Here is a 56063-nt window from a genome sequence, read left to right as displayed (position 1 = left end):
GGGTGATCGAAGAGCACGATCTGTCGATTGCCCAGAAACTCGCCCACCACGTGAATATCCAGACCACGGCAGGTTATGACCGCCGTGACGACAACGAGCGGCGGCGGGCGGTGGACCGGTTCGACTATTGAGGTCAGCGTTTCGCCCCGGCCCGCGTCGGTGAGTACCAGTGCCAGCAGGAGCTCCCCGAGGGGGCAAGGGTCAGTGCGGGATGACGGAGGGCACTTCGTCGCCACCCAGCGAAAAGCGATACCCGGTGTCGATCTCGGGGGCGGGCCGCTGGCAGTGGGTGCGGCTGAGCAGGAACTCGAACGCCGGCTCGTACAGCCCGTCACGCACCACTGCGCCGGCAAGGACCTCGACCTGGTACCAGCCGTTGTCGAGTTCGATCATCGGCCGGCCTGGCACCTGATAGCGGGCCATGAAGTCGCCAAGGGTCTTGTTGGTGAAGTGCTGCAGCATGCGCCAGGTGAACAGCATCAACGCACGGTTCTCCACGTGCAGCACGTAGCCTGCGCGGCGGTGTGCCACGCGATTGCCGGCTTCGAGCAAGGCAGGGGTTCGTTCGTCGAGGCTGAAGATGATGCGGTAGGGCAGGTTATCGATGCCCGCCAGAGGCAGTACCACGCCTTCGAGCACGGCGCGGTCGCCGCTGTCGGTGCTGGTGAATTCGCGGGCAAGGTCGTCGGGTAGCGCGTTTTCATCCTTGAAGCGCGCCAGGCGCTGGATATCGCCGACGAGGAAATAGTCGACCAGGTCGTTCAGGACTTCGCTGAATTCGTAGCGCATCGGCTTTTCCTTGTTCTATGTGCGCTGGCGGGTAAACAGAATGTAGCGGATGCCGTGGGGGCTGTCGCCTCTACCGCATTGCGCTGTGATCAATGGCGTTGGGCGATCTGGATCAGGTTGCCGCAGGTATCGTCGAACACCGCCACGGTGACGGGCCCCATTGGTGTAGGCGGCTGGGTGAACAGGACGCCGCCCGCGTGCAGGCGCGTGTATTCGGCCTGGATGTCACGCACTGCGAAGGAGGTGGCCGGGATGCCGTCGGCCTTGAGTGCGGCCTTGTAGGTTTTGGCGGCCGGATGGGCGTCGGGCTCGAGCAGCAGCTCGACACCATTGGGGTCGTTGGGGGAGGTGAGGGTGAGCCAGCGGTACCGGCCCATGGCGATGTCTTCTTTGGGCTGGAAGCCCAGAACGTGATGATAGAAAGCCAGGGCCTTGGCCTGGTCGTCGACGAGGATGCTGGTGACTACGATCTTCATAGGCTGCACCGTTCCTGAGGGACGTACCTTGAAGTAAAGACGCTGTACGGCATTTGACCAGTCTGATGGCGTCAGGCGCCGAGGCCGCTGCGCACCCCATGCATCCGCCTCACTGCGGCGACCCGAACATTGCTGTCCAGTAGATCCCCGCATCGCTCTTGGGGTCCACGGCATAGGCGGCGCCCAGTTCGCGGTAATCGGGGTTCATCAGCGTTGCGCAGTGGCCAGGGCTGGCCAGCCAGCCATCGACCACCTTGCGTGGCGTGTCGCGGCCGGCAGCGATGTTTTCGCCGATCTGCTGGTAGAGATACCCGGCAAGCTCGGCCCGGTCACCCGGCGTGCGACCCTCTCGGTCGATATGATCGAAGAAGTTCTGGTTGGCCATCGCCCGCGTGTGGTTGGCGGCGGCACCGGCCAGCGTGGCATTCCAGCTCAGGGCCGGTGCTGCGGCGAAGGGCTGCCCGCCGCATTGGCGCGGGATCTTGCGCGCGGCATTGACCTCTTGCAGCAGTTTCTGACCCTCTGCCTGCCAGTCACCCAGACGCCCGCTGAGCAGCGGGCGCGCCAGCACGATGCGCCAGTCGCGGCCTTCCTGGCTGACTCCGATATCCACGAACTGCGGGTCGAGCACCACCTGGCAGAAGCTTTCTTCGATGGCGTGCATCGCCGCCTTGGCATCCCGTGGCCCGGACAGGCTGATGGCCTGGACATTGACCATGGGGTAGGCGGCACGGGTCATGGCCTGCTGCAGGTCGCGGGTGCCTTCCGGCGACAGCGCCAGGCGGGTGTCGCTGTTGAGCGGCGGCAGCTCCAGCGAGCCTGCGGCGCCGCAGCGCTGGGCCTGGCTGCGGTAGGCATTGATCGACTCGATCAGTTGCGCTTCGTCGCCGCTGATCGCCTGGGCACTGGTGGAAATGACCAGGCCGAGTGACAGGGCGCCAAGGCAGGCAACAGATGACAGGACGCGCATCAAGAATCTCCCTATGACTGGCAGCGACCTCGTGTTGGCGCTGCCCATCCTACACAAGCCGTAGGCTGTTGGTCTCGTCTTGTGAGTTGCAGTAAACCACCGGCAACCGATTGTTGCGGCAAAAGAGGCAGTAGACCGGCGAAGGGCGAAAAAGTGCGATTGGTTGGAAATAATTCGCAATATCCATTATAAACACGACTCACTCGCAATCATGCATGCCAGGAAGGCGCTCTATTCACCTCATCGGGAGCCTTTCATGGCACGTTCCTGTCCTTTTCGTCCGACCCTGCTCGCCCTCTGCTGTTCCCTTGGCGTTGCCGCCCATGCTGCTGACGCGCCGCTGGAGCTCGACGCCACCGCCATCAACGCCGATGCCGTCAAGGCGCCTCGCACCCAGTTGCCGGAGGCCTTCGCAGGTGGGCAGGTGGCCCGTGGTGGGCAGATGGGCGTGCTGGGCAACCAGGACATGATGGACGTGCCGTTCACCATGACCAGCTACACCTCGCAGTTGATCGAGGATCAGCAGGCCGAGGATATCGGCGATGTGCTGCTCAATGACCCATCGGTGCGCCAGTCGTTCGGCTTTGGCAACCAGTCCCAGGTCTTCGTGATCCGCGGCCTGCCGTTGAGCGGCGACGATGTGTCGTTCAATGGCTTGTATGGCGTGCTGCCGAGGCAGATGATCTCCACCGACGCGGTAGAGCGGGTCGAGCTGTTCAAGGGCCCCAACGCGTTCCTCAACGGTGCCAGCCCTACCGGCACCGGCCTTGGCGGCAACGTCAACCTGCAACCCAAGCGCGCCGGCGACACGCCGATCCGGCGCTACACCCAGGACATCAGCAGCGATGGCCGGGTGGGTGAGCACCTGGACATCGGTCAGCGTTTCGGTGAGGACAACCGTTTCGGTGCGCGCCTGAACCTGTCCCAGCGTGAAGGCGACACCGCCGTGGACGACCAGGATCAACGCAGCAAGCTGTTCGTCGCCGGGCTGGACTACCGTGGCGACCAACTCCGCCTGTCGGCCGACATCGGTTACCAGAAGCAGCGCGTCAACCATCTGCGCAACTCGGTGCGCCTGGGTTCGGCGGTGACCAGCATCCCGCGCGCGCCGAGCGCCGATCACAACTACGGCCAGGACTGGTCGTGGACCGAAACCGAAGACACCTTCGGCATGCTGCGCGGCGACTACGATTTCAACGAGAACTGGAGCGGGTACATCAGCGGTGGCGTCAAGCACACCCGTGAGAACGGCTTCTACGGCACGCCGGTCCTCACCAACGCTGCCACGGGCGCCGCGACCATCGGCGGTTCGCAGATCCCGCACAACGAAGACAACACCAGCCTGATGGCCGGTATCAACGGCCGCTTCCAGACCGGCCCGGTGAGCCACCAGCTGAATCTCGGTGCGGCGAGCATCTGGACCCAGCAGGAAAACGCCTATGTGTTCTACAGCTCGCAGAACACCAACATCTTCAACACCAGCCCACTGCCCAAGCCGACCACGCCTACGCTGGTCGGCGGCATGCTCGATGACCCGGGCGTGACCGGGAAGACCCGCAACCGCAGCCTGGCGTTGTCCGATACCGTGGGGCTGTTCGACGACACGCTGCTGCTCACCGCTGGCGTGCGTCGCCAGCAACTGCGCGTCGAAGGCTATGCCTACCGCGGCACGGGCGTGGACGCCGGACGCACTGCGTTCTACGACGAAGCGGTCACCACGCCGGTGTATGGCATCGTCTACAAGCTCAACCCGTCGGTCTCGTTGTACGCCAACAGCATCCAGGGCCTGGCCCAGGGCGCCACGGCGTCGGGGCAGGTGGTCAACCTCGGTGAGGTGTTCCCGCCGGCCAAGACCAAGCAGATCGAGGCGGGCATCAAGTTCGACCGCCAGACCTACGGTGCCAACCTGGCGGTGTTCCGTATCGAGCGACCCACCGATGGCTACGTGCAGGGCAATCTTTATGTGCAGGACGGCGAGCAGGTCAACAAGGGCGTCGAACTCAGCGTGTTTGGCGAGCCGGTGCCGGGTCTGCGCTTGATGGCCGGTGGTACGCGCATGGACACGGAACTGAAGAACACCCAGAACGGCACCAACGATGGCAATCACGCGGTGGGTGTCCCGACCTTCCAGCTCAATGCCAGCGTCGACTGGGACGTGCCAGGGCTCGACGGCGTGGCGCTCAATGCACGCATGCTGCGCACCGGCGGGCAGTACGCCAACCCGGCCAACACCCTGAGCCTGCCGACCTGGAACCGTTTCGACGTCGGCGCACGCTATCGCTTCAAGGTGCAGGACAAGGACATCACCCTGCGTGCGAACGTCGAAAACCTGACCGACAAGAACTACTGGGCCTCGGCCAACGGCGGTTACCTGACCCAGGGCGACCCGCGGCTGGTCAAGTTCTCCGGGACCATCGATTTCTGATGGCCCGTCGTCGCGCTATCGCGCCAGTGCCTGGTTGGGCTTGTAGAAGATGAAGTGCGTGGTCTGCGCTGTGCGCCGATAGGCCTTGGCCCAGTCTGGCCGCACAGTGCGATCATGGAAGTACAGCGCTCCGGCGGTGCTGTCTCGCAACTGCTGGTTCAACGCCTTGCGCGCGATTTCCTTGGCGACCCCGTAGCGCTCCTTTTCCTCGACCTGGTCAGGGCGCCCGTCGCACCACCAGGAGAACTGGCAGCTCTTGCTCTCGACGCCTTGCTTGACCACCCCGCAGATGGTGTCGGGGAAGCCGTCCTTGCCCAGGCGGTTGAGCACGACGCTGGCGACCGCCTTCATGTCTGTCTCGTCGGCGCCTTTGGCTTCCCAGTAAAGGGTGCGGGCAAGGCAGGTAATGCTGTCGTCCAGCGGCGCCTGCCCGGCCGGGTCCACGGCCTGCACCTCGGTGGGGGTGATCTTCTCCGGCGCCTTGGGTGGCGGGGCGTCGTTTACCACTTTCTGTTCGAGCGCCTGGGCCTTGTCTTCGGCGACTGCAGCCTTGGCGCTGTCGGCGGCATGCAACGGGCCTGCGGGCAGAGCCAGGAACAGGCTGATGACCATCCACGAGTGGCGCATGATCGGGCTTCCGCGTCAGTGAGCTGACTCCATTCTAGCCAAGCGGCTTCAACTTAGCGTGAGGCTGAGCATCAATGGCAGGGTGGCCGCTGCAGCGACGGTCTGCAACGCGATGATGGTCGCCATCAGCGGCGCGTTGCCCCCCATCTGCCGGGCCATGACGTAGGACGACGAAGCGGTGGGCAGTGCCTGGAACAGCACGGCCACCACGGCGGCCTGGCCGCTGAGACCCAGCACGCGACACAGGCCGAAGGTGGTCAGTGGCATGACCAGGAACTTGAACGCCGAGGCGGCCACCAGGGGCTTGACCTGCTGGCCCATTCGCGCGCCGCCCAATGCCGCTCCGACGCACAGCAACCCAAGGGGCAGGGCGGCCTGGCCAAGGGCCTTGACCGTGGGTTCCAGGCCCGCCGGCAGGCCTAACCCGCTGACCCGCAGCAGCAGGCCACCCGCACAGCCCACGATCAACGGGTTGGCGAAGATCGCCCGCAGCACGGTCAGGGGCGAGCTGTGGCGAGCGCTGAATCGGGCGAACACCAGTACGCAAAGCAGATTGACCAGCGGCACGATTGCCGCGTTGGCCACGGCCGCCAGGGCGATGCCGGCGCTGCCGTAGATGCCTGCCGCCAGGGTCGCGCCGATGTAGTTGTTGAAGCGTATGCCGCCCTGGAACACCGAGGTGAAATCAGCGCCATCGTGGCCTGCTGCGCCCTGGTAGAGCACCAGCAGGAGCGCGCCGGCCAGGGTCGAGAGCATCAGCACGCCGACCATGCCGAACACCGGCACACCCTCCAGGTTGGCGGTGGCCAGGCCATGCAGGAACAGCGAGGGCAGCAGCACGTAGTAGCTCAGGCGCTCGGCGCCGGGCCAGAAACCCTCCGCGAGAAAACCGCGCACCCGCAACAGGGTGCCGAGGGCGATCAGCAGGATGATGGGCACCAGGGTGGTGAGGAGCAGGGGCAGCATGGTCGCGGTTCCGTGGTCGGGTACCGGCACAGGTTAGCGGGGTGAGTCAGCAGAAAAAACCGTTGTTTTCTGCATTCACTGTTGAGGAAAACTGCAGGGTTGTGGCGTGATCAGCTGCCCAAGGCGGTCTTGAGCACCGCGCTCAGGTGTCGGCGCTGACTCTTTTCATGTTCCAGCAACACCACGTGGCGACTCAGTTGCGGCTCGCCAAAGGGCAGCACGGTGGCGGGCGGCAGCCGTTGCAGGTCATCGTCGCTCATCGGGATGATCGCCACCCCGAGGCCCATTGCCGCCATGCGTGCCAGGGCTTCCTGGCTGTCCAGCTCCATCTGCTCGCTGACCTGCAAATGCTGGCGGCGCAGTTCCTGTTCGATCTGCCGGCCCGCCCAGGCGCGTTTGTCGAAGCGCAGGAACGGTTGGCTGGCGAGCAGTTGCGCCAGGCTTTGCCCGGCCAGATCGGGGCTGGCCACGGCCCAGAAACGGTCCGAGAACAGCGGGCTGAACTGCAGGCTCTGCGGGTAGGGGCTGACCGGTTCGGTGGTGATGGCGGCGTCCAGTTCTCCGTCTTCGATCCGCCGGGCCAGCTCGGCGGACATGCCCGAGACCACGCTGATGTGCAGTTGCGGATGGTGCGCCTTGATCCACACCAGCGCCTTCGGCAGGCGTCGGGCGAGCACGGTATGGATCGCACCGATACGCAGCCGACCACGCAGGCTCGGGCCGCTGGCCAGGGTGTCGGCCAGCTCGTCGTAGGCAGTGAGAATACTTTCGGCCCGCGCCACGGCCAATTGCCCGGCTTCGGTGAGTGTCACCTGGCGGCGGCTGCGGTCGAACAGCGGCACTTGCAGTTCGTCCTCGAGCGTCTTGATGTGCAGGCTGACCGCCGAAGGGGTCAGGCTCAGCAGGTCGGCGGCGCGGGCGAAGGTGCCGTGGCGGGCGATGGTGACCAGGGTACGCAGGGCTTTGAGGGACACGCGACGGTTCTCCTGCACAGGAATGCCCGGCACGGTACGCGCATCGCGCCTCTGGGGGCAAGCGCCAGGCGGGTCAGTAGACCCAGACCTCGACCCGGCGATTGCGCAGGCGTCCCTGTTCCAGGTCGTTGTCGGCCACCGGCAGTTCATCACCCATGCCGGTGACATCCCGGATCTCCACGCCATTGCGCGCCAGTTCGCGGCGCACGGCCATGGCGCGCAGGCGCGAGAGCAGGGCGGCGCGGCCGGGTGTTTCCTTGGGGTCGCCAAACCCCACCAGTACCGTTTTGTCATGCAGCTTGCCGACCTGACGCAGGTAGTCGCTGACCCGCTGTACATCGCGCAGGGCCTTGTTGTCGAGGCTGGCGCTGCCTTCCTGGAAACGGAAGTTGACGCTCAGGCGCTGGGCCTCTGCAGCCAGGGCTCGGTATTGCGCGGGCATCTGGGCCTGTACCGCGACCGGCACTGCCTTGACCTGCTGCGAGACGAAACCCTGGGCGGCGACAATGGCCTGGCCGGCTGCGCTCTGGGTGAATTCGGCCAAGGCCTTGGCCTGAGCGCTCGGGTGAGTCGGCAGATAGAAGAACAGCCGCCGCGACAGCGGATAGTCTTCGCTGGCCACGGCTGCACGGGTTGGCAACAGGGCTGGAGCATCACCTTCGGCGATGGCCAGCAGCTTGGCGCCATGCACGGTGGTCAGGCTGCTGAAGCCGATGGCAGCGGGATCGGCCTTGACCCGTTCGGCCAAGGCGTCGCCGGACTCGAAGCGTTCGGCCCGTGGCGAGAGCCCCAGTGCCTGCGGTTGCAGAACCAGGGCGCGAAAGGTTTCGAAGGTGCCGGAGCGGTCGTCACGGGCGTACAGGTGAATGGGACCGCCCGCTACGCCGAGTTGCTCCCAGCGTTGGATATGGCCAGAGAAGACCTGTGCCAATTGTGCGGTATTCAACTGCTGCAGGCGGTTGTCGGGGTGCACCATGACCGCAACGCCGTCCAGGCCGATCACCTGCTCGCTGGCCGCGCTGCGCAGGTCGCCCAGACGTTGCAGTCGCTGGGCCTCCTGGTCGGAGATAGGGCGCGAGGCGGCGGCAAGGTCGGCTTCGCCGCTGTCCAGGGTACTGAAGCCGGTGCTGGAACCATGGGCGGCGATATTGATCAGCAATGGCTGGCCCTGGGCATCGCGGGCACGGATGTCAGTCTCGTTGGGCCGTTTCCCACGCTCGCTGCGGATGTCTTGTGCACCTTGGCTTTGTAGCAGCCCACGTACCAGGGCAGGTCCCAGTGCTGCGCCAATGGTGTTGGAGCCCTGGATACGCAGTGTGGCGGGCTCCGCCTGAGCCAGCAGGGGTAGCAGGCAGAGCAGAACAGCGAGAGGGCGGGGCATGCCGGGATCCTTGAGGCACAGGTATGTCCGGCAGATTACGACAGGGGTGTGAATGAAAAATGACGATCAGGCGCAGGCGATCGTTCAGAAGGTTGGTGGCGTGATCACCCAGATGACCACCGTGTCCACCTCGCCAGGGTTGCCATAGCGGTGTGGCTCCTGGCTAGGGAAACTGAAGCTGTCGCCTTCTTCGAGCAGGAAGTGGCGTTCGCCTACCCACAGCTCGAAACGCCCTGACAACACATAGCCGGCTTCCTCGCCTTCATGGCTATAGCTTTCCTGGCTGTAGGCGCCTGGCGGGAAGCGCGAATGCAGCATCTCCAGCTGGCGGTTGGGTTGCGGGGTGAGCAACTGGTCGACCACGCCATCTTCGTAATGCACGCTCAGGCGGCTTTGCCTGCGCACCACGAAGCCTTGGTCCTCGGGCGCGGTGCTGGCTTCGCTGGCGAAGAACCACTGGATGGTCACGCCCAGGCTGCGGGCGATGTTGAACAGCGCCGGGATCGACGGGTATGAAAGGTTGCGTTCCAGCTGGCTGATGTAGCCGGCGGTCAGCTCGCTCAGACGGGCCAGCTCCGCCAGGGTCATGCCGCGGCGCTTGCGCAGGCCGCGGATGCGGGAACCGAGGAACTGCGGGGCGGCAGTGCCGCCTTCGGCGAGTTGCGGGACGAGGGGGCGCTGGCTCATCGAGGGTCGGTCCATCGGCAAAAACCGGGAGTATGACCAGCCTCAGAGCGACCAGGCAACCGCCAGGCCGTCATGGATCGCCTCTTCAGCGGTTCGCGGGGCCAGGCAGTCGCCGATGCGCCGTACCTCGACCAACCCGGCCAGCTCCTGGGCCAGGGTGTCGACAGGCTGGTGACCCAGGCACAGCACCAGGGTGTCGATCTGTTCGAAGATCATGGGCTCGCCACTGGCGGTGTGTTGCAGGTACACGGTGTTGTCGTCGGTGCCGTAGAGGCGGGCGTAGGGGGTGATGGGGATCCCGAGGCGGTGCAGTTCCCCGGCCATCTGGTCACGTACGTAGAGTGGCAGGCTCTCGCCGCAGTGAGTGCCGTTGACCGCCAGTTGCACGTGATGGCCTTCACGCACCAGGCGTTCGGCGATGCCCGGGGCGATCCAGTCGCAGCGCCAGTCCAGCACCAGCACCGAGCGCCCCAGGGCGTGCTCGTTGCGCAGCACCTGCCAGGCATCCACCACCTGCAACTCGCCGCTGCGCTCGAATGCAGGCCAGTAGGGCTCGGCGCCGGTGGCAGCAATCACCAGGTCTGGCCGTTCGCGCTCGACCAGCGCGCGGTCTACGCGGGTATTGCGTACCACCTGCACGCCGGCCAGTGCCAGTTCGCGCTGCAGGTTGGTGCTGGCGCCGCCGAACTCGCTGCGCCGCGGCAGCAGTTGCGCCAGCAGCACCTGGCCGCCGAGCTGCGGGCCCGCTTCATACAGCGTCACCTCATGGCCTCGGGCGGCGGCGACGATGGCCGCCTTCATGCCCGCCGGACCACCGCCGGCTACCAGGATGCGCTTGCGCAGGGGTGCGGGTGTGACGCTGCCGTACTGCAGTTCGCGACCGGTTTCCGGGTGCTGGATGCAGGAGATCGGCAGGCCACGGTGGAAATGGCCGATGCAGGCCTGGTTGCAGGCGATGCAGGCGCGCACGTCCTCGACACGGCCTTGTTCGGTCTTGGCCGGCATCTGCGGGTCGCAGATCAGCGCGCGGGTCATGCCGCACACATCGGCCAGGCCGCGGGCGAGCATTTGTTCGGCTTCCTGTGGCTGGTTGATACGGCCAGTGACGAACAGCGGGATGTCCAGGCGCGCCTTGAAACTGCCGGCTTCGCGGGCCAGGTAGGCCGGCTCGATGGCCATCGGCGGGACGATATGCACCGCGCCACCCAGGGTGGCCGAGGTGCCGGCGACGATGTGCAGGTAATCGACCTGGTTCTGCACCGCGATGGCGGCCGCCAGTGATTCGTCTTCGCTCAGCCCTTCGCTGTCGCGTTCGTCGGCGCTGATGCGCAGGCCGACGATGAACTGTTCGTCAGTGGCTGCACGCACTGCCGCCAGCACTTCGCGCAGAAAACGCAGGCGGGCTTCGAGGTTGCCGTTGTAGCCATCGGTGCGGCGGTTGACGCGTGGGTTGAGAAACTGCGCGGGCAGGTAACCATGGCTGGCCACCACCTCGACGCCATCCAGCCCGGCCTGGTGCAGGCGCCGGGCTGCGCTGGCGTAGCCCTGGACGATTTCGTCGATCATCGGCTGCTCCAGGGCGCGCGGCATCACGCGAAAGCGCTCGTTCGGCACCGCCGAGGCCGAGTAGGCCACCGCCAGCAAGCCATCGGCCGATTCCATGATCTCCCGGCCGGGATGGAACAACTGCGACAACACCACGGTGCCGTGTGCATGACAGGCCTGGGCGATGCGCCGGTAGCCGTCGATGCAGGCATCGTCGGTGGCCATCAGCACGTGGGAGGTGTAGCGCGCACTGTCGTGCACCCCGGCGACCTGCAGCACGATCAGGCCGGCGCCGCCCTCGGCGCGGGCGCGTTGATAGGCGACGAGCTTGTCGTTGACCAGGTTGTCGGTGGGCAGACAGGTGTCATGGCCACTGGACATGATGCGGTTCTTCAGGCGTTTGCCACGGATCTGCAAGGGTTCGAACAGGTGAGCGAAGGCAGTCGACATGCGTACGGGCTCCAACGTGCGTTCTTGTTTTTTTCATGGAAGTGTACCTTCAGTAAAAAATCAACTTGTTTTTTTACTTTGGCAGGACTAGCTTCGGCTCATCCCCTCGTACCGGGGTAAGCTCGTCCCACAAGAACAACCCTGGATGACACCATGCACCCCAGCGAACGTACCCTGCGTGAGGAACTGGCCGCCTGCTATCGGCTGATTGCCCATTTCCGCATGACGGACCTGATCTTCACGCACATCTCGGTGCGCATACCCGGCCCCGAGCATCATTTTCTGATCAATCCCTACGGCCTGCTGTTCGAGGAAATCACCGCGTCCAATCTGGTGAAGATCGACTTGCAAGGGCGCGCCGTGGAGGCGTCGCCGTACCCGGTCAACCCGGCGGGCTTTGTCATCCACAGCGCCATCCACGGCGCACGCGAGGATGCCCAGTGCGTGTTGCACACCCACACCCGCGCCGGGTGCGCGGTGGCGGCGCTCGAATGCGGGCTGCTACCGGTCAACCAGATCTCCATGGAGTTCTACGGCAAGGTCGCTTACCACGACTATGAAGGCGTTGCCCTGGACATGGACGAGCAGCAGCGCCTGGTCGCCGACCTCGGCGACAAGCCGGTGATGATCCTGCGCAATCATGGGTTGCTGACGGTGGGGCGCACGGCGGGCGAGGCGTTTCTGCGCATGTTCTATCTGGAGAAGGCCTGCGAGATTCAGTTGGCGGCGCAGAGTGCCGGGAAGGTGGTGCTGCCATCGCCCGAGGTCTGCGCGCATACCGAGCGGCAGTTCAATGCTCCGGCACGGCCGCTCAAGCCCGGTGAGCTGGCGGACCCGGATGCCATGGGGTTGGCCTGGGAGGCGCTGTTGCGGTTGCTGGAGAAAGTGGCGCCGGATTATCGGAACTGACAGCAGGAGCGGCCTTGTGTCGCGAAAGGCCGCTCCTGCAAAAGTCCGCGCTGGCGTCGGTCAACGTGCCTGGGGTTCGATCAGCTGCGCCGGTGCGAGCTTGGCCTTGCCCCGGGCAACCCAGTAATACAGCACGCTAGGCACCACCAACCCGATCAGCCACGACACATCGACACCGCCCAGGTGCGCAACCATGGGCCCGGTGTACAGCTTGGTGTCGATGAAGGGCATCTGGATCAGCACTCCGATGCTGTAGACGATGATGCCGGGCCAGTTCCAGCGGCCATAGCGCCCGTCGGGATCGGCCAGGGCAGGGATGTCGTAGCGCTCGCGGGTGATGAAGTAGTAATCCACCAGGTTGACCGCGCTCCAGGGCACGAAGAAGGTCAGCAGGAACAGGATGAACGACTTGAATGCACTCAGGAACGAATGCTGGCCGAGCAGGGCCACCAGCGTCGCTGCACCCACGATGCCCAGCACGAACAGCAAGCGCTGCAGGCGGCTGATCTGCAGGCTGCCGCGAAAACCGCTGATGATCGTGGCGATGCACATGAAGCTGCCGTAGCTGTTGAGGGTGGAGATGGTCACCTTGCCGAAGGCGATGGCGAAGTACAGCAGCGCTGCGGTGGTACCGGCGCCGCCCAGGCCGACGATATAGGCCACTTCACGCCCCGAGAACTGGCCGCCGGCAATGGCGGCGGCGAACACGCCGAGGATCATCGAAGCCTGGGCGCCGATCACCGAGCCCAGGCCGGCGGCGAGAAAGGTCTTCAGCGCGGAGGTGTTGCTGGGCAGGTAGCGTGAATAGTCGGCGACGTAGGGGCCGAAAGCGATCTGCCAGGAGGCGGCCAGCGATACCGCCAGCAGGAACGAGGCCCAGCTGAAGTGGCGGTTGTCCAGCAGTTGGCCGATATCGGCGAGCAGCAGGATACGGCTGAACAGATAGACGAACGCAATGATCCCCAGCACGCTGGCCACGCGGCCGATCCAATGGATCACGCGGTAGCCGGCGAGGGTGGCCAGCACGATCACGCCGGCGAAGATCAGGATGCCGGCGCTGTCGCTGACGCTGAGCAACTGGCCGATGGCCTGGCCCGACAGTACCGTGCCGGTGGCGGTGAACCCCAGGTACATCAGGCACACCAGCACCATCGGGATGGCCGCGCCATAGACGCCGAACTGCACGCGGCTGGAGATCATCTGCGGCAGCCCCAACCGCGGCCCTTGGGCTGCGTGCAAGGCCATGACCGCTCCGCCGATCACCTGGCCCAGCAGCAGGCCGATCAATGACCAGAACACATCACCGCCGAGCACGACGGCGAGGGCGCCGGTCACGATGGCGGTGATCTGCAGATTGGCTCCCAGCCACAGGGTGAACTGGCTGTACACGCGTCCATGGCGTTCAGCTTCGGGAATGTAGTCGATCGAGCGCCGCTCGATCACGGGCTTGCTGGACATGTGGGGCTCCGCTTGTTTGTTGTTGTAGGGCGGCAAGGGCAACCAGAGGAATGACTTCTCTCTTATATCATCATGTATATACAAGACGGTCAATGCATAGAAATCGACTTCTGTAGGAGTGGCCTCGTGTCGCGAAAGGGCCGTGCAGCAGCCCCCGACATGCTGAATCTGCATCGAGCGTCAGTAGCGCAATGGAAGGTAGAACAGGTGGCGAAGAGGCCGAAACGAGCGAAGCGGGTCATTAACCCGCGAAAAAGACACCGCGCTGCCTGGCACGGGCTACGCCCGTGTGCGCGGGACAAGTCGCGGCGGCGAACCGCCGCTCTCACAGGGATTGGGTTAGACCTTTAGATTTTGAGCAAGACAGAATTTCCAACAGCGGCGTGCTGCGAAGAGGCCCCTCAGTGTGCGCCGGCAGCCTTGCTCAGGTCGCTCTCGGCCCACTCGGTGTACACGCAGGCATCGGCCACCGCCCAGCGTACCTTGACCGTATCGCCTGGCTGCATCGGCATGCCTGCCGCCGATAGCGCCTTGACCGCCATTTCGGTACCGCCCGCCGTCACCACGTGACAGGTCTGGCTTTCGCCGAGGAACAAGACCTCGCCGACCTTGGCGCTCACTTCATTCCAGCCTGCCGGCAGCGGTTCACGGGTCGCCTGCTCGGCGCTCAGCGCCAGGGCCTTTTCCGGGCGGACCATGATCAGCGCATCCTGACCTGCGGCCAACCCCGAGGTCAGGCGAATGGCCAGCGACTGGCCCTCGAACGCCGCCGCGCCATGGCTGCTGGCGGTGATCCGGAGGAAGTTGGAGTTGCCCAGGAACGAGGCGACGAACGCGTTTGGCGGGTTCTGATAGAGGTCGTAACCGCTGCCCAGACCGACGATCTTGCCGTGGCTGAAGATGGCGATGCGCTGGGACAGGCGCATCGCTTCTTCCTGGTCGTGGGTGACGTAGACGATGGTGATACCCAGGCGCCGATGCAGCTGACGCAACTCGTCCTGCAGGTCTTCGCGCAGTTTCTTGTCCAGGGCACCGAGGGGCTCGTCCATCAGCAGGATGCGTGGCTCGTACACCAGCGCTCGGGCGATCGCCACGCGCTGTTGCTGGCCGCCGGAGAGCTGGGCCGGGCGCCGGTGTGCGAAGGTTTCCAACTGCACCAGCTTGAGCATAGCGTCGACGCGCTTGGCGATCTCGGCGCTGCCCAGCTTGCGGATGGCCAGTGGGAAGGCGATGTTGTCGCGCACGCTCAGGTGCGGGAACAGCGAGTAGCGTTGGAACACCATGCCGATGTCACGCTTGTGCGGCGGCACGTTCACCAGCGAGCGGCCTTCGACCAGGATCTCGCCGCTGCTGGGGGTCTCGAAGCCGGCCAGCATCGACAGGGTGGTGGACTTGCCCGAGCCGCTTGAGCCGAGGAAGGTGAGGAATTCGCCGTCCTGGATGTCCAGGCTGATGTTGTCGACCGCGGCGAAGTCGCCGTAGTGCTTGTTCAGGTTGCGCAGGGAGACCAGGGTCTTGCCGTGCGCGGCTTCTTTGATGACTGCACTCATTATTGTTGTCTCCGGCACTCAGGCGTTGTTTTCGTTGCGGCGGCGCAGGGCGCTGGCGATGAACATGACCAGCAGCGACAGGCCGATCAGCAGTGTCGAGGCGACGGCGATCACCGGGCTCAGGTCCTGGCGCAGGGTGGTCCACATCTTCACTGGCAAGGTCTGCAGGTCGGGGCTGGCCATCATCACGCTGAGCACGACCTCATCCCACGACACCAGGAAGGCGAATAGCCCGCCGGCGATCATGCCCGGGCGGATGGCCGGGAAGGTGACCTTGACGATCGCCTGCAGCCGCGAGGCGCCGCAGATCACCGCGGCATCCTCGATCGACTGGTCGAACAGCTTCAGCGAGTTGATGATCGAGATGATGGTGAAGGGCAGGGCGACGATCACGTGGCTGACCACGAAGGCGAACAGCGTGCCGGTATAGCCCAGCTTCAGGAACAGCGCGTAGACCGCGACCGCGATGATCACCAGCGGCACGATCATCGGCATGGTGAACAGGCCGTAGAGCAGTTCGCGCCCAGGAAAGCGCCCGCGCACCAGAGCGAAGGCGGTCGGCAGGCCCAGGGCCACGGCGGCGAAGGTGGTCAGCACAGCCACCTTGAGGCTGGCCAGCGCGGCGTCCATCCACTCGGGGTTGGAGAAGAACTGGTCGTACCATTTGAAGGTCCAGCCGGGGGGCGGGAACACCAGCCACTGGGAGGAGCCGAACGACAGCAGGACGATGAACACCACCGGCAGCAGCAGGAAGGCAGCGATGATCCCGGTGGTCAGGTACAGGCCGGTGCGCAGCGGGCGACCCATGGCGTTGGGGGACAGGAGCATGAAGGATTACCTCGCATTGCCGACCGGGGATTCCGGCTGCAGCTTCAGGTACAGGTAGAAGAGCACCAGGGTGATCACCACCAGCAGTGCCGCGGCGGCGCTGGCCAGCCCCCAGTTCAGGAACGACTGCACCTGCTGGATGATGAACTCGGGCAGCATCATGTTCTGCGCACCGCCCAGCAATGCCGGGGTGACGTAGTAACCGAGCGACATCACGAACACCATCAGCGCACCTGAGAACAAGCCTGAACGGCACAACGGGATGAACACTTTCCAGAAATTGGTCCAGGGGCTTGCACCGCAGATCGAGCCTGCCTGCAGCACCATCGGGTCGATGGCCTGCATGGTCGCCTGCAATGGCAGCACGATGAACGGGATCATGATGTAGCTCATGCCGATCACTACACCGGTGAGGTTGTGCACCATTTCCAGCGGCGCATCGATGATGCCCAGCGCCATCAGCAGCTTGTTGATCACTCCCGAGCCTTGCAGCAGCACCAGCCAGGAATAGGTGCGGGCCAGCAGGCTGGTCCACATGGACAGCAGCACGATGTTCAGCAGCCAACGCCCCCAGCCACGAGGCACCAAGGTGATCGCCCAGGCCAGCGGAAAGCCCAGCAATACGCTGATCACCGTCACCAGACCCGCCACCGAGAAGGTGTTGAACAGCACGCGCGCGTAGGCTGAGTTGGCGAACAGCTGCTCGTAGTTGCCCAGCCCAGGCACCGGCTCCAGCACCCCACGCAGCAGCAGGCCGATCAGTGGCGCGAAGAAAAACAGGCCGAGGAACAACAGGGCCGGCAGCAGGTTGCGACTGCCACGCCAGCGCTGGCTCAGTGGCGGGCGGCGCACGGCCGCTCGCGGGGCGCCGGTGCCGGGGTCGGCACCTTGGGCATTGTGCAGGGCGTTGATGGCGACTTTCATTTGACCAGCCACTCATTCCAGCGCGCAGCGATTGCCTGGCCGTTCTTGGCCCAGTAGGCGAAGTCGAGGGTGACCTGGTCCTGGGCATAGGCGGTTGGCAGGTTGGGCGCGAGTTTCTTGTCGAGTTCGGCGACGCTGTCGAGGTTCACCGGGGCGTAGGCGGTAAGGTTGGCGAAGTCGGCCTGGCCTTTGGCGCTGCTGGCGTTGGCCAGGAACTTCATGGCCGCGTCCTTGTTCTTGGCACCCTTGGGGATGACCAGGAAGTCGGCCATGACCAGGTTCTGCTTCCAGCTCACGCCCACCGGGGCACCATCCTGCTGCAGGGCGTAGACGCGGCCGTTCCAGAACTGCCCGAGCGCGGCTTCACCGGAGGCCAGCAATTGCTGGGACTGGGCACCGCCGCCCCACCAGACGATGTCTTTCTTGATGGTGTCGAGTTTCTTGAAGGCGCGGTCCAGGTCCAGCGGGTAGAGCTTGTCGGCAGGTACGCCGTCGGCGAGCAGGGCCAGCTCCAGCACGCCGGGGCTCGGCCACTTGTACAGCGCACGCTTGCCGGGGTAGGTCTTGGTGTCGAACAGCGCGCTCCAGTCGACCGGCTTGTTGGCCCCAAGCTTGCCCTCGTTGTAGCCGAGCACGAAGGAGAAGAAGAACGAGCCGACGCCATGGTCGGAGACGAAGCGCGGGTCGATGCGATCACGCTGGATGGTGGAGAAGTCGAGGGGTTCGAGCAGGCCTTCGCTGGCGGCACGCAGGGCGAAGTCGGCTTCGACGTCGACCACATCCCATTGCACGTTGCCGCTTTCGACCATGGCCTTGAGCTTGCCGTAGTCGGTCGGGCCGTCCTGTACGACCTTGATGTTGCTGCCCTTGCTGAAAGGGTCGGCCCATGCCTGTTTCTGGGCGTCCTGGGTGGTGCCGCCCCAACTGACGAAGTTGAGGCTGTCGGCGGCCTGGGTGGCCTGGCAGGCCAGTGCCAGCAGGCTTGCGGACAGCACAGCGGTGACTCGTTTGCTCAACAGCATGGTTACGCCCTCGTTGCTTTTGTTATTCGAGGCGGGCTTTTGTCGCGCCCGCCAACTGTGTTCGGGAGCAGCTATCTCAGGTAATTCGTGGCCGTTGTGTGATTGTAGGTGCGGCCGGCAGATTCAAGGTCTACGGGATATCATATTATGGTATTCCAAACTTTTGGCAAGCGTTCGGTGTTACCAGTCATCCTGTCGGTGACGCAAGATTCAGTGAGATTCGAATGGAATGCTCTGCACCACTTCCAGCTCATACCCCGCCAGCCCTGCGTACTTGAGTGGTGGGCCCAGGTGGCGCAGCTTGCCCACGCCCAGGTCCTGCAGGATCTGCGCGCCGGTACCCACCTCCGAGTACACCTTCGACTGCCCGCGCTGGTAGGGGCGCTGTGGCTGGGTGAGTTGCGGCACGCGTTCGAGCAGGGCCTGAGAGGATTCATGGTTGGCGAGGATCACTACCACGCCGGCACCCTCTGCTGCGACCCGCTCCAGCGCCGCCCACAGTGTCCAGTTGGCAGGGCCTGCATATTCAGCGCCGACCAGGTCGCGCAGCGGATCGATGACATGCACGCGTACCAGCGTCGGCTGCTCGCGGCGAATGTCGCCCATCACCATGGCCATGTGCACGCCACCTTCGATACGGTCCTCGAAGGTCACCAGGCGAAACGTGCCGTGGACCGTTGGCAGCTCGCGCTCGCCGATGCGCTTGACCGTTTGTTCGGTGCTCAGGCGATAGTGGATGAGGTCGGCGATGGTGCCGATCTTGATGCCGTGGCGCTCGGCGAACAGCTCCAGGTCCGGGCGGCGGGCCATGGTGCCGTCGTCGTTGAGCACTTCGACGATCACCGAGGCCGGTGCGAAGCCTGCAAGGCGCGCCAGGTCGCAACCGGCTTCGGTGTGTCCGGCACGGGTCAGCACGCCACCTTCACGGGCGCGCAGGGGGAAGATGTGGCCAGGCTGGACCAGGTGCTCGGGGCGGGCGTCCGCGGCCATGGCGGCGGCCACGGTCCGCGCGCGGTCGGCGGCAGAGATGCCTGTGGTGACACCGCTGGCGGCCTCGATCGATACCGTGAACGCCGTGCTGAATACGCTGCCGTTGGTCGGTACCATCTGCTCAAGGCCCAGGCGTTGGCAGTGTTCGTCGGTCAGCGTCAGGCAGATCAGGCCGCGTGCTTCGCGGGCCATGAAATTGATTGCTTGCGCGTCACAGCGCTCGGCGGCGATCAGCAGGTCGCCTTCATTCTCCCGGTCTTCGTCGTCCACCAGCAGCACCATCTTGCCCTGGCGGTAGTCTTCGAGAAGGTCTTCGATGCTGTTGAAAGCCATGCTGCACGCTCACTGTGGTCAGGTGATTTTTATGGTATACCATAATACACAAATAACCCTGTACAGGAGAGCGACGGATGAAGGCTTACTGGATCGCCCATGTGGACGTTACCGACCCGGAGCAGTACCAGCAGTACACCCAGCGTGCGCCGGCGGCGTTCGTGGCATTTGGCGGGCGCTTTCTGGCCCGGGGTGGCAAGAGCGAGGCGATGGAGGGGAGGGTGACACCGCAGCGCAGCGTGGTGATCGAATTCGACTCGTACGAGCAGGCGCTGGCCTGCTACCGGTCTGATCTGTATCAGGAGGCGTGCCGACATCGGCAGGGAGTGGCCAAAGCCGAGGTGATCATCGTCGAAGGGTTCGAGCCGTAGAGTCGCCCGATTCAGCCGAGAAAGGGCAGCACAAAAACCAGCTAGCCCTGCACAAATGCAGGGCTAGCGCTATGCATCAATGTCCGGCAGCGAGCTTGGCACCCGTCTGGCGACGACGGTAGGCGCTGTCACGGCTGGCCAGCCACCAGTACAGCGGCGTGGTCACCGCCAACCCGACCAGCCACGACAGGTCGGCACCATTGATGTGTTCCGATACCGGGCCTACGTACAGCGGCGTGTTCATGAACGGAATCTGCACCACGATCCCGACGGCGTAGGCGATCAGCGCCTGCGGGTTGTAACGACCGTAGATCCCACCGTCGACCTTGAAGATCGACTGGATGTCGTACTCGCCCTTGTGGATGGCATAGAAGTCGATCAGGTTGATCGCGGTCCACGGCACCAGCACGACCAGCAGCACCAAGACCATGTCGACGAAGTGCCCAATGAAGTCGGACGAGGCGAAGACTGCCACCACACTGCACGCGGCCAGCACGATCAGCGAGAGCACGGCGCGGGTCTTGGCGGTCGGGATCCAGCGATACGCGAAGGTCTGCACCAGGGTGATGATCGACAGCACCGCACCATACAGGTTGAGCGCGTTGTGGCTGATCACGCTGAGCAGGAACAGCACCAGCATCAGCGGGCCGATGGCGCCGGTGGCCAGCTTCACGGCGTCCATGGTGTCCATCCCGGCGGGGATCGCCAATACGGCGACTGCGCCGAAGATGAACGACAGGCTCGAACCCAGGGCTGAGCCCAGGTAGGTGGTCCAGAAGGTCGACGACACTTTCACGTCGGCTGGCAGGTAGCGCGAGTAGTCCGACACGTAAGGGGCGAAGGCGATCTGCCACAGCGCCGCCAGCGACACGGTGGCCAGCCAGCCGGAGATGTTGAAGCTGCCGCGGGTCAGGAAGTCATCGCTCTGCACATGGGTGAAGATGTAGCCGAAGCCGACCACGATGCCGATGCCCAGCACCCAGGTGCCGATGCGGTTGAGCACATGGATGAAGCGGTAGCCGATGATGCCGATGATCCCCGAGCCCAGGGCGCCGATGACGATGCCTACCGGCACCGGCACGCTTTCGACCACGCCGTGCAGCGATTTGCCAGCCAGCACGATATTGGAGGCGAAGAAGCCGATGTACATCACCCCCGCGATCACCACCACCAGCAAGGCGCCGAGGGTGCCGAACTGGGCGCGGCTCTGGATCATCTGTGGGATGCCCATCTGCGGGCCCTGGGCCGAGTGCAGGGCCATCAGCACACCGCCGACCAGATGGCCGACCAGGATAGCGACGATGCCCCAGATCAGGTTGAGGTGGAACAGCTGCACGCCCAGGGCGCCAGTGACGATGGGCAGCGGCGCGATGTTGCCGCCGAACCACAGGGTGAACAAGTCCTTTACCTTTCCATGGCGGTCTTCGGGGGGCACGTATCCGATCGTGTGTTTTTCTATGAGAGGTGCCGATGTGGCTGCGCTGGTCATGACGGACTCCAAGGCAAGGATGGGCACTTCACAGGTGCCCGGATGCGCGTCGGCAAAAGGCGACGCTTTCTTGTTGGAAGCGATCATGGGGCGTGGGCGCAGATGGATAAATTAGTAAATATGTGCTCATGAACGTTAAAAAAACTAAGTTCGCGAATGGGGCACGGTAGACCGTCGCAAAGGCTGTGCCACCAGGCTGCAGCGCGCATGGGACGGGGTAGGTGGGAGGCGGTTGCGGCACCTTTGCACTAAAAGAGTGCTTTGCGCGCGCAGGTGGGGCGGGTCAGGAAAAATCGGCGAGGGCGTTCGGGGCGCTGGAACGCGCCCCGGAGGGGAGGAGAGTCAAGCCTGGGCGACCACCGTTCGCTGGCTGAGCGGCCGGAGCAGGGCGCTCAAGGCAAGCAACAACACAGCCCCGCCACCCATGACGGCCCAGGCCCAGTGCAACGAGCTGAACTCATCGCGCACCAGCCCGGCCACTACCGGCATCGAGGCTGCAATCAGGTAGCCACCCCCTTGCACGAAGGCCAGCAACGACCCGGCTTCGGCCGGTGAGCGTGCATGATCGAGGGTGACGATCAGCGACAGCGGGAACAAGGCACCGATGCCCAAACCCAGGCACAGGATGGCCAGGGCGGTCAGTTGCAGCGGCGCCGTCATCAGGCAGGCCAGCCCGCCGATCAGCAGCAGGATCACCAGCGCCAAGGGTTGGCGGCGATCCGGGAAACGGTGAATCAGCGCCGACACCAGCAAACCGGCGATGACCTCGGTAATGGTCAGCGCACCGAGCAGGTAGCCGGCACTTTTCGCTGTCCAGCCCAGCTCGATGTAGAACGGGGGTAGCCAGGCGAGCACCAAGGTGTATGCCCCGGTTCCAATCCCGAAGAACACCAGCAGCAACCAGGCCCGGCCACTGCGCCAGGGCAGGCCGGCCGCCGTGGGATAGGCATGGACGTTGCCTGCGGCGAGCAGCCAGGCGATCAACGCGATCATGGCCGGAATGGCGGCATAGCCGAGGGTGAGGTTCCAGCCCAGCTTGCCCGCGCTGGGCGCAGCAATGGCGGCGGCGATGGCTGCACCGCCCATGATCCCCGTAGTGAACAGCCCCATGAGCATCCCTGCGCTTTGCGGGTGGTTGCGCTTGATGAATGCAGGCATCAGCGACTGGATCACGGCAATGCCGACGCCCCCTACGGCAGCGCTGGCGATCAGCGCGGTGGACGACTCGACATAGGTACGTACCGCGCAGGCCGCAGCAATCAGGGTCATGCCGATGGCCACGCCCTTGACCTCGCCGAGCAGGCGCAGCAGCCAAGGGCCGGCGAGGGCGAACAGGCCCATCATCATCACCGGCAGTGTGGTCAGCAAACCGCCCTGGAAGTTGCTCAGGCCCAGGTCGCGCTGTAGCAGATCGAGCAGCGGGCCGACCGAGGCCATGATCGGCCGCAGGTTGATGCCGACCAGAATCGCCAGCAGCACTACGCTGGCCTTGGAGGGTGTATCACCCATGTCGCTGTTGCTCCTGCAGGAAACCACTGAGTGCCCGGTTGAAGGCCGGGGCATGGGAAACGTTGAAGACATGGCCGTCGCCTGGAAGAGTGATGAGCTGGGCGTGAGCAATACGGCTGGCAATGGCCTCGGCCTCGCCAGGTGGACTGATGCGGTCGCCGTCGGTGCCAAGTACCAGGGTGGGCGCCTGGATGTGTGACAGTCGATCGTTCAGGTCGTAGGTTTTCATACCCTCGCACCAGTGGATCTGGCAGCGCGCCCGCTGCATGGCGGCCTGGGCATGCCAGGCCTGGTAAAGGCTCTGCCCCTGGCTGGAGGCGGCGAAGGAACTGCCGACCAGTTGTGGCCATGTTGTCTTGAAGCGCTTCAGGCAGCCGTCCGGCTGGCGAAGGTTTTCGGCCCACTCATCGAGCTGTTGATGGCGCGCGGTGCTGCTCATGCTGGCGAAGGACGCGGCCACCACCAGTTTGTCCACGGCATCCGGGTAGGCGCAGGCCAGTTCCAGGGCAATCATGCCGCCCAGCGAAAGCCCGATGAGCTGAGTGCTGGCCAGTCCGAGGTGATCCAGCAGTGCAATCAGCTCCTGGGCTTGCAGATGAGGCGTGATGTGTTCCGGCGCATTGCTGGACGCGCCATGGCCGAGCAGGTCCGGTACGATGACGCGATGGCCCAGGCGCAGCAGGGCCCCGACCTGGTCTGTCCAGGCGCGGCCACTGTTGCCCAGCCCGTGCAGGAGCAGGGTGGGGGTGCCGGCCCCGGCGTCAAAGTAGTAATAGCGATTTCGGTTGTGTTCGAAGAACGCCATGTTCCCTCCCGATTCATACCTCGTGCATATCAAGATAACTTAACGTTAAGATACTTGGAAGGTGCCGGGGTGCGGCAGGGATGTGGCCCTTGGGGAGTTCAGGGTGAACGGACGGTTATGCCAATGAAAGATCATGTCGATTTCGTCGTCGCGCAATGGGCGCAGGCGATGCCCTCCGTGGATGCTTCGTCCATGGAGGTCTTCGGGCGCATGGCGCGCCTGCAGAAACACCTCGAGCGCCGCCGTTGCGCGGTGCTCGAGCAGTACGGTTTCAAGGAGGGGGAGTTCGATGTCATGGCGACCTTGCGCCGCTCCGGTGCACCGTACCAGTTGACCCCGACCGAGCTGTACAACTCGTTGTTGATCACCTCCGGGGCGATGACCAATCGTCTGAGCCGCCTCAAGGAGGCGGGTATGGTCGAGCAGATCCACGACCCTGCCGACAAGCGCAGCTACAAGGTGGCGCTGACCGCAGCAGGGCTTGCGGCTATCGAGAAAGCGGTTTTCAGCCACACCGATCTGCAGAACCAGTTCCTCGCTCCGCTGCGGATCGAGGAACGCGAAGCTCTCGCGCAGATGCTCAAGTTGATGCTGGCCAAGCTTCCCGAAGACGTCGATCCCATTCCATGAACATGATGACCCAGGAGGGGCCTGCATGCTTCACAGCAATTATCTGAAGCAGCTGGACCTGCAAGACATCGTGGTGTTTCTCAACTTGCTGGAATATCGCAGTGCCAAGCGCACCGCCGAACTGATGAACGTCAGCCAGCCCACGGTGAGCTACTGCCTCAAACGCCTGCGCGGTTGTTTCGACGACACCCTGTTCGCCTCCTCGCAGGGTTTGTTGCAGCCAACCGCCAAGGCGGAAAAGATCGCACCCTACCTGCGCGTGGTGATCGAGTCGGTCAACCGCTGCGCCGAGGATGCCCCCTCCGGCGATGGCGTCGCTGCCCCGAGGATCTGGCGCCTGTGCGCGCCGGAATACTTCGAGCTGGCCTTTCTGCCCCAGGCACTGGCGACCTTGTCGAGCAATCACCCCAATACCTCCCTGCACCTCGATCGGCTAAGCCGCGACTTGCCGGTGGACCGGTTGATTTCCGGTGATATCGACCTGGCCATCGGCTTCGGCCCGAGTTACCACCAATTGCACCCCGAGCTGCAATGGCAGCCGGTGCTCAGCGATGGTTTCGTCTGCCTGACCAGCCAGCGTGGGCTTGCGCTGGACGGGGCGATGAGCCTGGATGAGTTCTGTGCTTCGGCGCATGTCTTTCCTACGCCGTGGATCTCGGAGAAGAACATGGTCGATAGCTGGCTGGAGAAAATAGGCCGCACGCGCAATGTGCTGGTGCGGGCGAACGGCTACCAGGCCTGCGTCAACATCCTGGCCGCCGTTCCCTCGACCTTGGCCTTGCCGGCGCGCTTGCTGCCACACCTGCGTATCCCCGAGGGGGTGAGGGTGTGTCAGCCACCGATGGGGTTTCCGGTGTTCACGGTGGATATGATCTGGTCGCGTGATCGAGGGCTGGGTACGGATGTCTCCAGTTTGCGCAGGTTGATCCAGGATGTGGCGGGGGACCTGCTCCGCGCAGGGTGACACAGGTTATTGACACGGATTGCAGGCGCTCAGGATGAGTGAACATTCAGTGGTTACAGGGCCTTTTGCGGCCTCTTCGCGTAAGGCCATGCCTATCGACAGCGCTTGCTCGGGTGCGATGTTTCGTGCCCCGACAAACGCTCCCCCCTGTGCGTTCCGTCGCACGGCCGCACTTTTAATTTTTCATCACGGCTTTAGGTTTCTTAAAACCAGCACCCACGACATTTCCCCTAACGTGTTTTCGTCAGGCGGCGGACGGCCTGCCTGTCTGTAATCCATTTCCCAAGGAAGATGTCAGATGTTGGCCCACACTCAAGCTAAAGCTTTACCTTTCTATCGTCATCCCACGCCGTGCTACGGCTTCGAATGTGTCTATGCCGTCGAACCGGGACTGCGCGTCTTCGACTCGATGGACACTGCGGCGCTCTATGAAGACCTGGCCCATAGCGGCGCGGTGATCTACCGCGACTTCAGCGACTCGCTCGAAGACTTCAACGATTTCGTCAGCGCGCATTCCTCCCGGGTCACCTTCGATCCCGCGCGCAAGGCCGCCACGGCCAATACCGCCGAGATCGAAGCAGGCGTTCACGAGATGGGGCTGCACCGGGAGAACGGCAATTTGCCGTTCAACCCGGACCTGCAGTGGTTCTACTGCCTGGAAGCGGCGTCGGTCGGCTCCGAGACCACGTTGTGCGATGGCGAGCGAGTGCTGTTCGACCTCTCCCCGAAAACCCGTAAGAGCTTCGAATCCCGTGCCATCCGCTATGCGCGGCGCATTCCCTGGCACAACGTGCGGCGCTTCCTGAGCATCGAGCTGCAATTGCCGATCGACAGCGTCACCGACGAGCACTTGCAGCAGGTCAACGACCAGGTGGCCGGCCAGACCTACCGCCGCATCGATCAGAACCTGATTGCCTCCGAGTTGGTGATCAGCGCGGTGGAGACCAGCTGCTTCAGCGGTCGCAAGGCCTTCTGCAATTCGATGCTCGGCCCTAGCGTCAACTACGAGCCGCCACGCATCACCTGGGCCGACGGCGAGGAGATCGCCCTTGAAATCTGGGACGAGATCAAGGAAGTCACCGCCCGTAACACCTACAGCCACTTCTGGAAGAAGGGCGACATCGTGGTCATCGACAACACCCGCGTGATGCACGGTCGCCGTCGCCTCGACGATATCAGCCGACGCATCTTCGGTGCCCAGAGCTACCGCATCGGGGGTAACGGCCAATGATCAGCCAGAAAATGCAGCACTACCTGACCACCAGCACTGACCGCGTGGTGATCCGCGAAATGCACGGGCGCGACTACACCCTGCATGGCCTGCGCGATGACGTCGAACGCCTGGCCCAGGCCCTGCAGGCTCGGGTCGGCAACTGCGAGCGCAAGGTGTTCGGTATCGCGATGCGCTCATGCTACGAGTGGGTGTACACCCTGCTGGCGATCCAGAAGGTCGGTGGTGTGTTGCTGCCGGTGCCCATCGAGTTTTCCGACGATCAGATCGGTAGCCTGCTCGGCAAGGCCGCCGCCGTGTTCGTCAGCGATGAGCCGACCGCCCGGCGCCTGCACCGCATCCTGCCGGACAAGCCGAGCTTCATCCCCCGGCAATTGATGATCCAGTCCACTGACACGCCCTGGGCCCAGGACGACGAACTGATTCCCGCCGGTATCGTCTCGGTGATCCACACCTCGGGTACCACCTCCAAGCCCAAGGGCGTGATGATTCGCGACGCGGCCGTGGGGCTGCTGGTCGACAACGTGATGAAGCGCTTGCCGCAGCAGCCGCTGCACTACTTCTCGATCGTGCCGATGAGCCTGCTGATCGAGCAGGTGCTGGGTGTGTTCATTCCGATCCTGTCCGGTGGCACCCTGACCCTGATGCCCGAGGGCGTCACCGAGTACGGCGCGGCCAGTGGCAATGCCCGTCATTACCTGGAGTTGATCGCACCCAATCACCCCAACTTCCTCTACCTGCCGCCCAAGCTGCTGGAAGAGGCCAACCTGCTGCTTGAGCAGGGTGCGAGTGTCGAGGACCTGTTCGGCCCCGCCAATCCGCACATCATCACCGGCGGCGCGAAGATTCCAGCCACGGTGCTCCAGGCCCTGGATGCCCGCGGTGTGCAAGTGTTCGAGGCCTATGGGCTGAGCGAGAACTCCTCGATCATCTCGCTGAACTCGCCTGCAGAGCGGCGCATCGGCTCGGCCGGCAAGCTGCTCGACGGCATCGAGCCCAAGCTGGTCGACGGCGAGTTGCTGGTGAAGACGCCGACCCTCTGCGCGGGTTACTACAACGCCGACGACACGGCCTGCGACCTGTCCGACGGCTACCTGCACACCGGCGATATCGCCGAGTTCCGTGACGGTTTCCTGTACATCACCGGGCGCAAGAAGCACGTGATCATCCTCTCGACGGCGCGCAACATTTCGCCTGAGTGGGTGGAGAACGTCTACAAGGAGAGCCCGCTGGTCGACGACATGATCGTCATGGGCGAAGGACGCGACGAGCCGTGCGCCATCATCCTCAGCACTGCGAGCCCGGCCAGCGTGCAGGACGAGATGGCGCGCCTTGAGCACCGCCTTGCGGACTTCGCACGGGTGCGACGCATCCAGGTCGTCGGCGACATCGCAGGGTTTCGTGACCAGTTCTACACGGTCACCGGACGACCGCGGCGCGCCGAGATCGAAGCGCGGTTCATCGATCAACTGTACGCCTAGGACGGGACGTCGCCCATGTACATCGTGCGCAATTTCTACAAGGGTCGCCCCGGCTACCGCTGCCTGCAGGAGGCGGTACGGGGTCATTACCTCAAGCACTACGAGGCAACGCCCGTGCCGCAGCCTGACCTGTTCGTCTGCCTGACCGGCTCCACCGGCGGGGCGCCGGGCTACGCCTGTGCCGGCATCAGCTACGGCGACTCCGGCAAACTGTTCAGTGAGTACTACCTGGACCAAACGCTGGATGAACGCTACGCCATCGACCGCGCGCGTATCGCGGAGATCGGCGCTTTCGCCTCGTTCCAGAGCGGCAGCGGTGCTGGCAAGTATCTGCTCGACAACGTCATCCGCACCCTGGCCCTGCGCAACTTCGGCCTGGTGGTGCTGACCGCGACGCCGCAGGTCCGGCAACTGCTGGCAGCGATTGTCGACAACCTCGACGACCTGGGCCAGGCCGATTCACGCCGGGTCAAGGACCCCAGTGTCAACTGGGGGACCTACTACGACCAGGCACCGCGCGTACTGGTTTCGCGCCTGTCCTCGCCCAGTGCCTGGCTCAAGGCGCCGACACCTTCCATCCCGCCACCGCAGTTCGCCCACCAGGCGTCTGTCTGACCCATGAGCGTGCCGGGCGCTTCGCTGCCCGGCACGCCGGAGATCCTATGCACGCCAACACGCGTTATGAAAACTTCATCGTCTTCCTGGCCCCTCTGGTCAACAGCCTGGGGGGCATCGCCATCGACCTGTATGCGCCGAGCCTGCCGTCCATCGGGCGCGAACTCGGGGTGGGGCCTGCGCTGATGCAGAACACCATCACCATCACGCTGCTGTTCTATGCCCTGGGGCAGTTGTTCTTCGGCGTGATGGCCGACGCGCGCGGGCGGCGACCTGCCGTACTGCTGGGCCTGGGTGTGTTCGTGGTCGGCAGCCTGCTGGCCACCGCCGCGACGTCCATCGAGATGCTCCTGCTGGCGCGTGCGCTGCAGGGCTTTGCCATTGGCGCCTGCCAGGTCGTTGCCCGTGCTGTGCTGGTCGACGTCGTCAAAGGCCCGCGCTTCTATGTCGCGATTATCTACCTCAGCCTGGCGTTCGGCCTGGGGCCCGTCATCGCGCCCTATATCGGTGGGCTGATCGAGGTGCATTTCGGCTGGCGCTACAACTTCGTGCTGTATGCCGCCTATGCGGTCATGGTCCTGGCTTTCGTCGTTGCCGGGCTCAAGGAGTCGCTGCCCGCCAGTGCCCGCCGCGGCGCCTTGCAGACAGTGGTCGGCTATCGGTTCATTCTGGCCGACAGACGCTTCCGTGCTTCGGTGGTGGTACTCGGCGCGAGCTTTTCCGCATTCCTGCTGTGGAACGTGTTCGGGCCGCATATCGTCCAGGATGTGCTCGGCCATGACGCGCATTACTTCGGCACCACGGCGCTGGGGGTGGGGTGCTGCTATCTGGTCGGCACGCTGACCAACCGTGCGCTGGTGCGCATCGTCTCACCCGATACCCTGATGTGGAGTGGGTTGGCGCTGTTTCTGCTCGGGGTGCTGTGCATCGCGGCGGCTGCCGACACCTTGAGCCTGGTGAACATTCTTGCTGGCATCATGCTGATCGCCTTCGGCCAGGGCTTTATCTTCTCCAATGCCATGGCCCGCTCGATGGCACTGTTTCCCGACCGCGCCGGGGTGGCTGCGAGCTTGCAGGGCTGCTTGATGCTGGTGTTCGGTTCGATTGCCTCGGCGACGGTCAGCGGCTTCGGGTTGGAGTCGAACCTGCCGATCGCCGGGGTGTTCGCGGTACTGATGCTGGTATCTTTTTCCGGGATGCTGGGGGCACGGGTGGCGCGCCAGGCGTCCTTGGCCTAGGGGCTTGCACGAGTCGTATAGCGCGCCCGATCAATCCAGTGGCCGGGCCAGCAGACGGTCCAGCCACTGGGCATAGGCCGCAAGCGTTGCCAGCCTCGCGCAACCGTCACCCCAGTGCTTCGTGCTCTTGCTTGTACAGTTGCAGGCCACGGGCTTGATAGTTGGCCAGAGCGGCGGGGTGGTCGAGGCTGCAGGTGTGTACCCAGACCCGCTGCGTGCCGGGCCACTCCCAGGCGCTGCGGATGGCCTGGCTGAGCAGCGGGCCGCCGAAGCCCTTGTCAAGAAACTGCGGGGCGAGGCCGAAGTAGCGGATCTCGGCGTTCTCGCCGTCGGGGCGGTGCAGTTCGTAGTAACCGGCGATGGCGCCACGGTAGTAGGCGACCCAGGTGCGGTGGCAGTCCTGGCCGACAACCGCCAGCCACTGCTCGTCGCTCCAGCTGTTCAGGTCGTTCCAGCCCCAGGCCTTGCCCACCAGTTGGTAGAGGAAACGGTTGAGCTGCGGTTGGACGACTTCGCACTCGACGATCGTCAGGCCATCGGGGACAGGCTTGCTGCGCAGGGCGTGCGCAGAGGTCATTTCCAGGTAGTAGGTGGTCAGCGTGGTGGTCACCGGCGGGGCTCCAGGTCGGGGGCAAGCCCGCTAGCGTACCTGCCAGGACGTGAGGATCAAAGCCTGTCGGCCTTTACTCAAGCCGATGTAGGCGGGATATCGGCGGGTGTATCGACATCGCGCAGGATGCCAGGGTCGTCGAGATCCAGCACAAGACAGGCGTGAGGGTTGGCTTCGATGACCGGTCGCCCACCCTGGTCACCTTGCAGGCGGGTGAGGGCCGCCCAGAAATGGCGCCCGAAGATGACCGGATGGCCACGTCGGCCTTGGTAGCACGGCAGGAGGATACGGTCGGCAGCGAGGTGACCGAGCAGGTGTTCGAAGGTGCGTGGTGCGATCCACGGCATATCGCCAAGCAGCACGGCCACGGCCGGGGCATCGATGCTGGCCAGGGCCGTGATGCCGGCCGCGAGGCTCGCTCCCATGCCATCAGCTGCCTGTGCGGCGCGTACGATGTGGACTTGCGCATCGATGCCCAGAGTTTGCGGATCATCGTCGCAGCGCACCACCACATACACCGGGTCGAAACAGGCTTGTACCTGTTTCAAGGTGCTGGCCAGTAGTCCCTGTCCATCCGCGAGCACGGCCTTGCGCTTGTCGCTGCCAAAGCGCGTGCCGCGTCCGGCGGCGAGCACCAACGCGGCGCAGCGAGCTCTGGCTTGGGGTTCGGTCATGGTGGGTTGTCCGAGTGTGACGGCATGGAAAGCTCGCAAGCATACCGCAGGGTCAGGTGGCAGCCAGTGTCTGTTCCCGCGCCTGCTTGGCCTTGGTGACGTTCACTGCACCAGGCAGTTCGACGCCGTTCTTGGCGGCGAGGATCTCGGCCATCACACTCACGGCAATTTCGGCTGGGGTCTTGCTGCCGATGTAGATGCCGATGGGGCCGTGCAGGCGCGCAAGGCTGGCATCGGACTCACCGAAGTGCTCGATCAGCCGCGCGCGACGCTGCTGGCTGTTGCGCCGCGAGCCGATGGCACCGATATAGAAAGCCGGGCCATGCAGCGCTTCGAGCAGGGCCAGGTCGTCGAGCTTGGGGTCGTGGCTGACCGCGACGATGCAGGTGCGCACGTCCGGGGCGAAGTCGCGCACGACATCGTCGGGCATGCCGACCAGGCACTCGACACCGGCCACGTTCCAGCCGTCGATATACTCGGGCCGAGGGTCGCAGACCGAAACACGAAAACCATTGAACAGGGCCATGGTCGCCAGGTATTCGGCCAGGGCACCCGCGCCGATCAGCAGCAGTCGATAACCTGGACCCAGGGTGCTCGCCATGTGCTTGCCATCAACGCTGAACTGCTCCGGGGCCGCACTGGGGAGGAGGGTGGCCACGCCGCTGTGCAGGTCGAGCTGACGGCGCACCAGTTGGCCGCTGTCGAGCTGCTCAAGCAGTTGGGCCAGCGACTGCCACGATGGCGAAAACTCCAGAATCAGCTCAAGCGTGCCGCCACAGGGCAGCCCGAAGCGATGGGCCTCGTCGGCGGTAACGCCGTAGCGCACCCGCTGCGGGGTGCTGTCAGGCAGGCCGGGGCCACCGTAGGCGGTGGTGTAGCGGTAGATCAGGTCGTCTTCGATGCAGCCGCCGGAGACGCTGCCGACCACACGCCCGTCGCTGCGCAAGGCCATCATCGAGCCGACCGGGCGTGGCGATGAGCCCCAGGTACGGGCGACGGTGGCCAGTAGCACGCGGTGGCCGGCTTGCAGCCAGTCCCGAGCGGTACGCAGGACCAGCAGGTCGATACTTTCCATGGGCGCTCCTTCAACGCATATGCAGCACGATCGGGCTGCTGCTGGCAGGGTCGGTATGTTCACGCAGCTTGGCCACCGCCTGTGCATCGACCGCACCACCGGTATTACCCCAGGTCGTACGGACGAAGCTCAGCACTTCGGCGATCTCCTGGTCCGACATCTGCTCACGCAGCGCGGGCATCCGGTAGGCATCCGGCACCCCGGCGGCGACGATACGCTGCGAGCCGTTGAGGGTGATATTGATTGCCGAGGCGTTTTCCTTGGCCAGCATCGAGGTCGCGCCGGCCAGTGGCGGAATCCACTCGGCCTGGCCCTGGCCGTCCAGGCCATGGCACGACGCACAGCGGGTCACGTAGCTGTGTGCGCCCGGGGCATCGAGGCGGGTAGCCGCCGATACGGCCTGATACTGCCAGGGGGCGCCGTCGCGCTGGGGGTCGCCCGGCAGCGACTTCAGGTAGCGGGCAATCGCGCCCAGGTCTTCGTCGCTCATGAACTGCGTGGAGTTGTTGAACGCCTCGGTCATCGAACCGTACACCACCGCATGCTTGTTACGACCGGTCTTGAGGAACTGCACGATCTCGGGTTCGCTCCAGCGCCCAAGCCCGGTGTTGTGGTCCTGACGCAGGCTCGGCGCGTACCAGCCGTCGAGCAGGGCTCCGGCGAGAAACGCCTTGCCGGAGTCGTCCAGCGCCTTCTCGTTGAAGGCAAGGCCACGTGGCGTATGGCAACTGCCGCAGTGGCCCGGGCCCTGGACGATATAGGCGCCGCGGTTCCACAGGGGGTCTTCGGTGGGCTTTTCAGCGTAGGGCTTGTCGGCGGCGAACAGGCCGTTCCACAAGGCGATCGGCCAGCGCAGGTTCAGCGGCCAGGGAATATCGCTGGGGATATTGGCCTGGTCTGACGGCTGCACGCCCTTCATGAAGAAGGCATAGAGCGCCCTCATGTCGTCATCGCTGAGCTTGGCGTAAGACGGGTAGGGCATGGCCGGGTACAGACGGCGCCCGCCCGGCGCAACGCCGTGGCGCACGGCGCGGTCGAAGTCGGCGAGGCTGTAGCTGCCGATACCGTTGTTGCGGTCCGGGGTGATGTTGGTGGCATGGATCGCGCCCAAGGGCGTTGCCATTTCCAGGCCGCCGGCGAACGGCGCCTTGCCCGGCAGGCTGTGGCACGCCACGCAGTCGCTCAGGCGCGCGACGTATTCGCCGCGGGCGATCAGCGCCTGGTCGGGGCTTGGAGTTTCCTGCTCGAAGGGCGAGGTGACCTCGCGGGTGACATACCAGGCCAGCAGGCCTGCCGCGACAAGGCACGGCAGCGCGAGCCAGCGGGTGGTGGTTACCAGTCGGCTGTTTTTCATGAGGGCTTCCGTGTCAGGCAAAGGTATGGCGGCTCAGGGGCAGGCTGCGCGCGCGTTGGCCGGTCAGCCGCGCCACGGCGTTGGCCACCGCTGGCGCTACTGCCGGCAGCGGTGGCTCGCCGATACCACCCATCTTCGCCCCGCTCTCGACGATGCGCACATGCACCCGGGCCATGCGCGATGGCGGCAGGATCGGGTACAGGTCGTAGTTGCGCGCACGCGGCATGCCGTTGACCCACACCGCTTCCTCCACCAGCGTCTGCGACAGGCCGAGCGCCACGGCGCCGTTGACCTGATGCTCGACAATCGCCGGGTTGACGATGCTGCCCGGGTCGATCGCCTGCCAGATGTCGTGCACCTTGACCTGGCCGTTCTCGATCGACACTTCGGCAATCACCGCCGCCTCCGAACCGAACGGCGAAGCCATGGCCACGCCGCGGGCGCGCTTGGTGCCATCCTCGGCGGTAAATGGCCCGCGTTTCCATCCGCCGGACAATTCGCCGACTGCCTGCAGCAGGGTGGTCAGGCGTTGATTGTCGCGCAACAGGTGCAGGCGCAGCTCGAACGGGTCGTGCCCGCCTTTGTCGGCCAGTTCATCAAGGAACGACTCATAGAAGAAGTCGTTCAGCGAATTACCGACCGAACGCCAGTAGCCCAGCATGGCGGGGCCCTTGACATAGATTTGCGCGATGCGTTTGTTGGCAATGGCATAGGACTTGCCCGCCAAACCTTCCACGGCAGTGGGGTCGATCTTCTCGCCCTGTTTGCCGGCGATTGCCTCGGTCGGGCCCTCTGTGGCGCTGACCGCTTCGATGGCAACGGGCAGGCCCTTCTCGTCGAGCCCGGCGCGGAACTTGACCACTGCCACCGGCCGCAGCACGTCACGTACGAACTCTTCCTCGCGGGTCCAGATCAGCTTGACCGGGCGCCCGACCGCCTTGGCCAGGGCAATGGCCTGTGGGTAGGGGTTGGCCGAGTCGTACAGGAAGTGGCGCCCGAAGAAGCCGCCCAGAAGCGGCGAATGCAGGATGATCTGTTCCTTGGCAAGGCCAGTGCGCTTGGCGATGTCATCGCGGAACATGTCCGGGGCCTGGTTGGGCAGCCAGACTTCGAGCGATCCATCGGGATTGAAACGCGCGAGCGCCGACGGTGGTTCGAGCTGACCGTGGTTGAGGTACTGGTTGTGGTAGGTGGCTTCCACCTGGGTCTTGGCCCCCTTGAGCGCAGCCGCCACATCGCCTTCGTTCTCGTCATCGCGCGCCGGGCCGGTTTGTGCGGCGAGGTAATCGCGATAGGCATCGCTGGAGAAATCGGCTGGCATCGTGCGCACCTTCGAATCGGCGCCCGGCTCCTGCCAGTCGACCTGTACCGCCTCCACGGCACGCTTGGCATGCCACCAGCGTTCGGCGACCACCGCCACGGCACCCGGCAGTACGTGCACCGAATGCACGCCCTTCATCGCCTTGACCTGCGCCTCGTTGCGCAGGCCGCCCACGGTCATGCCCAGCCGTGGCGCGTGCTGCACCGCTGCGTGGAGCATGTCGTCGACCTTGAGGTCGATACTGTACAGGGCCTTGCCGGTGGACTTGTCATAGGCATCGACACGGCGTACCGGCTTGCCGATCCAACGGAACTGGCTGGGATCGCGCAGCTTGATGCTGGCCGGATCCGGGACTGGCAGGTCCATGGCGCGCTCGGCCAGGTCGCCATAAGCGACCGAGCGGCCGGAGGCAGCATGCACCACCTTGCCCGGCTCGGTGCTCAGCTCACTGACCGGCACCTTCAGGGTGTCGGCACCGGCCTGCAGCAGCATCGCCCTGGCCAGCGCGCCAAGGCGGCGCATGGTCGGGTAGCTCATGCGCACCGACATGCTGCCGCCGGTGATGCGCAGGCCATTTTCCATCACCACGTAGGCTTCGCCGGGCGGTGCAGCATCGATCAGGAAGCTGGCCGGGTCCATATCCAGTTCTTCGCCGACGATCTGCGCCATGGCGGTGAATGTGCCCTGGCCACCTTCCATGAAGGGGCAGAGCAGGCGCACGGTGCCGTCAGGGCGGATTTCCAGGAATGCCGGCACCTGCGTGCCGCGTTCTGCGGCCACCGCGGTGGCGGCCTGCACCCGGGCCGAGCCGAGCGGCAAGCCAAAGCCGATCACCAGCGCACCGATGGCGCTACCCGCGAGAAAGCGGCGGCGCGAAAGATTGACCGGCTGATCCAGTTTCAGGTCGCGCAGTTCGGACGGGATGTCGATGGGCGAGTTCATCAGACGCTCTCCTTGGCGGCAGGCTGGGCGGCGAGCTCATGCACCGCGGCGTGGATCGCGTTGTAGGTGCCGCAGCGGCACAGGTTGACCATTGCGGCACTGATCTGCTCGTCGCTCGGCGCCGGCGTGTGCTTGAGCAGCGCAGTCGCGGCCATCACTTGGCCAGACTGGCAGTAGCCGCACTGGGCGACCTGATGCTCGACCCAGGCTGAGACCACTCGCTTGCCCACCGGGTCGGCCTCGATCGCTTCGATGGTGGTCACTTCACGGCCAACCACACCGGCCACCGGCGTGACACAGGCACGCACCACGTTGCCGTCCACCAGCACCGAGCAGGCGCCACATTGGGCCAGGCCGCAGCCATATTTCGTGCCGGTCATGCCCAGGTCATCGCGGATCACCCACAGCAGTGGGGTATCGGCGTCGGCGTCGACCTGATAGGTCTTCTGGTTGATGCGTAGTTCCATGGCGTTCACCCGCTGATCATCGGTTGGTGTTTCGTCGTTATAGGCAGGGCGGTGCGTCGAGGCAGTGCCCTGGGAGGAACGCCGCGCGCGTGCAGGGGCGGGTTTCCGATCTGAAAACTCTAGACCTTGGCGGGCAGGTTTCCTATCCATCGGGCAGCATGTTCAGAGAATCAGGCAAGAAATCAGGTGGATTGCGCTAGTGGCAGGATCGGGCGGGGACGTCGCAGCGGGAGCTGTCGCGCCCACGCTGTAGGGAAAATGCCGGCATCGATATCGGATGTCGGCATCCAGGCCAGTTGAACCAGGGGTTGTTGATGAACCGCCCGCGTTGGTTATCGGCGCGCGACGGCGTGCTGGACGCACTGTTCGTAGTAGGTCTGCTTGATGGCCTTTGGCGGCAGGCGTGAGCTGCTGTTGTAGGTTTGCTCGGTGATGCCGAACGCTGTCATGCGCATCCAGGGTTTGGCGAAGCGCCGCACTTGCAGCTTCTTGCGCGCTGCATAAAGCGTCACCCCGGAGAGCTTGGCGTGCTGCGCCTCCGAGGCGATCTGCGCGCCCCAGCCGCACACGCTGCGATCGTTCTGGCTCAGCGGCCTGGCCTGGGCGCCGAATGCGGTGGCCGCCAACACGCAGCTGGCCAGGGTTGCTAGAAATACCCGCATGTTGCTGTCCTAAGCGTCTGAAGGAAAAGGGAGTTTGCCTTCGCTTTCAGCGCCTGGGGGCCAGCAATTTGCCGTCAGGCGACGGGCAGCTTCGCCTGGCCCGAGACAGGCTGACGCAAGGAGTACCACGCCAGCCCGGCTATCCAGAGCACCGCCACGCCGTAGTTGATTCGTTGATAGAGGCCGAAGAGCTGGCCTGTTTCGGCTGCCCTTGCCATCAACGCCACCGTGCCGATGGAGACCACCGCACAGAGCAGGGAGCCGCTGGCCAGCAGCCGTGAATCAGCCATGCGCAATGCCAGCCAGACCCACAGCAGGCTGGCCAGGGTCAGCGAGAGGAACATCAGCAGGCCGCTGAGGTTATGCATGTGCTGGGAGAACGACGGCTCGGTGGGGGTGCAACCCGGATCGCAGGCGAATGCCCCAGTCCCAAGGCTCGCAACGCCGTGCAACAACACCAGCAGCGCACTCGCCAGGGCGACGTTCGAACGACGCCAACGGCGGGCCAGCCCCCAGGCGAACAAGGCAAACAGCAGTGCCAAAGGGAAGTTGTTGACCCAGGGCGAAAATGCCGCGGTCGGTGCGCCTGTCGCCCCGAGTTGGCTCATGGCCTGCTGCAGGTGCTGGTAACCGGGGTAAGCCTGGGCGGTAAACCAAACCCCCAGTAGCAACCAGGGTGGGATGAACAGGCCGGTGGTGAGCAGGGCTCGGTCGAGTGTCGTCATAGAATGCCTTCCTTGGGCCGTGCCGCGTCATCTGGCGGCACGTAAACCCGCACACTACAGACCTCGACGGACGATTCGCCAGTCGTTTCGCATCATAGGCCGGTCACCAGCATCACCACCAGCACGCAGGCCAGCAGTGCCAGATAGGCCCGCGCATGCAGGGTATCGCTCAGGCGGCCCAGCAGCGGCGCAGCCAGGTGCATGCCGAGCCAGGCGCCTGCAGCCATTGCCAGTGCCGCACGCAGGTCGATATAGCCCAGCAGCCCGGCACCCAGGTTCGCTTCTGGCGCCGGCACCAGGGCATACACCAGGGTGGCGGCCAGCGCCATGGGCAATGACAGCGGGTTGGCCATGGCGGTGGCGGTGCCCATGCTGGCGCCGCGCCTGCGCATCAGCGGCACGGTCATCACGCTGCCGCCGACCCCCAGCAGCGCTGCCAGTGCGCCGATCGGCAGGCCGACCAAGGCAGCCGCAGCCTTGCCCAGCGGCACCGGACCGTGGTTGCCAACGCGCATGAAACCTGGACGCAGCCACGCATCGAGCAGGCTCAGCAGCAAGTAGCCGATAAACAGCCAACGCAGCCAGGTGCTGTCCAGGTACAGGGCGGCCCAGGCGCCAGCCATTGCCCCGAGGGCGATGGCCGGAGCCAGTGGGCGCACCAGGTCCCAGCGCAACGTGCCGGCGCGCTGGTGCCGCCAGGTGGCCAGGGCGCTGCTGAAGATCATCAGCATGGCCGAGGTGGCCACGGCGATCTGCATGGCGTGCAGCGCCACCGGGGAGCCCGCCGCATGGCTGGTGAGCAGCAACGCATAGAGCAAGGGCACGGCGAAGAAACCGCCGCCGAAGCCGAACAGCAGCGTGGTGACGCCAGCACACAGGCCGAAGACACCGAGCAAGGGGTACAGCATGATCGCCAGCCTTTGTCAGGGGAGTGGAGATGCAGGGTAGGAAGACGAGGGCTGGCCAGCATTCGAGCATTGGCCAATAATCCGTGCGTTTCAGCCACGGAGATCCCCATGCGCAATGTGCCGCTGTGCCAGGTCGATGCCACGCCACGTCCGGTGTTGGCGATCGCTACCGATTATCCGCCTGACACGCTATTGCCACGCCACGTGCACCGGCGTGCGCAGTTCCTTTATGGCATGAGCGGTTTGATGGAAGTACTGACTGACGATGGCGCCTGGGTCGTTCCACCCTACAGCGGTGTGTGGATTCCGTCGGGCAAGCCCCATCAGGTGCTGATGCGAGGGGTGAGCACGCGCAGCTTGTACATCGAGGCCGTTGCGGCGCCGAGACTGGGACAGGCCTGCGAGGCGCTGCTGGTCACGCCGCTGCTGCATCAGTTGCTGCTGGCCAGTGCCGAACTGCCCGCGCTGTACGACCCTCAGGGGCGCGATGGCCAACTGGTTGGCCTGATCCTGCATGAGCTGCGCAGCGCCGAGCGCCTGCCGCTGTTCGCGCCGATGCCAGGGGAGCCGCGCCTGGCGCTCTTGTGCCAGGCGTTTCTCGCGGCGCCTTCGATCAGCACGACGGCCGAGGCCTGGGCGATGCACCTGAACTGGAGCCCGCGGACATTCAGCCGGCGCTTTCGCGAACAGACCGGGTTGTCGTTCGGACAATGGCGCCAGCAAGCCTGCCTGATGGCAGCCGTCACGCGATTGGCAGCGGGTGAGGCGGTCACCCGGGTTGCCCTCGACCTTGGGTATGACAGCCCCAGTGCGTTTTCCAGCATGTACCGCAGGTTCATGGGCGAGGCGCCCTCGGCGGTTCGGCACAAGGCATTGGCGGCGAGATGAAAACCCTGGCGGATGTATGTGATCGTACAACTGCATGAGCTATGATGACGGCTGTCTTTTCACGATGAAACGTACAGGGCATGACAGAGCAGCAGCTACAGGCACGGACCCGACGCAAACCGCGCAGTCTGGCGCAGGAACTGGTCACGGTGCTGACCGAACGTATTCGCAGCGGCCAACTCAAGCGTGGCGACAAACTGCCGACCGAATCGCAGATCATGGTCGAGGAGGGCGTCAGCCGCACGGTGGTGCGCGAGGCGATCTCGCGGCTGCAGGCCGCCGGCCAGGTGGAGACCCGCCACGGCATCGGCACCTTCGTGCTCGACGCGCCGAGCACCGGTGGTTTCCGTATCGACCCGGCGACCATCGTCACCCTGCGCGAGGTGCTGGCCGTCCTGGAGTTGCGCATCGCCCTGGAGATCGAGTCGGCCGGGCTCGCCGCCCAGCGCCGTAGCGACGAACAACTGACCGGTATGCGTGCTGCGCTCGACGAAATCAACGAAGGCGCCGCGCATGCCTCCGATGCGGTCTCGGCGGATTTCCAGTTCCACCTGCGCATCGCCCAGGCCAGCGGCAATCATTATTTCGCTGACATCATCAATCACCTGGGTACCAGCATCATTCCCCGCACCCGGCTCAATTCGGCGCGCCTGGCCCATGATGACCAGGCCCATTACATGAGCCGCCTGAGCCATGAGCACGAGGCCATCTATGAAGCCATTGCCCGACGCGACAGCGAAGGGGCGAAAATGGCCATGCGCCTGCACCTGAGCAACAGCCGCGAGCGGCTGCGCCAAGCGCATGAGGCGGCAGAAGCACAGGGCGTCTGACAGGCTTCAACACGCTAACCCGCTCTCATCGGTGCGTTTGTGGGCGGCAAAAGGCTCACGACTGTTTCTTGAAGAGAAATAATCAATTGCCACCCGCAGTGATTCTAAGTGTCGGGCGAATGAGTAAGGATTGATACACCCTCACTCAACCGTTCAGGTGCCACCATGAACCAGCCTCCGTCGGACCTCAAGCCCTCTCCCTGGCACGACGGCGAGCTTGCGCTGCAACGCAGCGTCGGTGCGGTCGAGCGTATGGTGGGGACTGGCAAGGTGCAGATGTCGCGTGACTTCATGCCCGACCAGCACCGCGAGTTCTATGCCCAACTGCCTTTCGTGGTGCTCGGCAGCGTCGACCCGCACGGCGATCCGTGGGCAACGCTGCGCACCGGCCAGCCCGGCTTCATGCAATCCCCCGATCCGCGTCGGCTGCTCCTGGACCTTCCCCGTGAGCCAGCCGATCCTGCGGATGCCGGGCTGGAGGACGGTGACGGCGTCGGCATGCTCGGCATCGAGTTGCACACCCGCCGACGCAATCGCCTGAACGGCTTCGTGCGCCGGTCAGACGACAGCGGTTTTACCATCGAGCCGACCCAGTCCTATGGCAACTGCCCGCGCTATATCAATCTGCGCCGCTATGTCTTCGATGACAGCGCGCCCGGCGAGCCCAGCGAGTCGACCGAGCTGAACGCAGCAGACCGCGCCATGGTGGCCGCCGCCGACTCCTTCTACGTTGCCTCGTACGTGGTGCGCGATGGCGTGCGCCAGGTGGACGTCTCGCACCGTGGCGGCAAGCCTGGTTTCGTCCACATCGACGTCGAAGGCACGCTGAGCGTGCCTGATTTCAATGGCAACCTCTTCTTCAATACCCTGGGCAATATGCTGCTCAACCCCCGTGCCGGGCTGGTGTTCGTCGACATGCGCAGCGGCGACCTGCTGCAGATGACCGGGCGCACCGAAGTGATCGTCGACGATCCACAGACACTCGCCTTCATCGGCGCCGAGCGCATGTGGCGGTTCTACCCCGAGCGGATCGTGCGCCGACCGGGAGGATTGGCGCTGCGCTGGGTCGACATGGATGACGGCGTCTCGCCCAATGTGTTGATGACCGGCAGCTGGGAAGACATGCAGGCGCGCCTGAAGGCCGCGGCGTTGCAGCAAAGCTGGCGTCCGTACCGGGTAACGCAGATCGTCGACGAGAGCGAGCACATCCGTTCGTTCCACCTGGCACCCGACGATGGTTTGGGCTTGCCGGTGCGCCAGGCGGGGCAGCACCTGCCGATCCGGGTACGGTTGCCTGGAGAGCAGGCGCCGTTGGTGCGCACCTACACCCTGTCTAGCGCGCCGGCGGACGATGCACTGCGCATCAGCGTCAAGCGCGAGGGTGTGGTCTCTCGGCACCTGCATGAGCAGGTCAGGATCGGCGACCTGATCGAGGCGCGTGCGCCGGCCGGAGCCTTCACCATCGATGCTACGGTGCGCCGTCCGGTAGTCTTGCTGGCTGCGGGCGTGGGGGTGACGCCCGCCTTGGCGATGGCCAGGCACCTGGTCAATGAGGGGCGGCGTACACGCTACGCCCGACCGGCCTGGGTGTTTCAATCGGCCTCGACTCGGGCACAACTGGCCTTTGCCAGTGAATTTGCAGCGCTGGTGACTGCCTCCGAAGGCAAGCTCAGGCATGTGCGCCTGCTCAGCGACGCCAGCGGTGCGGTAGCAGGCGTGGATTACGAGCGCGAAGGGCGTCTGGGCGTCGACCTGTTGCGCGAGCTGCTGCCGTTCGACGACTACGACTTCTACCTGTGCGGGCCGCAGGGGTTCATGCAGCAGATGTACGACGGCCTGCGCGCACTGGATATCAACGATGCACGGATCCACGCCGAGGCCTTCGGCCCATCGAGCCTGCGCCGCACGCGCAACGAACAGCAGGCTGCGCCGGCCTTGCCGGCGGTGGCCACTGAGTCGGTTGCGGTGATGTTCATGGACTCGGCGAAAGAGGCGCGCTGGAACCCGGGGGATGGCTCGCTGCTGGAACTGGCCGAGCAGCGTGGTCTCGAGCCGCCTTTTGGCTGCCGTGGCGGGTCGTGCGGAAGTTGTCGGACCCGTGTGCTCAAGGGGGCGGTCACCTATGCCGAGGCACCGGAGTTCGCCGTGGCGCAGGACGAGGCGTTGATCTGCTGCGCCATGCCGGCTGACGGATCCGGGCCCTTGCACCTGGCGTTGTGATAGCAAGCTGTCTCTTCAATTGGACTGCCCCCAAGAAGTTGGACACAAATCCAACCCTTGGGGGCAGTCCACCCTGTGGGAGCGGGCTTGCCCGCGAACACGGGCGTAGCCCGTGCCAGGCAGCGCGCTATCTTTTTCGCGGGCAAGCCCGCTCCTACAAGCGCGTCAGAGCGCGCGGTCGCTCCACTGACCATTGACCAGGCGTCGCAGCCCCAGTGGGTTACCGTCCTGCAGGGCCTTCGGCAGCAAGGCCTGCGGGTGGTTCTGGTAGCACACCGGACGCAGGAAGCGATCGATGGCCAGGGTGCCGACCGAAGTACCGCGGGCGTCGGAGGTGGCCGGGTAGGGGCCGCCGTGCACCATGGCATCGCTCACTTCCACACCGGTCGGGTAGCCGTTGACCAGAATCCGTCCGACTTTTTCTTCCAGCAGCGGCACCAGCCAGGCATAGGCCTCGAAGTCTTCGGGTTCGCCGATCAGGGTGGCCGTGAGCTGGCCGCGCAGGCCCAGCAGCGCGGCGCGCAACTGAGCATCGTCACTGACTTCGACCGCCACGGTGGTGGGGCCGAACACTTCTTCCTGCAGCAGCGGGTCGGCGTCCACCAGCAGGCGCGCGTCGGCCTTGAACAGCTGGGCGCGGGCCTGGCTGCCTGCCTGCGCCTGGCCGGCCAGGTGCTCGATGCCGGCGTGCGCTTGCAGGTGTTCCAGCCCGCTCACATAACTGCGCAGGCCCCCGGCATTGAGCAGGGTCTGCCCAGCCTGCTGCGCCAGGTGCTGGCCGAGATCGGCGAGCAACTGGCTGAACGGCGCCGACTGCAGGCCGATCACCAGTCCTGGGTTGGTACAGAACTGACCGGCGCCCAGGCACACGGAGCCTGCCAGTTCACGGGCGATGGTCTCGCCGCGTTTGGCCAATGCGCCAGGCAGCACGATCACCGGGTTGATGCTCGACATCTCGGCGAATACCGGGATCGGCTGTGGACGTTCGGCGGCCATGCGGCACAGGGCGTCGCCGCCCTTGAGCGAGCCGGTGAAGCCGACCGCCTGGATGGCCGGATGCTTGACCAGCCACTCGCCCACGCCGCCGCCGAAGACCATGTTGAACACGCCCTTGGGCATGCCGGTGCGTTCGGCCGCACGGACGATGGCGCAACCCACCAGGTCGGCGGTGGCCATGTGGCCGCTGTGCGCCTTGAACACCACCGGGCAGCCGGCGGCCAGGGCAGCTGCGGTGTCGCCGCCTGCGGTGGAAAAGGCCAGCGGGAAGTTGCTGGCACCGAACACCGCCACCGGGCCTACGCCGATGCGCATCTGGCGCAGGTCGACCCGTGGCAGGGGTTGACGGTCCGGCAGCGCGAGGTCGATACGGGCACCGAGGAAATCACCCCGGCGCAGCACTTGGGCGAACAGGTGCATTTGCCCGCTGGTACGGCCGCGCTCGCCCTGAATGCGGGCAGCGGGCAAGGCGGTTTCGCGGCAAACGATAGCGACGAAGCTGTCGTCCAGCTCATCCAGCTCGGCGGCAATGGCGTCGAGGAACTCGGCGCGACGGGCTGGCGGCAACTGGCGGAACTCGGCGAAGGCAGCGGCAGCGGCTTTGGCGGCTTGATCGACTTCGTCTTCGGTGGCTTGCATGAAGCTGTAGGGCAGGGCCTCGCCCGTGGTGGCGTCCAGGCTCTGCAGGCGCTGTTGGCCGGCGGCACTGCGCTGGCCGGCGATGAAGTTGTGGCCGAGGATCTCAGGCATGGGGTGCTCCTGTAGTCGCTGAAGGAATAATGTTGTCTGGGCGGGTTCGCTTGCCCCCCAGTGGGAGCGGGTTCACCCGCGAAGCAGACGACTCGGTGTATGGCACCGGCTGCGCCGGTGTTCGCGGTTAAACCCGCTCCCACAGAGAGAACGCTGTCAGGTAATCGGTGCCGGGTTGAACAGGGTGATGTCGTTGTGCAGCTTGTGCCGCTCGGCCCAGGTCTGCTTGCGGCCGCTGGCAACGTCGAGGTAGTAGTGGAACAGCTCCCAGCCCAGCTCTTCGATGCTTGCTCGGCCGCTGGCGATGCGCCCGGCATCGATGTCGATCAGGTCGGGCCAGCGCTGAGCCAGTTCGCTGCGGGTGCAGACCTTGACCACGGGGGCCATGGCCAGCCCGTAAGGTGTGCCGCGACCCGTGGTGAACACGTGCAGGTTCATGCCCGCTGCCAGTTGCAGGGTGCCGCAGACGAAGTCGCTGGCCGGCGTCGCGCAGAAGATCAGGCCTTTGCGTGCGACGCGCTCGCCTGGGCCGACCACGCCCTGGATCGCAGCGCTGCCGGACTTGACGATCGAGCCCAGGGACTTTTCGACGATGTTCGAGAGCCCGCCTTTCTTGTTGCCCGGCGTGGTGTTGGCGCTGCGGTCGGCTGCACCCTGTTGCAGGTAGCGGTCGTACCAGTCCATTTCGCGTACCAGCGCTTCGGCCACTTCCGGGGTTTCGGCGCGGGAGGTGAGCATGTAGATGGCATCGCGGACCTCGGTGACCTCCGAGAACATCACCGTGGCACCGGCGCGCACCAGCAGGTCGGCGGCATAGCCCAGCGCCGGGTTGGCGGTGATGCCGGAGAAAGCGTCGCTGCCGCCGCACTGCATGCCCAGAATCAGCTCACTGGCCGGCACCGTTTCGCGACGGCGCTGGTCGAGCTTCTTCAGGCGGGTTTCAGCCAGCTGCATGATCTGTTCGATCATCTCGACGAAACCCAGCGAAGCGTCCTGCAGGCGATACAGCCAGGGCTCGCTGAGGTCCACGGACGGGTCGTCTTCGTGCATCACCTGGCCGGCCTGCAGCTTTTCGCAACCCAGGCTGATGACCAGGGCTTCGCCGCCCAGGTTGGGGTTGCGCGCCAGGTTGCGCACGGTGCGGATGGGGATATAGGCGTCACGCGCATTGATCGCCACGCCACAGCCGTAGCTGTGGGTGAGGGCGACCACGTCGTCGACGTTGGGATACTTGGGCAGCAGCTCGTCGCGGATGCGTTTGACCGCGTGGTCGAGCACGCCGGTCACGCATTGCACGGTGGTGGTGATGCCGAGGATGTTGCGGGTACCGACGGTGCCGTCGGCGTTGCGATAGCCTTCGAAGGTAAAGCCTTCAAGAGGTGGCAGGGCCGCGGGCACTGCGTCGCAGCGCGGCAGGCTGTCGAGTTCGGGGGCGGCGGGCATCGATAACTGGGTTTCCTGAACCCAACTGCCCTGACGCAGGTCTTGCAGGGCATAACCGATGATCTGTCCATAGCGGCGTACAGGCTCGCCCTGGTGGATATCCACGGTGGCGACCTTGTGGCTTTGCGGCACGCCCTCGACCAGGGTCAGGCCATCGGCGAAGCGCGCACCTTCGCCCAGGCCACCGTCATTGACCACCACCACGACATTGTCGTCATCGTGCAGGCGGACGTAGCGGGGCGACTCGGAATGTTCGATCAACTGCATGGTCAGGCCCTTCTTGTCATTTCTTTCAGGCTTTTATCCGGTTACCGACGCCCGTTGCGGGGCGTCGGTGTGCTTCAGGTCACTGGCGCGAGCCGGCCAGTTCGGCGTTCGGCGCCGCTTGCGGCCCGGCTTCTTCCTTGAGCTCGATGCGCTTGATCGGGCCGACGATCACCAGGTAGCTGAATACCGCTACCAGCGCATTGGCGCCCACGTACACCAGCGCCCATTTGAACGAGCCGGTGGCGCTGATGATGTAGCCGATGACGATCGGCGTGGTGATCGACGCGATGTTGCCGAAGGTGTTGAACAGGCCACCCGAGAGCCCCGCGATCTGTTTGGGCGAGGTGTCGGCGACCACGGCCCAGCCCAGGGCGCCGATGCCTTTGCCGAAGAAGGCCAGGGTCATGAAGCCGACCACCATCCACTCGGCGTCGACGTAGTTGCAGAAGACCATGGTGGTCGACAGCAACAGGCCGCAGACGATTGGCAGCTTGCGCGAGAAGGTCAGCGAGTTGCCGCGGCGCAGCAGCCAGTCCGACAGCACCCCGCCCAGCACCCCACCGATGAAGCCGCAGATGGCCGGTAAGGAGGCGATGAAGCCGGCCTTGAGGATGGTCATGCCGCGCTCCTGCACCAGGTACACCGGGAACCAGGTCAGGAAGAAGTAGGTGATGGCGTTGATGCAGTACTGGCCCAGGTACACGCCCAGCAGCATGCGGCTGGTCAGCAGTTGCTTGATGTAGCCCCATTTCGGGCCGTCGTTGCCGCGCTTCTGGTCCATGTCCACCAGGCCGCCGTTCTGCTCGATGTGCTCGAGTTCGGCCTGGCTGATGCGTGGGTGCTGGCGAGGGTTGTAGATGGTCTTCATCCAGACCATCGAGAACAGGATGCCAAGGGCGCCCATGACCACGAACACATGCTCCCAGCCGAAGGTGAACACGATCCAGCCCATCAGCGGTGCGAACAGCGCGGTGGCGAAGTACTGCGCCGAGTTGAAGATCGCCGAAGCCGTGCCGCGTTCGGCGGTGGGGAACCAGGCCGCAACGATCCGGGCATTGCCCGGGAACGACGGGGCTTCGGCGAAACCGACCAGAAAGCGCAGGGTGAACAGGGTGACGACCGCCCAGGCCACCGGCAGGCCGCCGACGAAACCTTGCAGCAAGGTGAACAGCGACCAGGTGAAGATGCTGAATGCGTAGACGTTCTTTGAACCGAAGCGGTCGAGCAACCAGCCGCCGGGAATCTGCCCGGCCACGTAGGCCCAGCCGAAGGCGGAGAAGATGTAACCGAGGGTGACCGCGTCGATGCCCAGATCCTTCTGCAGGCTTGAACCGGCGATGGCGATGGTGGCGCGGTCGGCATAGTTGATCGTGGTCACCAGGAACAGCATGAACAGGATCAGGTAGCGTACATGCGTCTTTTTCGTCGCTTGCATGCTGGTGTTCTCCCACTATTTATTGTTGTGCGGGGCATTCGGATTGTGGGCCGGAGCGCGGTGGCACTCCGGCAGCGGCATTGGCAGGCCGCGGGGCTGCGCTTATTGCGGGCCCATCTTGTCCATCAGGGCGGCGAGCATTTCGTACTCTTCGCCGGTGAGGTCGGTCAGCGGGGTGCGTACCGGGCCTGCATCATAGCCAGCAAGCTTGGCGCCGGCCTTGACGATGCTCACGGCGTAACCGGCCTTGCGGTTGCGGATGTCCAGGTATGGCAGGAAGAAGTCATCGATCAACTTGCCGACCGTGGCGTGGTCGTCGCGGGCGATGGCGTTGTAGAAGTCCATTGCGGTCTTGGGGACGAAGTTGAACACGGCCGAGGAGTAGACCGGCACGCCCAGCGCCTTGTAAGCCGCAGCATACACCTCGGCGGTCGGCAGGCCACCCAGGTAGCTGAAGCGATCGCCCAGGCGGCGACGAATCGACACCATCAGCTCGATATCACCCAGGCCATCCTTGTAGCCGATCAGGTTCGGGCAGCGCTCAGCCAGTTTTTCGAGCTGCGCAGCGTTCAGGCGGCAGACGTTGCGGTTGTAGACCACCACACCGATCTTCACCGAATTGCACACGGCCTCAACGTGGGCGGCTACGCCGTCCTGGCTGGCTTCGGTGAGGTAGTGCGGCAGCAGCAGCAGACCTTTGGCACCCAGGCGCTCGGCTTCCTGGGCGTACTCGATGGCCTGGCGGGTAGCACCGCCCACGCCAGCCAGGATGGGTACGGAGGTGGCGCAGGTATCGACGGCGGTCTTGATCACCTGGCTGTATTCGCTGGCAGCGAGGGAGAAGAATTCACCGGTGCCACCGGCGGCGAACAGTGCGCTGGCACCATAGGGGGCCAGCCATTCCAGGCGCTTGATGTAGCCGGCGGGGTTGAAGTCGCCCTGGGCGTTGAAGTCGGTGACAGGGAACGACAGCAGGCCGTGGGAGAGGATGGATTTCAGTTCTTGTGGATTCATTGTTGTAGGCATCCTGTGGGCGCTTGGGTAAGAAGGTGTACCAAGGTGAGAGGTAAGTTATCGTACAACTTGTGCGATGACTAGCCCTGCCCGAGAAATTTTTGCAGCGATGCCTATCCGCTGGGCGCTGTCGCGGTGCGCGGCAGCTGCCGGCAGATCACCTGGAACCGCGCTTTTGTGGAAGCGGGCTCGTCCCGCGATAGCGCCGCAACAGCCAACCGAAGCGGCTGATCGTGCACTGCGGTCGATCAGTCATCGTATGTCTTCAGGGAAAAAAGATCGCGGAGACAGGCACAAGCCCGCCGCCCGCTTCCACGGGAGGTGTTCTGGGACCAGCAGAGGGTGGCCGGGGAAGCGGGGGCGACGTTGCGCCGCCCCGCGATCAAAGCTAACGAAGAGGGGTCAGGCCGCCTGGTGGCGCTTGCTGGCCTGGGACTTGCGGACCTGGGCGCGGCAGGCGTCGCCGAAGGCTTGGAACATCTTGATCGAATCCGGGTTCTTCGCCGCTTGCCACTCGGGGTGCCACTGCACCGCGAACAGGAAGGGCGAAATGCTCGGTGCATGAATGGCCTCGACCAGGCCATCTTCGGCGTGGGCGATCGGCTCGATGCCTTCACCCAGGTTGCGCAGGCCCTGACCGTGTAGCGAGTTCACGCGGATCTCGTCGGTGCCCAGGGTTTCGCGCAGCCAACTGCCGGGTTTGATCTTCACCCCGTGGGAGGCGGCGTACTGCACATCGACCGGGTCTTCAGGGTTTTCGCGATGGTCGTTGAAGCCTGGTTCGGCGTAGACCTTCTGGTAGATGTCACCACCCAGGGCCACGTTGATTTCCTGCATGCCGCGACAGATGCCGAAGATCGGCAGGCCGCGGGCGATGGCCAGTTGCACCAGGGGGATGTCGAACAGGTCGCGGTTCTTGTCCTGGGCCTTGCCGGGGGTTTCGTTCTCCTGGCCATAGAGAGCCGGATCGATATTGCTGCCGGCGCCGGTCAGGTAGATGCCGTCGGCCATGTCCAGGTACGCCTCGAGGGCGTCGGTGCCGCAGCAGGTAGGGACCAGGACCGGGATGCAGTCGGCGAAATCGACCAGGGGAGTGATGTATTTATGGGTCATGACCTGATAGTCGTGACCTTTGCGCTCTTGGCTGCCCATGGTCATCAGGACGATGGGCTTGCGCAGGGAGGGTTGCTTGTTGCCAATGTTGCTGTTGGACATATGTCACCTTGGGACAGGTTTTACCTGTCGTTGTTGTGCAGGTCCGCGGCCTTGGGCCCTTGATGCGTGACCTGTGGTCCCGAGCACTGCCGGCGCGGCTTGAAGGCTGCGGAACCGGTCGGGACATGCTTCATAGCTTGCCAGAGCCGTTTAATATGTCAAACGACTGACGCGTCGGCTTCATGGGGCAATTGGCCTGTTTTCGGGGGCTCTAACTGCTGCAAGCCTGAGCCGACAAGGCTTTGGCAGGGGAGTAGGTCAATAATATTTAACGATGCAGTCGGGTCTTTGCAGCGCTGCAATAAACCTGGCGTTTGCGGTGCTGGCCGGATTTGACAGCACACCCTCGCCGAGGGAAGAGTGGCAGGCAGTGCCCTGGGCCATCGCCATTCCAAATCCAATAAAGGGAGCTTCAGATGTCCGCACCGTCCACAGGTCCTGTCGTACGTGTTCCTCTTGCGCAGTTGCAGGAGCGGTTGCAGCAGATCTTCCAGCGTCATGGATGCAGCGAGGCAGTGGCGGCAGTGCTGGCCGCCAACTGCGCCAGCGCCCAGCGCGATGGTGCCCACAGTCATGGTGTGTTCCGCATGCCGGGTTATGTCTCGACCCTGGCCAGCGGCTGGGTCGATGGCGCTGCGGTGCCCGAGGTCACGGATGTCGCTCCAGGCTTCGTGCGGGTCGATGCCAGGGGCGGTTTCGCCCAGCCAGCCCTGGCGGCGGCACGCACGCTGTTGGTGGAGAAGGTGCGGCAGGCGGGTATTGCCGTGCTGGCTATCCATAACTCCCACCATTTCGCGGCGCTCTGGCCAGATGTGGAACCCTTTGCCGAAGAGGGCCTGGTTGCGTTGAGTGTGGTCAACAGCATGACCTGCGTGGTGCCCCACGGCGCGCGCAAACCGTTGTTCGGCACCAATCCCTTCGCCTTCGCGGCGCCATGCCAGGGGCTTGCCCCGATCGTCTTCGACATGGCCACCAGTGCCATGGCCCATGGCGATGTACAGATCGCTGCGCGCCAGGGTGAGCAATTGCCGCCAGGTGTCGGCGTCGATGCCGAAGGTGAGCCGACCACCGATCCCAAGGCGATTCTCGAAGGCGGCGCCTTGCTGCCGTTCGGTGGGCACAAGGGCTCGGCGCTGTCGATGATGGTCGAACTACTCGCGGCGGCGCTGACGGGCGGGCATTTTTCCTGGGAGTTCGACTGGTCGCAGCATCCAGGCGCCAAGACCCCCTGGACCGGGCAGTTGATCATCGTCATCGACCCGAGCAAGGCCGAAGGCGGGCGTTTTGCCGAGCGCAGTCGTGCATTGGTGGAGCAGATGCACACGGCGGGGTTGTCGCGCTTGCCGGGGGAGCGGCGGTTCAGGGAGCGGGCGGTTTCGCAGCGCGAAGGCGTGGCGGTTAGCGAGCAGGAGTGGCAAGGGCTCGAACGTTTGCTGGCGTCGGATCGACCGCTGTAGCGTACCCATCCTTGCGAGCATCAAGCTGGCGCGCTCCCACAGGGGGCACGCCAGCATTCAGACGCTTTGCTCTGCGCGTAGCCGCGCTAGAACTTCACATCCATCGCCACCTCGAAGGTGCGCGGCGCGCCCATGTAGTACTGCTGCCCATAAGCCTGCTTGGCATACACCTCATCGGTGAGGTTGCGTACGCGACCGGTGAGGGTGGTGTGTTGGTCCAGGCGATAGCGGGCGAAGGCGCCGAAGAGGGTGTAGGCGGGGGCCTTCAGGCTGTTGGCGTTGTCGGCGTAGACCGAGTCGACGTAGCGAGCATCCACGCCGGCCGACCAGTCTTGAGTGAAGGCATAGCTCAACCACAGGTTGGCGACGTTGGCCGGCACGTTGACCGGTGCATTGCCTTTGCGAGATACCGACACGCCGCCCACCGCTTCGTTGAATTCATCGTATCGGGCATCGACATAGGCGTAGTTGGCCTCGGCCAACAGCTTGGGCGTGACCTGCAGGCGCCCGGACAGCTCGATACCGCGCGAGGTCTGCTGGCCCGCCTGCACCGTCAGGTTGGGGTCGTTGGAGTCACGCACCGCGAAATCCTTGCGCACGATCTGGTAGACCGCCACGGTGGCGGCGCCGCGTCCGTCAAGGAAGTCGAACTTGCTGCCGGCCTCCCACTGCTCGCCCTTGGACAGGTCGAACAAGCCGACGTTGGAATAGGTCGCCGATGCCAGCGAACCGGCCGGCAGGTCGGCGGAGTTGCTGTACTGCAGATAGACACTGGCTGTCGGCGTCAGCTCGTAGGTCAGGCCGATGCGTCCGGACAGCGGCTCCCAGCGGCGCTCGAAGTAGGCCGGCGAGCTGGGGCTGACCGGGCCATAGTTGGTGACCTGCATGTCCAGGTAGTCGTAGCGCAGGGCCGTCAGCAGGGCCAGGCGGTCGGTCAGTTGCAGGCGGTTCTCGGCGAACAGCGCGCGATTGAGCACCTCGTTGCGTCGCTGTTTGGTCAGGCCGCGATTGACACCCGGAATGTCGTAGAAGCTGCCGGGGTCGAAGTGATCCGGATCGACCACGTCGCTGTAGCCGCCCGAGGTCGGGTACAGGGTCTGGTGCATGCTCGACCAGTCCAGCCCCAGCGACCACTGGCTGCTCAGCCCGAACAGGCTGTTGTCGTGGCGCAGCTCGACGCGATCGCCGATCACGCTCTGCTGGTGGCGCTGCAGGTAGGGGCTGGAGCGCACCACGTTGCCGGCGCTGTTGTAGCGGTAGCTTTCAAGATTGCGGTAATCACGCTGGGCATTGTAGTAGTAGAGGGTGTTCTGCACGCTGGTGCTGTCGCTCACCTGGTAATCGAGGATCGAGCGCAGCCAGCGCACTCGCTGCTCGTAGCGTCCGTCGGCGACATTGTAGTTCTCGAAGCGGCGGCTCTTGTCGATCTTCATGGTGCTGCGCCCCGGCAGGATGGGCGAACCCCAGTAGGGGCTGTCCTCTTTGTCCTCCTGGTACTCCAGGGCCAGGGTGTGGGTGAGGTTGGGCGAGAGGTCGCTGAGCAACGAGAAGGCCAGGCTGTCGGTGTTGCGCTGGTTGCGGTCAATGTAGCCATTGCCCTGGCTGTGGCTGAAGTCCAGGCGTGCGAAGTGACGGGCATCGGCGGGGTTCTCGGCCAGGGCCTGGTTGATGCCGAAGGCGACTTCCGAGTCGTCGTAGCTGCCATAGCGGATACGTCCGTCGAGGGTCTGTGCTTCGCGGCTGGCGAGCTTGGTGATGTAGTTGATCGAGCCACCCACGGCACCGGCGCCATGCAGAAACGACGACGGTCCGCCGATCAGCTCGACCCTATCCAGCACCCAGGCATCCACCGGACGGGTGGCGCTGCTGTAGCCCAGGTTGATGCCGTTGTAGAGCTGGGTCACCTGGTTCTGGGTGAAGCCACGGTAGGCGACGAAACCACCGTAGCCGGGGTTGGCCGAGGCGTTGACGCCGGTCATGGCGTTGATCACGTCTTGGCTGTCCTTGGCGTCACGCTGCTCGATCACCCGGCGGTCCGAGACGCTGACCGAAGCGGGTGTCTGCCGTGCGGTGAGGCCCAGGCGCGAGCCAGTACGGATTGGTTCGTCCAGTTGCACACCGGAGGGCGCCTGCTGTTCGGCGTCGATGGTGGTGGCGTCGAGTTGCACGGGGGCGACGTCGGCCCAGGCACAGGTGCAGGTGGTGCCCATCAGGAGCACCAGAGAAGTGTTGCGGATCATGTTGTAGTGATTCCACGCAAAGGTCATGGCTGACCCGCGGGCACGGGCGTGCCCGCCTGGGGTCAGGCGAGGGGCGCTGCTGCGGGGAAATCGGAAGGGGATGCGCGGGGCGGGATGGCGGGGCGCAGGTAGCGCGGCGGCGGCTGCGCCCAACTGCGCACGATGATCGGCGAGGGGGGCCCGCTGTGTGCTGCAGGGAATGACCACAGGCTGCCGGTCAGCGGCACGGCCAGCGCAAAGGAGGAGCACACCGGGCAATCGAGCTGGGCCATGTGCTGGTCGCTGCTGCTGTCGCCCAGGTCGATGGCCGGGCCTTTGCCGGTGCTGTCGAGGGCGCAGAAACCACCGTCCAGGCCCGACAGACGCAGGCCGCTCATCTGGCCGTGGTGCAGGCCACAGAGCAACAGGCTGAACAGAACGCTGGCATAGAGCGTCCAGGCGGTCAGCGAACGTGTCCGACGGGTGGTTTTCATGGCCGCGAATCTACCATTCGGATGGCGGGGAGGGTGGCGGTGTTGGTGTGGTCGATTGTCGCAGCGCCGTGGCGAATATCGCGGTGCCGTTTTCGCGGGTAAGCCTGCTTGAAGCACTCTACAGCCCCCCACGCAGCCCCTGGACCCATAAGCACCGAAACCGGGCTCAAGGCCGCTCCGTGGTTGTGCGCGGCGCCCTATCCCGGAGCGGCGACCGAAAAATTTCATCTTCGTTCATCTGCGGAGTTGGCCCGCAACCTGCTATATCAGTTCAGCAATTCAGACAAGCGGTCATTGCGTACCCCATCGTAGGTAAACGCGACAGATCAGCCAATATTTAGCCACACCACGGATTTCAGGGGCTGCAGGATGTCGTCCGCGCAACAATTCGAACAATCTGAAGGCGATAGCGGCTGGAGTGCTCACCTGCAATTGCGCTTCGTCAAGCGCGGGGACGTGACTCGCCTTGGTGCGCGCAAACATTACGGCCCTCTTTTGGTGCAGCGCCCGTTCTATCCTGAAGGCGCGCCGTGTCATGTCTACATCCTTCACCCACCCGGCGGCATCGTCGCAGGTGACCGGCTCGAACTCGATATCCATCTGGAGCCTGGCAGCCACGCGCTGCTGACCATGCCTGGCGCGAGCAAGTTCTACCGCAGCATCGGTCCGACCGCGCAGCTGGCGCAACGCTTCCACCTGGCGGCTGACAGCACGCTGGAATGGCTGCCTCACGACAGCATCTTCTTCGACGGCGCCCGGGCCCGGCTCGACAGCCGTTTCACCCTTGAACCCGGCGCTCGCCTGCTGGCCTGGGAAACCTTGTGCCTGGGCCGTCCGGTGATGAACGAGCACTTCGATCATGGCGCCCTCGACAGCCGACTGCAGGTCGAGCTGCCCCACGAGCCGGGGCTCCACGAGCGCCTGCGCGTAGAGGGCGGGCATCTGGAAAAACTCGGCGGTTATCCGCTGGTCGCGACCTTCTGCGCCGCACCTGCCGATACGCACCTGCTCGAGCAGGTACGCCAGGTGCTCGACGACGTGGACACTCCGGCTGGCGCGACTCTGCTCGGGCCGTTGCTGGTGATTCGCCTGCTCGATAACGACAACCAACATGTGCAACGCACCCTGCAGCGCCTCTGGCATCTGTTGCGCCCGGCCGTCCTGGGCCTGGCGCCGAGCCCGCCGCGCATCTGGGCCACCTGAGAGAGCCTCCCATGGAGCTGACCCCGAGAGAGAAAGACAAACTGCTGCTGTTCACGGCCGCGCTGGTCGCCGAGCGCCGCCTGGCCCGTGGATTGAAGCTCAACTACCCGGAAGCTGTGGCACTGATCAGCGCCGCAGTGATGGAGGGCGCGCGTGACGGTCGCACGGTCGCCGAACTGATGAGCCTGGGCCGCGAGGTGCTCAGCCGTGACCAGGTCATGGAGGGCGTGCCGGAACTGATCCCCGACGTCCAGGTGGAGGCGACCTTCCCCGATGGCACCAAGCTTGTGACGGTCCACGAGCCTATCGTCTGACGCTGCCCAGGAGGCATTCATGATTCCCGGAGAAATCCAGGTCGCCGCAGGCGACATCGAACTCAATGTCGGCCGTGAAACGGTCAGCGTCAGCGTTGCCAATCATGGCGACCGCCCGGTGCAGGTCGGCTCGCACTACCACTTCTACGAAGTCAACGATGCGCTGGTGTTCGAGCGCGAACCAGCTCGGGGTTTTCGCCTGGACATCCCCGCCGGCACCGCCGTGCGTTTCGAGCCTGGCCAGTCACGTACCGTGCAGTTGGTGGCCTACGCCGGCAAGCGTGAAGTGTATGGCTTCCAGGGCAAGGTGATGGGCGCGCTGGAGGGCAAGGCATGAGCCGTATTTCCCGTCGGGCCTATGCCGATATGTTCGGACCCACCGTCGGCGACCGCGTGCGCCTGGCCGATACGGCGCTGTGGGTCGAAGTCGAGAAGGACTTCACGATCTATGGCGAGGAGGTCAAGTTCGGTGGTGGCAAGGTCATTCGCGATGGCATGGGGCAGGGCCAGATGCTGGCCGCCGAAGCCGTGGACCTGGTGCTGACCAATGCGCTGATCATCGATCACTGGGGGATCGTCAAGGCCGACATCGGCGTGCGCGGGGGGCGTATCGTCGCCATCGGCAAGGCGGGCAACCCGGACATTCAACCCGGCGTCACCATTCCGGTTGGCGCAGCGACGGAAGTGATCGCCGCCGAGGGCAAGATCGTCACCGCAGGCGGCATCGACACACACATCCACTTCATCTCCCCGCAGCAGGTGGATGAAGCCCTGACCAGCGGCGTCACTACCTTCATCGGCGGCGGCACCGGTCCGGCGACCGGCAGCAACGCCACCACCTGTACGCCGGGGCCCTGGTACCTGGCGCGCATGCTCCAGGCTGCCGACAGCTTGCCGATCAACATCGGTTTTCTCGGCAAGGGCAACGTCTCCAAGCCCGAAC

General features: G+C 64.7%; 52 protein-coding genes (2 of these 52 cut by a window edge). 18 read left to right on the top strand and 34 right to left on the bottom strand.

Translation table 11 applies throughout. From position 1 onward, the window contains the following. On the top strand, positions 1-131 hold the 3' end of the coding sequence (locus tag ACTYOL_RS14380) for a site-specific integrase (protein ID WP_054890808.1). Its footprint begins 784 nt before the window's first position; only the last 131 of its 915 coding nucleotides appear in the window; its start codon lies off the left edge, out of view; it ends in the stop codon at positions 129-131. A gap of 70 nt (positions 132-201) precedes the next feature. Here ACTYOL_RS14380 and ACTYOL_RS14375 read toward each other — a convergent pair whose 3' ends face one another. The 3 genes from ACTYOL_RS14375 to ACTYOL_RS14365 form a co-directional block, all read right to left on the bottom strand. Beyond that, complete coding sequence (locus tag ACTYOL_RS14375) at positions 202-789, bottom strand: hypothetical protein (RefSeq protein WP_054890807.1); 588 nt, start codon at positions 787-789, stop codon at positions 202-204. Positions 790-878: 89 nt separating this feature from the next. Next, entirely contained in the window at positions 879-1265 is a 387-nt protein-coding gene (locus tag ACTYOL_RS14370; RefSeq protein WP_063545077.1) for a VOC family protein, read from the bottom strand. A 109-nt stretch (positions 1266-1374) separates the two neighbouring features. Next, a complete protein-coding gene (locus tag ACTYOL_RS14365) occupies positions 1375-2235 on the bottom strand; it encodes a CAP domain-containing protein (protein WP_054890805.1) in 861 nt (286 codons plus the stop codon). A 256-nt stretch (positions 2236-2491) separates the two neighbouring features. Here ACTYOL_RS14365 and ACTYOL_RS14360 point away from each other — a divergent pair, with 256 nt between their 5' ends. Beyond that, positions 2492-4660: a TonB-dependent receptor gene (locus ACTYOL_RS14360; protein WP_200603281.1), complete on the top strand. Its 2169-nt coding sequence runs from the start codon at positions 2492-2494 to the stop codon at positions 4658-4660. Between the two features lie 15 nt (positions 4661-4675). On the opposite strand, the gene ACTYOL_RS14355 is transcribed toward ACTYOL_RS14360, so the two are convergent. The 6 genes from ACTYOL_RS14355 to ACTYOL_RS14330 all read right to left on the bottom strand — a co-directional run bounded on the left by ACTYOL_RS14355 (position 4676) and on the right by ACTYOL_RS14330 (position 11290). Further along, on the bottom strand, positions 4676-5287 hold the full coding sequence (locus ACTYOL_RS14355) for a cell wall hydrolase (protein ID WP_153773786.1): 612 nt from the start codon (positions 5285-5287) through the stop codon (positions 4676-4678). Between the two features lie 48 nt (positions 5288-5335). After that, positions 5336-6253, bottom strand: a complete 918-nt coding sequence (locus tag ACTYOL_RS14350; RefSeq protein ID WP_153773785.1) for an AEC family transporter — start codon at positions 6251-6253, stop codon at positions 5336-5338. Between the two features lie 110 nt (positions 6254-6363). Continuing rightward, positions 6364-7227 (bottom strand): LysR family transcriptional regulator, encoded by an 864-nt coding sequence (locus ACTYOL_RS14345; protein ID WP_153773784.1) that lies wholly within the window; start codon positions 7225-7227, stop codon positions 6364-6366. Between the two features lie 73 nt (positions 7228-7300). Next, entirely contained in the window at positions 7301-8608 is a 1308-nt protein-coding gene (locus tag ACTYOL_RS14340) for a substrate-binding domain-containing protein (RefSeq protein ID WP_444756471.1), read from the bottom strand. Positions 8609-8692: 84 nt separating this feature from the next. Continuing rightward, positions 8693-9295: a cupin domain-containing protein gene (locus ACTYOL_RS14335; protein WP_063545072.1), complete on the bottom strand. Its 603-nt coding sequence runs from the start codon at positions 9293-9295 to the stop codon at positions 8693-8695. 42 nt (positions 9296-9337) lie between these two features. Continuing rightward, positions 9338-11290: an oxidoreductase gene (locus tag ACTYOL_RS14330; protein WP_444756470.1), complete on the bottom strand. Its 1953-nt coding sequence runs from the start codon at positions 11288-11290 to the stop codon at positions 9338-9340. A 141-nt stretch (positions 11291-11431) separates the two neighbouring features. Between ACTYOL_RS14330 and ACTYOL_RS14325 the strand changes: the two genes are divergently transcribed. Next, positions 11432-12199, top strand: coding sequence for a class II aldolase/adducin family protein (locus ACTYOL_RS14325; RefSeq protein WP_444758151.1), 768 nt, complete (start codon positions 11432-11434; stop codon positions 12197-12199). Between the two features lie 60 nt (positions 12200-12259). Here the strand turns inward: ACTYOL_RS14325 and ACTYOL_RS14320 are convergent, their stop codons facing one another. The 6 genes from ACTYOL_RS14320 to ribBA all read right to left on the bottom strand — a co-directional run bounded on the left by ACTYOL_RS14320 (position 12260) and on the right by ribBA (position 19304). Beyond that, positions 12260-13657, bottom strand: coding sequence for a purine-cytosine permease family protein (locus ACTYOL_RS14320; protein ID WP_444756469.1), 1398 nt, complete (start codon positions 13655-13657; stop codon positions 12260-12262). A gap of 401 nt (positions 13658-14058) precedes the next feature. Further along, positions 14059-15207, bottom strand: coding sequence for an ABC transporter ATP-binding protein (locus ACTYOL_RS14315; RefSeq protein ID WP_444756468.1), 1149 nt, complete (start codon positions 15205-15207; stop codon positions 14059-14061). 18 nt (positions 15208-15225) lie between these two features. Next, the gene (locus ACTYOL_RS14310) at positions 15226-16035 is read right to left on the bottom strand and encodes an ABC transporter permease (protein WP_153773780.1); all 810 of its coding nucleotides are present in this window, start codon (positions 16033-16035) and stop codon (positions 15226-15228) included. A 6-nt stretch (positions 16036-16041) separates the two neighbouring features. Then, on the bottom strand, positions 16042-16959 hold the full coding sequence (locus ACTYOL_RS14305) for an ABC transporter permease (RefSeq protein WP_054890793.1): 918 nt from the start codon (positions 16957-16959) through the stop codon (positions 16042-16044). Further along, on the bottom strand, positions 16956-17981 hold the full coding sequence (locus ACTYOL_RS14300; RefSeq protein WP_063545067.1) for an ABC transporter substrate-binding protein: 1026 nt from the start codon (positions 17979-17981) through the stop codon (positions 16956-16958). Before ACTYOL_RS14300 ends, ACTYOL_RS14305 begins: the two co-directional genes overlap by 4 nt. A 210-nt stretch (positions 17982-18191) precedes the next feature. Further along, positions 18192-19304 carry a bifunctional 3,4-dihydroxy-2-butanone-4-phosphate synthase/GTP cyclohydrolase II gene (gene ribBA / locus ACTYOL_RS14295; protein WP_200603286.1) on the bottom strand — a complete coding sequence of 371 codons (1113 nt, stop codon included), beginning with the start codon at positions 19302-19304 and terminating at the stop codon, positions 18192-18194. 77 nt (positions 19305-19381) lie between these two features. On the opposite strand from ribBA, the gene ACTYOL_RS14290 reads away from it, so the two are divergent. Further along, positions 19382-19675: a DUF1330 domain-containing protein gene (locus tag ACTYOL_RS14290; protein ID WP_063545065.1), complete on the top strand. Its 294-nt coding sequence runs from the start codon at positions 19382-19384 to the stop codon at positions 19673-19675. A gap of 76 nt (positions 19676-19751) precedes the next feature. Here the strand turns inward: ACTYOL_RS14290 and ACTYOL_RS14285 are convergent, their stop codons facing one another. The 3 genes from ACTYOL_RS14285 to ACTYOL_RS14275 form a co-directional block, all read right to left on the bottom strand. Beyond that, positions 19752-21164, bottom strand: a complete 1413-nt coding sequence (locus ACTYOL_RS14285; RefSeq protein ID WP_065863611.1) for a purine-cytosine permease family protein — start codon at positions 21162-21164, stop codon at positions 19752-19754. Positions 21165-21506: 342 nt separating this feature from the next. Further along, positions 21507-22673, bottom strand: a complete 1167-nt coding sequence (locus ACTYOL_RS14280) for an MFS transporter (protein WP_444756467.1) — start codon at positions 22671-22673, stop codon at positions 21507-21509. Continuing rightward, a complete protein-coding gene (locus ACTYOL_RS14275) occupies positions 22666-23478 on the bottom strand; it encodes an alpha/beta fold hydrolase (protein ID WP_054890787.1) in 813 nt (270 codons plus the stop codon). Before ACTYOL_RS14275 ends, ACTYOL_RS14280 begins: the two co-directional genes overlap by 8 nt. A 123-nt stretch (positions 23479-23601) precedes the next feature. On the opposite strand from ACTYOL_RS14275, the gene ACTYOL_RS14270 reads away from it, so the two are divergent. The 6 genes from ACTYOL_RS14270 to ACTYOL_RS14245 all read left to right on the top strand — a co-directional run bounded on the left by ACTYOL_RS14270 (position 23602) and on the right by ACTYOL_RS14245 (position 29637). Next, positions 23602-24108 (top strand): MarR family winged helix-turn-helix transcriptional regulator, encoded by a 507-nt coding sequence (locus ACTYOL_RS14270; protein WP_063545064.1) that lies wholly within the window; start codon positions 23602-23604, stop codon positions 24106-24108. A gap of 25 nt (positions 24109-24133) precedes the next feature. After that, on the top strand, positions 24134-25072 hold the full coding sequence (locus tag ACTYOL_RS14265; protein ID WP_054890785.1) for a LysR family transcriptional regulator: 939 nt from the start codon (positions 24134-24136) through the stop codon (positions 25070-25072). 298 nt (positions 25073-25370) lie between these two features. Continuing rightward, complete coding sequence (locus ACTYOL_RS14260; protein ID WP_063545062.1) at positions 25371-26303, top strand: TauD/TfdA family dioxygenase; 933 nt, start codon at positions 25371-25373, stop codon at positions 26301-26303. Next, positions 26300-27784, top strand: a complete 1485-nt coding sequence (locus ACTYOL_RS14255) for an AMP-binding protein (RefSeq protein WP_444756466.1) — start codon at positions 26300-26302, stop codon at positions 27782-27784. The genes ACTYOL_RS14260 and ACTYOL_RS14255 overlap by 4 nt, the downstream gene beginning before the upstream one ends. A gap of 15 nt (positions 27785-27799) precedes the next feature. Further along, positions 27800-28399: a thermostable hemolysin gene (locus tag ACTYOL_RS14250; RefSeq protein ID WP_153773776.1), complete on the top strand. Its 600-nt coding sequence runs from the start codon at positions 27800-27802 to the stop codon at positions 28397-28399. Positions 28400-28446: 47 nt separating this feature from the next. Continuing rightward, a complete protein-coding gene (locus ACTYOL_RS14245; protein ID WP_197893495.1) occupies positions 28447-29637 on the top strand; it encodes a multidrug effflux MFS transporter in 1191 nt (396 codons plus the stop codon). A gap of 106 nt (positions 29638-29743) precedes the next feature. Here ACTYOL_RS14245 and ACTYOL_RS14240 read toward each other — a convergent pair whose 3' ends face one another. From ACTYOL_RS14240 to ACTYOL_RS14200, 9 genes are all read right to left on the bottom strand, one after another. Continuing rightward, positions 29744-30247: a GNAT family N-acetyltransferase gene (locus tag ACTYOL_RS14240; RefSeq protein WP_141687472.1), complete on the bottom strand. Its 504-nt coding sequence runs from the start codon at positions 30245-30247 to the stop codon at positions 29744-29746. 77 nt (positions 30248-30324) lie between these two features. Next, complete coding sequence (locus ACTYOL_RS14235; protein ID WP_197893496.1) at positions 30325-30921, bottom strand: nucleotidyltransferase family protein; 597 nt, start codon at positions 30919-30921, stop codon at positions 30325-30327. A 52-nt stretch (positions 30922-30973) separates the two neighbouring features. After that, the gene (locus ACTYOL_RS14230) at positions 30974-31996 is read right to left on the bottom strand and encodes an XdhC family protein (RefSeq protein WP_200603291.1); all 1023 of its coding nucleotides are present in this window, start codon (positions 31994-31996) and stop codon (positions 30974-30976) included. Positions 31997-32006: 10 nt separating this feature from the next. Continuing rightward, complete coding sequence (locus tag ACTYOL_RS14225; RefSeq protein WP_200603292.1) at positions 32007-33350, bottom strand: c-type cytochrome; 1344 nt, start codon at positions 33348-33350, stop codon at positions 32007-32009. 13 nt (positions 33351-33363) lie between these two features. Further along, positions 33364-35613 carry a xanthine dehydrogenase family protein molybdopterin-binding subunit gene (locus ACTYOL_RS14220; RefSeq protein ID WP_200603293.1) on the bottom strand — a complete coding sequence of 750 codons (2250 nt, stop codon included), beginning with the start codon at positions 35611-35613 and terminating at the stop codon, positions 33364-33366. Next, a complete protein-coding gene (locus ACTYOL_RS14215; RefSeq protein ID WP_153773770.1) occupies positions 35613-36080 on the bottom strand; it encodes a (2Fe-2S)-binding protein in 468 nt (155 codons plus the stop codon). Before ACTYOL_RS14215 ends, ACTYOL_RS14220 begins: the two co-directional genes overlap by 1 nt. Positions 36081-36412: 332 nt before the next feature. Next, positions 36413-36742, bottom strand: coding sequence for a hypothetical protein (locus ACTYOL_RS14210; RefSeq protein ID WP_054890776.1), 330 nt, complete (start codon positions 36740-36742; stop codon positions 36413-36415). A gap of 74 nt (positions 36743-36816) precedes the next feature. Further along, positions 36817-37467, bottom strand: coding sequence for a DUF998 domain-containing protein (locus ACTYOL_RS14205; RefSeq protein ID WP_444756465.1), 651 nt, complete (start codon positions 37465-37467; stop codon positions 36817-36819). Between the two features lie 92 nt (positions 37468-37559). Beyond that, complete coding sequence (locus tag ACTYOL_RS14200) at positions 37560-38375, bottom strand: sulfite exporter TauE/SafE family protein (protein WP_444756464.1); 816 nt, start codon at positions 38373-38375, stop codon at positions 37560-37562. 108 nt (positions 38376-38483) lie between these two features. On the opposite strand from ACTYOL_RS14200, the gene ACTYOL_RS14195 reads away from it, so the two are divergent. From ACTYOL_RS14195 to ACTYOL_RS14185, 3 genes are all read left to right on the top strand, one after another. Then, on the top strand, positions 38484-39263 hold the full coding sequence (locus ACTYOL_RS14195) for an AraC family transcriptional regulator (protein WP_444756463.1): 780 nt from the start codon (positions 38484-38486) through the stop codon (positions 39261-39263). 80 nt (positions 39264-39343) lie between these two features. Further along, positions 39344-40093 (top strand): FadR/GntR family transcriptional regulator, encoded by a 750-nt coding sequence (locus ACTYOL_RS14190; protein ID WP_054890774.1) that lies wholly within the window; start codon positions 39344-39346, stop codon positions 40091-40093. A gap of 165 nt (positions 40094-40258) precedes the next feature. Further along, positions 40259-42313, top strand: a complete 2055-nt coding sequence (locus ACTYOL_RS14185) for a 2Fe-2S iron-sulfur cluster-binding protein (RefSeq protein ID WP_444756462.1) — start codon at positions 40259-40261, stop codon at positions 42311-42313. A gap of 165 nt (positions 42314-42478) precedes the next feature. Here ACTYOL_RS14185 and ACTYOL_RS14180 read toward each other — a convergent pair whose 3' ends face one another. The 5 genes from ACTYOL_RS14180 to ACTYOL_RS14160 all read right to left on the bottom strand — a co-directional run bounded on the left by ACTYOL_RS14180 (position 42479) and on the right by ACTYOL_RS14160 (position 49433). Then, positions 42479-44059, bottom strand: coding sequence for an aldehyde dehydrogenase (NADP(+)) (locus tag ACTYOL_RS14180; RefSeq protein WP_444756461.1), 1581 nt, complete (start codon positions 44057-44059; stop codon positions 42479-42481). Positions 44060-44215: 156 nt separating this feature from the next. Next, positions 44216-45769: a galactarate dehydratase gene (gene garD / locus ACTYOL_RS14175; RefSeq protein WP_125930023.1), complete on the bottom strand. Its 1554-nt coding sequence runs from the start codon at positions 45767-45769 to the stop codon at positions 44216-44218. Positions 45770-45848: 79 nt separating this feature from the next. Further along, entirely contained in the window at positions 45849-47204 is a 1356-nt protein-coding gene (locus ACTYOL_RS14170; RefSeq protein ID WP_197890756.1) for an MFS transporter, read from the bottom strand. Positions 47205-47306: 102 nt separating this feature from the next. Next, positions 47307-48218, bottom strand: coding sequence for a 5-dehydro-4-deoxyglucarate dehydratase (gene kdgD / locus ACTYOL_RS14165; RefSeq protein WP_054890769.1), 912 nt, complete (start codon positions 48216-48218; stop codon positions 47307-47309). A gap of 402 nt (positions 48219-48620) precedes the next feature. Further along, positions 48621-49433 (bottom strand): gamma-glutamyl-gamma-aminobutyrate hydrolase family protein, encoded by an 813-nt coding sequence (locus ACTYOL_RS14160; RefSeq protein WP_153773767.1) that lies wholly within the window; start codon positions 49431-49433, stop codon positions 48621-48623. Between the two features lie 416 nt (positions 49434-49849). Between ACTYOL_RS14160 and ACTYOL_RS14155 the strand changes: the two genes are divergently transcribed. Further along, positions 49850-50890 (top strand): Ldh family oxidoreductase, encoded by a 1041-nt coding sequence (locus ACTYOL_RS14155; protein WP_444756460.1) that lies wholly within the window; start codon positions 49850-49852, stop codon positions 50888-50890. 86 nt (positions 50891-50976) lie between these two features. Here the strand turns inward: ACTYOL_RS14155 and ACTYOL_RS14150 are convergent, their stop codons facing one another. Both ACTYOL_RS14150 and ACTYOL_RS14145 read right to left on the bottom strand, forming a co-directional pair. Continuing rightward, positions 50977-53130, bottom strand: a complete 2154-nt coding sequence (locus ACTYOL_RS14150) for a TonB-dependent receptor (RefSeq protein WP_444756459.1) — start codon at positions 53128-53130, stop codon at positions 50977-50979. Positions 53131-53192: 62 nt separating this feature from the next. Next, entirely contained in the window at positions 53193-53603 is a 411-nt protein-coding gene (locus ACTYOL_RS14145; protein WP_323452779.1) for a DUF2946 domain-containing protein, read from the bottom strand. A 369-nt stretch (positions 53604-53972) separates the two neighbouring features. Here ACTYOL_RS14145 and ACTYOL_RS14140 point away from each other — a divergent pair, with 369 nt between their 5' ends. The 4 genes in view from ACTYOL_RS14140 to ureC are tightly spaced (at most 19 nt apart) and all read left to right on the top strand, a layout consistent with a single transcriptional unit that may run on beyond the window. Continuing rightward, positions 53973-54806, top strand: coding sequence for an urease accessory protein UreD (locus ACTYOL_RS14140; RefSeq protein WP_151924570.1), 834 nt, complete (start codon positions 53973-53975; stop codon positions 54804-54806). Positions 54807-54817: 11 nt separating this feature from the next. Further along, positions 54818-55120, top strand: coding sequence for an urease subunit gamma (locus ACTYOL_RS14135; protein ID WP_054890764.1), 303 nt, complete (start codon positions 54818-54820; stop codon positions 55118-55120). Between the two features lie 19 nt (positions 55121-55139). Continuing rightward, a complete protein-coding gene (locus tag ACTYOL_RS14130) occupies positions 55140-55457 on the top strand; it encodes an urease subunit beta (protein ID WP_054890763.1) in 318 nt (105 codons plus the stop codon). Continuing rightward, a protein-coding gene (gene ureC / locus ACTYOL_RS14125) for an urease subunit alpha (RefSeq protein ID WP_153773762.1) crosses the window boundary here: on the top strand, positions 55454-56063 show its beginning. Its footprint extends 1094 nt past the window's final position; the window shows 610 of its 1704 coding nt (coding positions 1-610); its start codon is at positions 55454-55456; its stop codon lies beyond the right edge, outside the window. The genes ACTYOL_RS14130 and ureC overlap by 4 nt, the downstream gene beginning before the upstream one ends.

This window comes from Pseudomonas sp. A014, from assembly GCF_052378495.1.
Lineage (GTDB): Bacteria > Pseudomonadota > Gammaproteobacteria > Pseudomonadales > Pseudomonadaceae > Aquipseudomonas > Aquipseudomonas machongensis.
This window is presented reverse-complemented; position numbering and strand designations above follow the sequence as displayed.

Excerpts from the sequence above, each read along its gene's own strand:
- ACTYOL_RS14350 (WP_153773785.1), bottom strand. The coding sequence starts at position 6,253 with ATGCTGCCCCTGCTCCTCACCACCCTGGTGCCCATCATCCTGCTGATC.
- ACTYOL_RS14195 (WP_444756463.1), top strand. The coding sequence starts at position 38,484 with ATGCGCAATGTGCCGCTGTGCCAGGTCGATGCCACGCCACGTCCGGTG.
- ACTYOL_RS14235 (WP_197893496.1), bottom strand. The coding sequence starts at position 30,921 with ATGACCGAACCCCAAGCCAGAGCTCGCTGCGCCGCGTTGGTGCTCGCC.
- ACTYOL_RS14305 (WP_054890793.1), bottom strand. The coding sequence starts at position 16,959 with ATGAAAGTCGCCATCAACGCCCTGCACAATGCCCAAGGTGCCGACCCC.
- kdgD (WP_054890769.1), bottom strand. The coding sequence starts at position 48,218 with ATGAATCCACAAGAACTGAAATCCATCCTCTCCCACGGCCTGCTGTCG.
- ACTYOL_RS14205 (WP_444756465.1), bottom strand. The coding sequence starts at position 37,467 with ATGACGACACTCGACCGAGCCCTGCTCACCACCGGCCTGTTCATCCCA.
- ACTYOL_RS14140 (WP_151924570.1), top strand. The coding sequence starts at position 53,973 with ATGTCGTCCGCGCAACAATTCGAACAATCTGAAGGCGATAGCGGCTGG.
- ACTYOL_RS14360 (WP_200603281.1), top strand. The coding sequence starts at position 2,492 with ATGGCACGTTCCTGTCCTTTTCGTCCGACCCTGCTCGCCCTCTGCTGT.
- ACTYOL_RS14200 (WP_444756464.1), bottom strand. The coding sequence starts at position 38,375 with ATGCTGTACCCCTTGCTCGGTGTCTTCGGCCTGTGTGCTGGCGTCACC.
- ACTYOL_RS14330 (WP_444756470.1), bottom strand. The coding sequence starts at position 11,290 with ATGTCGACTGCCTTCGCTCACCTGTTCGAACCCTTGCAGATCCGTGGC.
- ACTYOL_RS14130 (WP_054890763.1), top strand. The coding sequence starts at position 55,140 with ATGATTCCCGGAGAAATCCAGGTCGCCGCAGGCGACATCGAACTCAAT.
- ACTYOL_RS14245 (WP_197893495.1), top strand. The coding sequence starts at position 28,447 with ATGCACGCCAACACGCGTTATGAAAACTTCATCGTCTTCCTGGCCCCT.
- ACTYOL_RS14160 (WP_153773767.1), bottom strand. The coding sequence starts at position 49,433 with ATGTCCAACAGCAACATTGGCAACAAGCAACCCTCCCTGCGCAAGCCC.
- ACTYOL_RS14155 (WP_444756460.1), top strand. The coding sequence starts at position 49,850 with ATGTCCGCACCGTCCACAGGTCCTGTCGTACGTGTTCCTCTTGCGCAG.
- ACTYOL_RS14370 (WP_063545077.1), bottom strand. The coding sequence starts at position 1,265 with ATGAAGATCGTAGTCACCAGCATCCTCGTCGACGACCAGGCCAAGGCC.
- ACTYOL_RS14220 (WP_200603293.1), bottom strand. The coding sequence starts at position 35,613 with ATGAACTCGCCCATCGACATCCCGTCCGAACTGCGCGACCTGAAACTG.
- ACTYOL_RS14150 (WP_444756459.1), bottom strand. The coding sequence starts at position 53,130 with ATGATCCGCAACACTTCTCTGGTGCTCCTGATGGGCACCACCTGCACC.
- ACTYOL_RS14225 (WP_200603292.1), bottom strand. The coding sequence starts at position 33,350 with ATGAAAAACAGCCGACTGGTAACCACCACCCGCTGGCTCGCGCTGCCG.
- ACTYOL_RS14310 (WP_153773780.1), bottom strand. The coding sequence starts at position 16,035 with ATGCTCCTGTCCCCCAACGCCATGGGTCGCCCGCTGCGCACCGGCCTG.
- ACTYOL_RS14275 (WP_054890787.1), bottom strand. The coding sequence starts at position 23,478 with ATGGCGTTCTTCGAACACAACCGAAATCGCTATTACTACTTTGACGCC.
- ACTYOL_RS14210 (WP_054890776.1), bottom strand. The coding sequence starts at position 36,742 with ATGCGGGTATTTCTAGCAACCCTGGCCAGCTGCGTGTTGGCGGCCACC.
- ACTYOL_RS14300 (WP_063545067.1), bottom strand. The coding sequence starts at position 17,981 with ATGCTGTTGAGCAAACGAGTCACCGCTGTGCTGTCCGCAAGCCTGCTG.
- ACTYOL_RS14230 (WP_200603291.1), bottom strand. The coding sequence starts at position 31,996 with ATGGAAAGTATCGACCTGCTGGTCCTGCGTACCGCTCGGGACTGGCTG.
- ACTYOL_RS14185 (WP_444756462.1), top strand. The coding sequence starts at position 40,259 with ATGAACCAGCCTCCGTCGGACCTCAAGCCCTCTCCCTGGCACGACGGC.
- ACTYOL_RS14280 (WP_444756467.1), bottom strand. The coding sequence starts at position 22,673 with ATGGGTGATACACCCTCCAAGGCCAGCGTAGTGCTGCTGGCGATTCTG.
- ACTYOL_RS14250 (WP_153773776.1), top strand. The coding sequence starts at position 27,800 with ATGTACATCGTGCGCAATTTCTACAAGGGTCGCCCCGGCTACCGCTGC.
- ACTYOL_RS14290 (WP_063545065.1), top strand. The coding sequence starts at position 19,382 with ATGAAGGCTTACTGGATCGCCCATGTGGACGTTACCGACCCGGAGCAG.
- ACTYOL_RS14265 (WP_054890785.1), top strand. The coding sequence starts at position 24,134 with ATGCTTCACAGCAATTATCTGAAGCAGCTGGACCTGCAAGACATCGTG.
- ACTYOL_RS14255 (WP_444756466.1), top strand. The coding sequence starts at position 26,300 with ATGATCAGCCAGAAAATGCAGCACTACCTGACCACCAGCACTGACCGC.
- ACTYOL_RS14315 (WP_444756468.1), bottom strand. The coding sequence starts at position 15,207 with ATGAGTGCAGTCATCAAAGAAGCCGCGCACGGCAAGACCCTGGTCTCC.
- ACTYOL_RS14320 (WP_444756469.1), bottom strand. The coding sequence starts at position 13,657 with ATGTCCAGCAAGCCCGTGATCGAGCGGCGCTCGATCGACTACATTCCC.
- ACTYOL_RS14135 (WP_054890764.1), top strand. The coding sequence starts at position 54,818 with ATGGAGCTGACCCCGAGAGAGAAAGACAAACTGCTGCTGTTCACGGCC.
- ACTYOL_RS14285 (WP_065863611.1), bottom strand. The coding sequence starts at position 21,164 with ATGACCAGCGCAGCCACATCGGCACCTCTCATAGAAAAACACACGATC.
- ACTYOL_RS14340 (WP_444756471.1), bottom strand. The coding sequence starts at position 8,608 with ATGCCCCGCCCTCTCGCTGTTCTGCTCTGCCTGCTACCCCTGCTGGCT.
- ACTYOL_RS14215 (WP_153773770.1), bottom strand. The coding sequence starts at position 36,080 with ATGGAACTACGCATCAACCAGAAGACCTATCAGGTCGACGCCGACGCC.
- ACTYOL_RS14180 (WP_444756461.1), bottom strand. The coding sequence starts at position 44,059 with ATGCCTGAGATCCTCGGCCACAACTTCATCGCCGGCCAGCGCAGTGCC.
- ACTYOL_RS14145 (WP_323452779.1), bottom strand. The coding sequence starts at position 53,603 with ATGAAAACCACCCGTCGGACACGTTCGCTGACCGCCTGGACGCTCTAT.
- ACTYOL_RS14190 (WP_054890774.1), top strand. The coding sequence starts at position 39,344 with ATGACAGAGCAGCAGCTACAGGCACGGACCCGACGCAAACCGCGCAGT.
- ACTYOL_RS14335 (WP_063545072.1), bottom strand. The coding sequence starts at position 9,295 with ATGAGCCAGCGCCCCCTCGTCCCGCAACTCGCCGAAGGCGGCACTGCC.
- ACTYOL_RS14260 (WP_063545062.1), top strand. The coding sequence starts at position 25,371 with ATGTTGGCCCACACTCAAGCTAAAGCTTTACCTTTCTATCGTCATCCC.
- ACTYOL_RS14375 (WP_054890807.1), bottom strand. The coding sequence starts at position 789 with ATGCGCTACGAATTCAGCGAAGTCCTGAACGACCTGGTCGACTATTTC.
- garD (WP_125930023.1), bottom strand. The coding sequence starts at position 45,769 with ATGCAGTTGATCGAACATTCCGAGTCGCCCCGCTACGTCCGCCTGCAC.
- ribBA (WP_200603286.1), bottom strand. The coding sequence starts at position 19,304 with ATGGCTTTCAACAGCATCGAAGACCTTCTCGAAGACTACCGCCAGGGC.
- ACTYOL_RS14365 (WP_054890805.1), bottom strand. The coding sequence starts at position 2,235 with ATGCGCGTCCTGTCATCTGTTGCCTGCCTTGGCGCCCTGTCACTCGGC.
- ACTYOL_RS14170 (WP_197890756.1), bottom strand. The coding sequence starts at position 47,204 with ATGCAAGCGACGAAAAAGACGCATGTACGCTACCTGATCCTGTTCATG.
- ACTYOL_RS14355 (WP_153773786.1), bottom strand. The coding sequence starts at position 5,287 with ATGCGCCACTCGTGGATGGTCATCAGCCTGTTCCTGGCTCTGCCCGCA.
- ACTYOL_RS14270 (WP_063545064.1), top strand. The coding sequence starts at position 23,602 with ATGAAAGATCATGTCGATTTCGTCGTCGCGCAATGGGCGCAGGCGATG.